This window comes from Endozoicomonas sp. ALC020, assembly GCF_049275935.1.
Classification (GTDB): Bacteria; Pseudomonadota; Gammaproteobacteria; order Pseudomonadales; family Endozoicomonadaceae; genus Endozoicomonas_A.
In genome coordinates this window covers 5406518-5464188 of record NZ_CP184830.1, presented here as the reverse complement: position 1 = coordinate 5464188, position 57671 = coordinate 5406518, and the positions used below count along the sequence as shown (strand labels likewise).

Genomic DNA, 57671 nt, shown 5'->3' with positions numbered 1-57671 from the left:
CATTACGCAGAAATGGTTCAGCAACCCGAGCAGGCTGCATTTGAACGAGGCTACACCTTTTCATGCCCTCAGAAAGAAGTTGGGACAGGATACTTTGACCACATCACACACGTGATCCAGAAGAACCGATAGTGCCTTAATTGATTGTGGGAAATTTTGGAGCTTTCTGACAAATTTTAGTACCTGTAACAGCTCTTCATCTTCAACGGATGAAGAGCTGTTTCTTATTGCACGCCATTTTCCATACCGATAGGAACTCCCTCCCCCTTCATTGTGTCTATTCTGTACTGAGTTGTACAAAATGGAACCCCTATGCCGACCTCTATGCCTATCCCTGACTTAAAAACCCTGAAGGAAATCTATCAAAGCCTGCAGAGCTACACTCGAAAGACACCTATGATTCCCAGTGAAGAACTGGGAGCCAGGGTCCAAGGCAAAGTATTTGTGAAAGCTGAGTCTCTGCAAAAAACCGGCGCGTTTAAATTCAGGGGAGCCCTCTACAGACTACTAAAACTCACTAAACACGAGAAATCACGAGGCGTTATTGCTTATTCTTCTGGCAACTTTGCCAGAGGACTGGCTGCAGCAGGCGAGATATTGGGCATTGATGTTCACCTTGTTATGCCCGCTGATGCCCCGAAGAACAAGATAGAAAGTGCCCGCGCCCATGGTGCAGACGTTAAACTCTGTTACCAATCCGAACCATCCAGAGAGGAGGCAGCCGCCGCAGAGGCCGTTAGACTTTCCCGGCAGCATGACTACTCTCTGCTTCACCCTTTTGATGATGCTACTCTGATTCAGGGTCAGTCAGCTGTCGCCATGGAAGCTTCCGAACAACTTGAACAGATGGGAGAGACCTGCCATTTCCTGTTATGCCCGACCGGTGGCGGTAGCCTGGCCGCCGGTTCGAGCATGGTTTTTAATACTGTGAACTACCCTGATACCCAAGTGCTGGCTATTGAACCCTCCGGGTACGAAGGAATGACTTTGTCGATTGAAGAGGGGCAGCGCGCCAGAGCAGATGGCAAACTATTCAGCTCCTGTGATGCCCTTCAAGCTTTAAGCCCGGGGGAAAAGAATCTCTCAATCATACAGAATTCAAAGGTCGCCGGCCTGGCCGTTGATGAAGAGTTTGTTCACGAAGGCATCCGATTTGCGGCTTCCAAACTGAAGCTAATCCTCGAGCCCAGTGGCGCTATTGGACTCGGGGCACTATTGCAGCACTCAGAAAAGTTCAGGGGAAAAACAACTGTAATCATCGCTTCAGGCGGAAACATTGATATTGAAAAATACGCCATGATCATTCATTGATGACCCAATCATCCTTTCGTGTGATCTAACAGCAGGCTTTTTTCAACCCTCCTTCAAGATTGCGTCATATCAACTGCTCTCGGGAGAAAAGAATTCCATTATTATCGGCGTAAACATAGCCCTCAGGTACAAAATCAACACCGTGAAAAGAGACGACCAGATTGCTTTCACCCACGCCTTTTTTATCTGTCTTCATGGGATGACAGCCCAGCGCCTGAACACCCAGCGGTAAATCGGCAATAATATCGACATCCCTGATGCAGCCATAAATAATAATGCCTGCCCAACCGTTTTCAACGGCACGCTCTGCCAGCATATCGCCCAACATGGCCTTGCGCATGGAACCACCGCCATCAACCACTAACACTCTGCCTTCTCCCGGCTGCCCTACCCACTCACGAACCAGAGAATTATCTTCAAAACACTTCAAGGTCACGACCTGTCCATGAAAAGCATTAACGCCACCAAAGTTTCTGAAACCCGGTTCAACAACGGAGATCTTTTCAGGAAAATCATCACAAAGATCCGGGGTAGTAAACTGAGTCATTCTTTTTTCCTTCTTTTATGAACAAGGTTTGCCGACAAAAAGTGTACAGGAATCAATGAAGTGAAGAAGACAAAGGAAGTGAATAGTGAATATAAAGAGAAATGATGAAGCCCGCATTACGGGCTTCATTTATGGCTCATCGCTATTGAGACTCATTGTCAGCAAGGTACAGCCAGGTTTCCAGCACAGAATCCGGATTAAGAGATACAGTCTCTATACCCTCTTCCATCAACCATTTGGCGAAGTCAGGATGGTCACTCGGACCCTGTCCACAGATACCCACATACTTACCCTGCCTTCTACAAGCCTGAATAGCCATCGACAATAACTGCTTGATAGCAGGATTACGCTCATCAAAAAGATGGGCTATCAGGCCAGAATCCCTATCCAGACCCAATGTCAGCTGAGTCATATCATTAGAGCCAATGGAGAAACCATCAAAGTATTGCAGGAAGTCATCGGCCATCAACGCATTAGAAGGCAACTCGCACATCATGATGACTCGAAGACCGTTTTCACCTCGCTTCAGGCCAAACTTCTCCATGATGGAAACGACCTGACCCGCTTCTTCCGGGGTTCTGACAAAAGGTACCATCAGCTCAACATTGGTCAGCCCCATTTCATCACGCACCCGCTTCATAGCCCGGCATTCGAGTTCGAAACAATCCTGAAAATCTTCAGAAATATAGCGTGATGCCCCCCGGAAACCCAACATTGGGTTCTCTTCATTGGGCTCATAGAGGTGACCACCCACCAGATTGAAGTACTCATTAGACTTGAAGTCAGACAGACGAACAATGACCTTTTCCGGTGCAAAGGCGGCCGCAATGGTGGAGACTCCCTCAACCAGTTTTTCAACATAAAAGTCTACCGGACTGCTGTAGCCTGATATGCGCTCACCTACCTGTCGCTTCACATCCACAGGCAGCTTGTCAAAATTCAGCAGGGCTTTCGGATGCACACCAATCATTTTGTTGATGATGAATTCAAGTCTTGCCAGACCTACACCTTTGTTGGGTGTACGAGAGAAACTGAAAGCACGATCCGGATTACCTACGTTCATCATCAGCTTGAAAGGCAACTCCGGCATGACATCCAGATCACGAACCTTGTGCTCGAAGTTTAAAAGGCCCTCGTATATAAAACCGGTATCCCCTTCTGCACAAGAAACGGTTACAGGAGTACCTTCCCTGAGCCTGAAGGTCGCATCGCCACAACCCACAACCGCAGGAATACCCAACTCACGAGCAATAATGGCTGCATGACAGGTTCTGCCACCCCGGTTAGTCACGATGGCAGAAGCCCGCTTCATAACTGGTTCCCAATCAGGATCAGTCATATCAGTGACCAGAACATCGCCTTCCTGAACCTTGTCCATCTCATCAATATCTTCGATCAGGCGAACTCTACCCTGACCGATTTTCTGGCCAATACTGCGACCTTCAGCCAGCAATTCGCCCTTCTCTTTAAGGATGAAGCTTTCCAGCTTTCTGCCACTGCTCTGGCTTTGTACAGTTTCAGGACGAGCCTGAACAATGTAGAGCTGCTGATCATCACCATCTTTAGCCCATTCAACATCCATTGGACAACCGTAATGCGCTTCAATAGCCATGGCCTGACGGCACAACTCAGTGACATCCTCATCGTTGATTGAAAACTGCCCTCTGGCATCCAGATCCACATCTACCGTTTCTACCGAACGACCTGCCGAACCGCTGTGACCATAGATCATCTTGATCGCCTTGCTGCCCAGAGTACGTCTCAGAATACCGGGACGTCCAGCTTTGACAGCAGGCTTATAGACGTAAAATTCATCCGGATTAACAGCACCCTGAACAACTGTCTCACCCAAACCGTAAGAAGCCGTAATAAACACGGCCTGATCAAAACCGGACTCTGTATCCAGAGAGAACAGAACCCCGGAAGAACCGGTCTCGCTGCGCACCATTCTCTGAATACCGGCAGACAGTGCTACATTCCTGTGATCAAAGCCCTGATGAACACGGTAAGCAATAGCACGATCGTTAAAGAGCGAGGCAAACACTTCGCGAACAGCAATCAGCACGTTTTTTGCACCGCGAATATTCAGAAAAGTCTCTTGTTGACCTGCAAAAGAGGCATCGGGAAGATCTTCCGCAGTCGCTGACGAGCGGACCGCTACTGGCAGGTCATCACTCCCGGAAAGAGACTGGTAAGCTTTAATAATGGACTCTTCCAGTTCCGGCCTGAAAGGTTCCTCCATAATCCAGCGACGGATTTTAGCGCCAGCAGTGGTCAGCGCCCGTATATCATTGATGTCCAGGTCATCCAACAGGCTATGAATTCTTTGATAAAGTCCGTTGCCATCGAGAAAGTCCCGATAAGCCTCGGCCGTTGTTGCAAAACCACCCGGGACTTTTACCCCGGCCTTGCTTAAGCCACTGATCATCTCGCCTAAAGAGGCGTTCTTGCCGCCGACTTTTTCGACGTCTCCCATGCCCAGAGTCTCCAGGCCTACTACAAAATTATTCAAAGCAGCATTCCCCGCTCTTTTCTATCTGCTTATGGCTGTTTCGGTTAGCCAGGCGTGCTTGTATGCTTATGGCCAACTCTTGGCTTTTTTGTACAAAAGACAAACGTCTGTTATACCAGATTCAGTCCAGCCTATCGCTTCCGTGTTACGGTAGGTACACTATGTTAGATTTTGTTATAAAATGAAATACCTTGAAGGAAAAAAAGTGAAAAGAACGGCAATTTTCGTCTCAGATGGCACAGGAATCACTGCAGAGTCGTTCGGACAGAGTCTCCTCGCGCAGTTTGAAGGCTATGAGTTTCAACATGTTACCTTCCCTTATATAGATTCCACTGTAAAAACCATTCAGCTGATTGAAAAGATTCACAGCATTCACAAAGTAGAACAGATAAGACCTGTCGTCTTCATGACAGTTCTGAATGAAGACGTCAGTCGCATACTCCACACCAGTGGTGCTTATATAATAGACCTCTTCGAAACTTTTCTGCCGGGTCTTGAGCATGAGTTCGGCCAACACCCCCTCTATAGAACGGGCAAAAAACGTTCCACAACTCACAGCCACATTTACCACCGACGTATAGAAGCTGTTCAGTTCGCTCTTGATAATGATGACGGTGCAAAAACAAGAAATTATGACAAGGCAGATATTATTCTGCTGGGGGCCTCCAGAAGTGGTAAAACCCCGTCCTGCATTTACCTGGGCCTGCAGTTTGGCATATTCGCAGCGAACTATCCGATCACAGAAGAAGACCTGGATGAACCGCTCAGGCTCCCCAAACCCTTGCAGCCACATAGGGACAAATTGTTTGGCCTGACGATTCATCCCGGTCGTCTGGCTGGTATTCGCCACGAAAGACGGCCAAACTCACGCTATTCATCCAGCCAGCAATGTCAGTTTGAAATCCATACGATTGAGCAGATTTATCGCAAGGAACGTATTCCCTACATCAACAGTACTGATTACTCTGTTGAAGAAATTTCTACTCGTATTATGGATCTTGCTCACCTCAAACGACGGCTGAAGTAACATTCGATGGAGTTTTGATTGTCAAATTAAAAAGAATCCCCGGGGACTCTTACCCAGCCTTCCATCAGAACCCGGGCACTGCGGCTCATAATAGCTTTTTTCGCTGTCCAGTCTCCCTTTTCCAGGGCAGCTTCCGCGCCAACTCGCAAGACGCCAGAAGGGTGCCCGAAACGAACCGTATTGCGTTCACCACCACCTGCAGCCAGGTTTACCAATGTTCCGGGAATAGCGGCTGCAGTGGCGATGGCTACTGCGGCAGTTCCCATCATGGCGTGGTGAAGCTTGCCCATGGATAAGGCTCTCACCAATAGATCAATATCATCCATTTTGATCTCTTTACCACTGGATGTGGTATATGGGGCAGGCCTGGCGACAAAAGCAACCTTGGGAGTGTGCTGACGTTTTGCAGCTCCATCTACATGGTCAATGAGCCCCATCCGGACAGCACCATGAGCACGAATGGTTTCAAAACGTGCCACTGCCTCTTCATCACCATTGATGGCTTCCTGCAACTCGACTCCGGAGTAACCCAGCTCTTGCGCATTCAGGAAAATGGTTGGAATACCCGCATTAATCAACGTAGCTTTCAGCGTCCCACTCTCTATAACATGAGAGGGAACTTCCAGATCATCAATTAGGTTACCCGTTGGGAACATAACGCCATCGCCGTCGGCTGGATCAAGAAACTCCAACTGAATTTCTGCCGCCGGAAAGGTCACACCATCCAGCTCAAAGTCCCCAGTCTCCTGAACCTCCCCATTGATGACAGGCACATGGGCAACAATGGTCTTTTTGATGTTGGACTGCCAGATGCGCACCATGGAAACACCATTCTCCGGAACACGGCGGGGATCAACCAGACCTCTACTGATGGCAAAAGCACCGACAGCACCAGTCAGGTTGCCACAGTTGCCACTCCAGTCTATGAAAGGCTTATCAATGGAAACTTGGCCGAACAGGTAATCCACATCGTGATCTGGCTGACGGCTTTTAGAAAGAATGACAATTTTACTGGTACTCGAAGTAGCCCCGCCCATTCCATCAGTGTGCTTTTCATAAGGATCGGGACTGCCAATCACCCGCAGCAACAGGTTATCCCGGACTTCGCCGGGAATCTGCGCCCGCTCAGGGAGGTCCTCCAGAGTGAAGAAGACTCCTTTACTGGTGCCACCCCGAATATAACTGGCTGGTATCCTGATCTGAGGCACATGCGACATTCTTATTTGCCCTCCAGAAAGTCTTTGGCAAATCGCTGTAGTACACCACCAGCAGCGTATACAGAAACTTCTTCTTGTGTATCAAGGCGACAGGTCACAGTTACTTCCAAGGTTTCACCATTGGCACGATGAATCAGCAGCGTCAGATTCGCTCGTGGAGCAGGCTCACCCAGAACATCATAAGTTTCAGTACCGTCCAGACCCAGAGTTTTACGGGTAGTGCCATCCTTGAATTCAAGTGGCAGAACCCCCATACCCACCAGGTTGGTCCTGTGGATACGTTCAAAACCTTCAGCCACAATAGCTTCAACGCCGGCAAGACGAACCCCTTTCGCAGCCCAGTCACGGGACGACCCCTGGCCATAGTCGGCACCCGCAACAATAACCAGTGGTTGCTTGCGATTCATGTAGGTTTCAATCGCTTCCCACATACGGGTTTCTTTACCTTCAGGCTCAATACGGGCAAGGGAACCCTGTTTCACCGCGCCTCTGTCATCCAGACACATTTCGTTGAGCAGTTTCGGATTAGCAAAGGTCGCTCGCTGCGCGGTCAAATGGTCACCACGGTGTGTGGCATAGGAGTTGTAATCTTCTTCAGGCAATCCCATTTTCGCCAGATATTCACCAGCCGCAGAACTCGCCAGAATGGCATTCGATGGTGACAGGTGATCGGTAGTAATGTTGTCACCCAAAAGTGCCAGAGGACGCATACCCTTCAGTGTTCGCTCACCAGTCAGCGCTCCTTCCCAGTAAGGAGGGCGACGGATATAAGTACTCATTGGACGCCAGTCGTAAAGCGGACTACTGGCTTCTTCTACCCTATCCAGATCAAACATAGGGATGTAAACTTCGTTAAACTGCTCTGGTTTCACATTTTCAGCAACGATCGCATCAATATCTTCATCACTTGGCCAGATGTCTTTCAGAGTGACGACATTGCCGTATTTATCTGTCCCGAGTGCATCTTTTTCTATATCAAAACGAACAGTACCGGCAATGGCATATGCCACTACCAGAGGCGGAGAAGCCAGAAAGGCCTGCTTTGCATAGGGGTGGATACGGCCGTCAAAGTTTCGGTTACCAGATAATACCGCTGTAGAGTAGAGGTCGCGATCAATCAATTCTTTCTGGATGTCCGGGTCCAGGGCACCACTCATACCGTTACAGGTCGTACAGGCATAAGCGACAATTCCAAAACCCAGTTTCTCAAGCTCAGGCAATAAACCAGACGCTTCAAGATAGAGTCTGGCAACTTTGGAGCCTGGCGCAAAAGAGGATTTAACCCAGTGCTTGCGCACCAGACCCAGTTCATTCGCCTTTTTGGCAACAAGGCCCGCAGCCACAACATTGCGAGGGTTGCTGGTATTAGTACAGCTGGTGATCGCAGCAATGATCACTGCACCATCGGGCAGAAGACCGGCTTTTTCTTCGGCCTGAGCTTTGTCCAGATTTACAGCAATGCCACGCTTTGCCAGCTCAGAGGTGGGCAGACGACGATGAGGGTTTGATGGCCCCGCCATATTACGAACAACAGTGGACAGGTCAAACCTGAGTACACGCTCATATTCAGCAGTTTTCAAATCATCAGCCCAGAGCCCGGTTGTCCTGGCATAATTTTCAACCAGCGTCACCTGCTCCGGCTCACGCCCTGTAAGCTTTAGATAGTCGATGGTTTGCTCATCAATGTAAAACATGCTCGCAGAAGCACCAAACTCCGGTGTCATATTGGAAATAGTGGCACGGTCACCAATAGTCAGATCCGCAGCACCTTCACCAAAGAACTCGAGGTAAGAAGAAACAACACGCTCATTACGCAGGAACTCTGTTATGGCCAGAACAATATCGGTTGCGGTAATACCGGGCTGGCGCTTGCCTGATAGCTCAACACCAATAATCTCTGGAAGACGCATCATGGAAGGACGCCCGAGCATAACCGTTTCAGCTTCCAGCCCACCAACACCCATTGCAATAACACCCAAAGCATCAACATGAGGCGTATGGCTGTCTGTACCCACACAGGTGTCCGGATAAGCGACACCATCACGGGCCTGAATCACCGGAGACATTTTCTCCAGATTAATCTGGTGCATGATGCCGTTACCCGCCGGGATAACATCAACATTTTTAAAAGCCGTTTTGGTCCACTCAATAAAATGAAAGCGATCCTCATTACGACGATCTTCAATGGCACGGTTCTTTTCAAAAGCTTGCGGATCATAGCCTCCGAACTCTACAGCAAGAGAGTGGTCAACAATCAACTGCGTGGGAACAACCGGATTAACCTCGGCAGGATCACCTCCCTGTTCGGCAATCGCATCACGCAGGCCAGCCAGATCAACCAGAGCCGTCTGGCCGAGAATGTCATGACACACGACACGGGCTGGATACCAGGGAAAATCAAGCTCACGCTTACGTTCTATGATTTGCTTCAGGGCGTCCGTCAGGGTTTCGGGGTCACAGCGACGAACGAGCTGCTCAGCCAGAACCCGGGAAGTATATGGCAAAGTTGCGTAGGCACCAGACTGGATCGCTTCGACGGCTGCACGAGTATCAAAATAATCCAGCTGAGTTCCCCGTAATGGTTTGCGATAGGCAATGTTCATAACTTCAGGCCTTCTGTTTTATAAACGGTCTTCGATCGCAACCCACTCGGCAGTTTCCGGACCTGTGTAGTCAGCAGAAGGACGGATAATACGATTATTGGCACGTTGCTCCATAACGTGTGCCGTCCAGCCAGAAACACGTGAACAAACAAAGATTGGTGTAAACAGCTTGGTTGGAATACCCATAAAGTGATAAGCAGAAGCGTGAAAGAAGTCAGCGTTACAGAACAATTTCTTCTCGCGCCACATGACCGCTTCAACACGCTCGGAAACAGTATACAAGTACTCATCGCCAACCTGCTGAGACAATTTTCTGGACCACTCTTTAATAATGGCGTTACGAGGGTCAGACTCACGGTAAATTGCATGGCCAAAGCCCATAATCTTATCCTTACGAGCCAGCATGGTCATGATGCTTCGTTCTGCCTCATCGGCAGAGCGCCAGTTCTCTATCATAGCCATGGCAGCTTCGTTCGCACCGCCATGCAGAGGTCCACGCAAAGAACCAATCGCAGCCGTTACACAGCTGTGAACGTCAGAAAGTGTGGAAGCACAGACACGGCCGGTGAAGGTGGAAGCATTAAATTCATGCTCGGCGTACAGGATCAGGGAAGCGTGCATTACCTTTACGTGCAGAGGTTCTGGCTTGCTGTCATGCAAAGTCCACAGGAACTGTTCAGCAATGGAATCAGCTTCGGTATCTACATTAATACGAATGCCTTTATGACTGTAGTTGTACCAATAATTGATCATGCCTGGGAAGATGGCCAGCATACGATCGATGTGATCCAGTTGTTCGGAGAAACTATGCTCAGTCTCCAGATTACCCAACACTGAACAACCGGTTCGCATAACGTCCATTGGGTGCGCACCCGCAGGAACCTGCTCTAATACCACCTTCAGGGCATCAGGCAGTGAACGCATCCCTTTCAGACGGGTTTTATAGGCTTCCAGCTCGGACTGATTGGGCAGCTTGCCGTAAAGCAGCAGATAAGCCACTTCTTCAAACTGAGCCTTGTCAGCCAGTTCCTTGATATCATAACCGCGATAAGTCAGACCTGAACCAGTTTTACCAACGGTGCAGAGTGCAGTTTCACCAGCAGACTGACCACGCAGGCCAGCACCACCGGGCTTCTTAATGGAAAGCGTCTTTTCTGCCACGATCGTTCTCCGTTCTTCTTATTGAATAGGTGTCATCACTAAGGATTCAGAAATTCTTCGGTCTTAACCAGTCGCTCACGTTCCTGAAACGTCATCATGCCATTGGCAATGGCACCGCTGTTGCCGTCACGCTTAATGACTTCAAGCACTTCACGCATAGCAGTCACTGCAGCTCTCTGCAGATCGGAAGGAATGATGATCAGTTGATAGCCCATTGCTTTAAGATCTTCTGTAGGTACCAGCGGTGTCTTGCCACTGTAGAACATATTGATCAGTTTCGGGCCAGGTGCCTGTCTCGCGATCTCTTCTATCTGCTTAATAGTCTGGGGAGCTTCGACGAACAACATATCTGCTCCCGCATCAACATAGGCCTTAACCCGTTCGATTGCATCGTCAAAGCCGGTTACCGCAATAGCATCCGTTCGCGCTATGACAGTGACATTACCGGCGTATTTGGCAGCAATGGAAACTTTCCTGCACATTTCTTCACTGGACACCAGAGACTTGCCATCCAGATGCCCGCAACGCTTTGGAAATTCCTGATCTTCCAGGTGAAAGCCACACACTCCGGCGCTTCTGAAAAGTTCTACGGTGCGTCTGACATTTACTTCGTTACCGAAACCGGTATCCGCATCGGCAATCACGGGAAGTGAAGTGGCTTCACAGATTTGACGGACACGTTCGACCACTTCAGTCAAGGTCAGCAGACCAATATCGGGAACACCTGTGCTTCGAGCTATAGCACCACCACTTCCATACAGTGCAGAAAAGCCCGCTTCTTCACCCAGACGAGCAGAGATACCATCGTATACACCAGGCGCGGTAACAATGCCCTCTTTAGCGATCAGTCGACCAAGGGCGTTGTTTTTATCACTCATTTCACGTCCTCTATTTATCCAGAAAAAATATTTCGCCCCTGGGGCAAAGGTTATTTCATTCGTTCATGCTGGTGATTGGAGTCAATGAATTGTTCAATTTCTTTTCTGGCCCGGACAATATGACGGCGCATCAACATTTCGGCCAACTCACCATCACGGTCTTTCAGAGCCCTGAAGATCATCTGATGCTCAGTCAACGCTTCTTCAGGACGAGCAGGACGACCTGAAGTTTTTCGGTACATTTGAATCAGATGATAGAGCTCATCACAGAGCGAACGTATCAGCCTCTGATTGCAGGAACCATGGATCACACGGTAATGAAAATCCAGATCACCCTCCTGATCAATGTATGACTGGCCACTGTGCTCATTAATATGGCTGGCATGTGTTTCAAGCAGGAATTCGAGATCCAGCAGTTGTTGATCGGACATATGGATTGCTGCCAATCGAGCCGCCATGCCCTCAAGCGCTTCCCGAACGGCAAAAATTTCTGACAACTCATTCTGGCTAAGAGTGACTACCCTGGCACCCACATGAGGAGCACGAACAACGAGACCGGCAGCTTCAAGTTTCAAGAGCGCTTCTCGAAGAGGACCACGCCCGACACCGTACTTTCTTGAAAGCTCTGGCTCTGAGATTCTGCTGCCCTGACTTAAACGACCCGAAGTAATATCTCCGATCAGCAGGCCCATCACCTCTTGCGACTGAGTCCCAACACGAACCGGGCCCTTGTTTGCGAACTTTTCTGGCATAAGAATTGTTTACAATATTCTTTTTTTAAGCCATTTATACATTAGTAATGCTTCAAAATACAGATTATTGTTAACAATCTGAAAATTGGCAAAAATTTTTGCAAGATATATTGCTTTCAACTGAATTAAGACTAATTTCTTAGAACCTGACCGGCCTTTGAAAACAGTAATCCTGAACAATAAAACACCAGAAAAGTCCGTAGCGCCAACAATACTCTGAAGGTAAAATGCGCCTCTGATCTGACCCGGGATTTTTATGCCTTTTATGAAAGAGCTATTCATCGTTGAACTGGACTACCTGAGTGACTCCAGCCCTTATTTCGAGCCTTTTATCAAGCAACCCTGGGCATGTTATCTGGACAGCTGCTCTTCCTCATCCTTGAAAGAGCAGCACAATCGCTATGACATCATCACTGCTGATCCCTGGGCCGTCGTCACTGTAGACAGCCACTACCGCATAAAGACCATCAATCGTCTATCCGGTGAAAGTCGGGTTGAGAGCGATCGGTCCCCTTTCAAGATTCTGGATAATTTACTCGCAACCATGTCGGAAGTAGAACACTCTGAATTACCCTTCACGGGTGGCGCCATGGGATTTTGGGGCTACGAGCTTTGCGGTTTGAGTGAGCCGGAAAGGATTCAGTTTCGACAGCTGGAAACGCCTTTAATGAGCGTAGGTCTTTATCATTGGGCCATTATTTCCGACCACCATCAACAAAAAACCGTCTTTTTCAGTCACCCTGATATGCCAGAGAGTAACCGGGAAAGTATTCTTGCTCTCATCCATAACAAAGCAGGCCTCGAGGATTCATCGCCATTTCAGTTGCAGGAAAAATTTTCTACTACCATCAGCGAATCAGAGTATGAATCCGCCTTCAATAAAGTTCAGGACTACATACTTGCAGGTGATACCTATGAAGTAAATCTGACACAGGAATTTACCAGTCGATTCAATGGCGATTGCTGGCAGGCATACAAACATCTCAGGAAAGTGAGTCCAGCGCCCTATTCTGCTTACCTGTCTCATCTCGATGTCACTGTTCTGAGTCACTCGCCAGAACGTTTTATAAAAGTGACTGATTCCAAGGTAGAAACTCACCCCATAAAAGGTACAAGACCCAGAGGTGAAACACCTGAAGAAGATCTTACCCATGCTGAAGAATTATTGGCTAGCGAAAAAGATCGCTCTGAGAATCTGATGATTGTTGACCTGTTGAGAAACGATCTCGGTAAAGTCTGCAAGCCCGGAAGCATAAACGTTCCCAGACTGTTTGAGCTGGAAAGTTATGCTAATGTTCATCACCTGGTCAGCACCGTGACCGGTGAACTGAGTCAGGAACACAGCATTCTCGAACTGATGGAAGGTGCCTTCCCGGGTGGTTCAGTCACCGGCGCCCCAAAAATCAGGTCCATGGAAATCATTCGTGAACTTGAAGCTGTCGCCAGAAACGTATACTGCGGCGCTATTGGCTATATCAGCTGTAACAACAAGATGGACACCAGCATTACCATCAGGACTCTGGTTGCTCATAATCAAAAGCTTCGCTGCTGGGGTGGAGGTGCCATTGTTGCAGATTCAGACTGTCACCAGGAATATCAGGAATCCATAACCAAGGTAAAAAACCTGATGACAGCTCTCGAAACTTTCTTTGAATAAATAACCACGAGCGAAGAAAAAACAACGTTTTCATAATAAAATAAACCGCAAACCAGCCACAGGAGTCTCTTGATGAAAATCACCATGGTCAAAAAAATAATGGCGGACGGTAGCCCCTGCAAAAAATGCAGTGAAGTTCTGGAGCGACTACAAAGCTCCGGTCACCTTGAAAAAATTGACCAGGTACTGATTGCCAAGGAAGGTGAAACTTCGAGCGAGGGTGCACTTCTGGCCGATCACTACCAGGTAGACAAGGCCCCGTTTTTTGTCGTTGAGGAAGACGGTCAGGAACCGAGAGTCTACACCGTTTACTTCAAGCTGGTGAAGGAAGTGCTGAATCGGCAGGCTGCGTAATGCAGCCGCCACTTCAAAGGAAATAAAAGTCAGTGATCGGGTAGCTGAACACCAGAGAACAGTTCATCTACCTCGGCTTTGTTATGTCTTGAAATCGCTTCCTGCACAACCTCTTTCGTCAAATGTGGCGCAAAATGCTGGATGAAGTCATACATAAATCCGCGCAGGAAGGTCCCTCTTCTGAAACCAATCTTGGTGACACTGGGTTCAAACAGGTGATCCGCATTCAGGGGAACCAGGTCGGAATCCAGCTCTGGGTCATAGGCCATCTTCGCAACAATCCCCACACCCAGCTTTAATCTTACATAGGTTTTAATGACATCAGCATCGGTTGCCGTGAAGACAACTCTGGGCGACAAGCCTTCATTCATAAAAGCCTCATCCAGCTTGGAACGACCTGTAAAACCAAATACATAAGTCACCAAAGGATGTCGGGCAACATCCTGAAGTGTCAGTTCAGATATTTGTGCCAGCGGATGATCTTTCGGGACAAGCACACAGCGATTCCAGCGATAGCAGGGCATCATCACCAGATCGTTAAAGAGTTCGAGCGCTTCGGTCGCAATGGCAAAATCGACAACACCGTCAGCGGCCATCTCGGCAATCTGGATCGGAGCACCCTGATGCATGTGCAGGGACACATCTGGATACTGGGAAATAAAGTTATTGATGATGTCAGGCAGCGCGTAACGTGCCTGGGTATGAGTCGTAGCAATGGACAGGGAGCCTTTACGTTCATCACTGAACTCTTGTGCCACCTGTTTGATGCTTTCGACTTTTCTTAGAATTTCACCCGCAGTTTCTATAATTTTTTCACCAGCCGGGGTGATTCGGGTCAGATGTTTACCGCTGCGGGCAAACACCTCAACACCCAGTTCATCTTCAAGCAGACGAATCTGTTTGCTGATACCAGGTTGCGAGGTATATAAACTCTGCGCTGTGGCGGATACATTGAGATCATGGTGAGCGACCTCCCAGATATAGCGCAGTTGTTGCAGCTTCATTGATGGCCTCCGGTCGAGCTAACGTCTACCCATAGCGTGAAAAAATACAAGCACTCTTAGTTCATAGCGGCATAAGAGAATATCATTTAATTACTTCCAAGAATACAAGCCGGTCGCTACAGTTACCAGTGAATCATGCAGCTTTAATCATGATTTCAAACATCGCCTGAGCTACTTATAACTTTAGACCATATTTTATGGACACATTGCTCTACATTTCAGCGGGTGCCAGCGTGGGCTTTGCCGTTGGCTTAACCGGCATAGGAGGCGGGTCACTGATGACTCCGCTACTCCTTTTATTTGGATTTCCGGCTCACATAGCAATAGGTACAGACCTGTTGTATGCCGCCCTGACCAAAGTCAGTGGCGTCTGGGTTCATCATCGACAAAATAGTGTTAACTGGCGACTCGTCAAACTACTGTGTATGGGAAGTATCCCAGCGACTGTGGCTACTATATTCCTGTTGAAATATCTTTTCACTGGAAGCGATCATTATAGCCCGATACTTACTACCTGCCTTGGCTTTATGCTTACCTTAACAGCACTGGTGCTTATATTTAGCAACAAATTGAAAAAAATGCAGTTTTACAACAGAAAAGTGCTGTCTGGAAACAGACTGAAGTACTTTACCGTATTTATGGGGATGGTCCTGGGCGTTCTGGTCACCCTGTCATCTGTAGGAGCCGGGGCACTGGGAACAGCAATTCTCTTACTGATATACCCTGCACTGGTTTCTGTAAGAGTAGTCGGCACTGAATTGGCACATGCAGTACCACTAACCCTCGTTGCCGGGATAGGTCATACCTTGCTGGGCAATGTTGATTTTAACCTTCTGGGAGCGCTGATGATTGGTTCACTCCCAGCCATTTATCTGGGCACTAAAGTTGGCAAATACATGCCAGAGAACATAATGCGTATGATTCTGGCTACTATTCTGCTGGTGCTGGGTATTCGTTACCTAATGTAAACCAGCAAGATTTCACAATAGTAGCAACGACTTAAATTAAGCAAAATTATTATTCACAGGGTTGTAGCAGCCACAGTTCTTGATTAGAGTGAATCACCGTCGCTGAACTCTGCAAGCCCGACTTATACATACCCGGGCGAGCAATCTAAGGCGCAAACCCGGAAGGGAGTAATAATCAAAGTTGAGAGCGCAACAAATGGCCGCATTACCGATTGAAAACCTGAACATTGAATCTCAGGACTTACTGATCACTCCAGAGCAGCTGAAAAAGGAAATTCCCCTGAGCGAAGCAGCTGAGCGAACCGTTTCCGAAGGCCGTGAAGTTATTCGCAATATTCTCGATGGCAAGGATCATCGTCTTTTTGTTGTGGTAGGCCCCTGCTCTATCCATGATGTTGATGCGGCCATGGATTATGCCGGACGTCTAAAGAAACTGGCAGATGAGCTTAGCGACACTCTCTATCTGGTCATGCGCGTCTATTTCGAAAAGCCACGCACCACTGTTGGCTGGAAAGGTCTGATTAACGACCCACACCTCAATGACACCTTCAAGATTGAAGAAGGTCTGCACACTGGCCGTCGCCTGCTGATGGATGTTGCCGAGCTTGGTATGCCTTCTGCCACCGAAGCTCTGGATCCTATCTCCCCACAATACCTGCAGGATCTGGTATCCTGGTCTGCTATTGGTGCCCGGACCACTGAATCCCAGACCCACCGTGAAATGGCCAGTGGTTTGTCTTCGGCTGTGGGTTTCAAAAACGGTACCGATGGTGGCTTGGAAGTAGCGATCAACGCTCTGAACTCAGTATCCAATCCTCATCGTTTCCTGGGTATTGATGGCTATGGACAGGTAGCTGTCACGCGTACCAAGGGGAACCAATATGGTCACATTGTTCTGCGCGGTGGTAACGGCAAGCCCAACTATGACTCTGTCAGCATAACTCTTTGCGAGCAGGAGCTTGAGAATGCCGGCATCAAGCCAAACGTTATGGTTGATTGCTCTCACGCTAACTCTAACAAAGACCCGGCGCTTCAGCCTTTGGTCATGGAAAACGTGACTAATCAGATTATCGAAGGCAACAAATCTGTTGTGGGCCTCATGATAGAAAGCAACATTGGCTGGGGTGCCCAGAAAGTGCCTGCAAACCTTGAAGACTTGAAATACGGTGTATCGATTACCGATGCCTGCATTGACTGGGAAACTACAGAGAAAAGCCTGCGTGATATGAGGGAGAAGTTAAAAAACCTACTTCCTGCAAGAATTGCAGAATAATTAACAGTCTGACACGGTCAGTTTATGACTGTGTCAGCATCCTTTAAAACAAATCGAATTGATGTCCTTGTGTGACCTCTTTAGTTCTAAGTATATCTATCTCTTCTGTCAGACCAGATAATAGGTCCATTTGTGATTCTGGCACTTCCACACAAACTTCATCGGGAAAACTGGAAGAAATCAACCGCTTTTTTGGCATATTACTGATTCTTCTAGCCAGGATAGCAGCACAAATCGGGCAAACTTCCGGCAGCAAGTGATTGGTCAGCACTTTATAGTGGTGCGCACCGTGTAACACTTCTGTACACAGTGTGCGGTCCGCGCGAGATTCAATATCAAGGTTGGCTTCTACCAAGTGTGTACACTGGGAGCCGCAAGATTGGATGATCTTGGCAACGAAGAAATTTGACAGTATGACTTGCTTATACCGTTTCACAGGTTCTTTATTTACTGGAAAAACCAGAAACACTACGAAAAAGGGCACATTATGATATACGTTTATGGCCAACTGTCATACACCCTAAAACCAACATAGGTAAAAATACAGCAAAAGGCTCTGCGCTTTTGTTATGAACTCTGGTTACAAGATCCAGGACCGAAATTGTCATCAAAGTCAATGGAAAGGCTTGTATTGTATCTTGTTGATAAACCAGATTTTGTTTCCCTCCGGCGTCCTGACCAGTACTTCATCGTCAACCTGCTTACCGATTAAAGCCCTGGCCATGGGTGAATCAACGGTTATGTGCCCTCGCTTGACGTCAATTTCATCAGACCCCACAATCCGGCATTGGAGCACTTCTCCTTCCTCATTCTCGACTTCCACCCAGGCACCAAAAAAAGCCTTGCCCTCCTGCTCAGGTGCATAATCCACCACTTTGATAACATCAAGCCGCCTGGTGAGAAAGCGAATTCTTCGATCAATTTCTCTCAGCAGTCTTTTCCCTTCCTTATACTCTGCATTCTCACTTCGGTCACCCAACGCTGCAGCTTCAGAAACTGCCTGAGTCACTTTCGGTCTCTTATGCCGCCAGAGGTCATGCAGCTCTTTTTCAAGCTTGTCTTTGCCTGCCTGTGTAATGAGATTCGACTTCATTTAATGCCAATCCAGTGAAATCCAGTTTTTTTATAGAAAAAAATGAGTTAACCCAACATCCTAATCAAAGATAGAAATCAATCAAGGCACTGTTTTAGCAATATCATCCAGCACAGTCATTTTATTTACATTTTCATCTATGGTGTGAATATTGATCAATCAAGGACGATTACCATGAAAGCCCTTCCTACACCCGGTCTAGCCCAACCAACCAATAAATTACCCACACTGGAAAAACAATATAAAGAAAGTTGGTTCTACGCATTTTTGCGAAATATCAAACTTGAAGAAGCTGCACCAAAAAAAAGGAACACAGGATACAGGAGCCAGCTATTTACCAAGCCTTGTTGAGGCAGATGGAAAAACATTCAAAGCCTATTCGGGATCACCCGCAGCACTGGTCTGCCCTAAGGCCTGAGAGTCCTTAAAACCATTTACAGACAAAATAAAACCCGTTTTGTAATGTCTGGTTTACATCCATAGCAAAAGTTTTGCCCACGGCTGTGTCAGTAAAGAATGTATTGTTGAAGATAATAACCAGATTAGATTCGATGGTTTTGACATGGCAACCGAACATCAGGACAGTGCTGCACTTCATGATAAATCCATGATGAACCGGGTAAAATACTTTTCTGAAACGATCTTTAACGTTCCTCATCCAGAACTTTTGCCACCAGAAGCTTTCTCCCACGAAAAGGTTATGAGACAGCTGGTGATATCTCGGCGCTGGGTGTCACTATGGCTTCTATGAGACAGCTGGTGATATCTCGGCGCTGGGTGTCACTATGGCTTCTATGGCTCATTGTATTGCTCCTGGAGAGTGCCAGAGCATTACTGATGGACACATAGTTGAGACCCTGCAAAACACCGGTAAGCTGAAGACTTCCAGAAAGGCCATCGTTGATTATGCCGAAACATTAAAAGATGCCTGTAATAAAACATTGGAAAGAGAGACTCGATCCGGGCATCGTTTCATGATTTTAGAACTCTTGCCTAAGCTACTGGAAGCCAATCCAGAGAAGAGATATACAGCCGGGCAAGCTCTGAACCATCGTTGTTTCAAAGAGGAATTAGACAACCCCATTACTGTCAGATAATTGCTTGATTGCCATACCCTCCCAGACAAATGTGGACTGATTAACACTCAGTCCCTCTTTTTTTTATATGAGTTTCAAAGTTCGAACGAAGCCTCACTTCAATTAATAGCAATAAATATGATTGTATATTGTACATACATAGAAAAATGATGCTGATTCGCTATTTCTACCATTTTCCAGCGCAAAAAAAACCGGTTTATGGAAAGAATGGACTCGCTTATAGGAGTGCCATTAGTCTATAAACCGGCTCTTAAGACAGACAGCCTTTTACTTGAAGTAGGCATTCTCGGTAATGCTGTGATCTGTCACATCCCTGACGCCTTTCAACTCAGGAATTCGTTCAATCAGAGTTTTCTCGACACCGTCTTTCAAAGTCAGATCTACTGCACTGCAGCCCTGGCAACCACCACCAAACTGCAAAACAGCAACATCCTCATCAATCTCAACCAGAGAAACAACACCACCGTGAGAAGCCAGCCCCGGATTGATTTCGGTCTGTAGGAAATAGTTGATTTTCTCGTCCAGTGGACTGTCTTCACTGACTTGGGGCAATTTGGCATTCGGCGCTTTGATAGTCAGCTGGCCACCCAGTTTATCTTCGGAGAAATCAACAACAGCGTCTTCCAGGTACTGTTCACTTTTTCCTTCTACATGGCAATTGAAGTATTCCAGCTCAAGAATCAGATCTCCTTCCTTTTCCTCTCCGGGTTTGCAGTAGGCAAGGCAGGTTTCAGCATAAGGAGTACCGGGCTGGGTAACGAACAGGCGCACCCCAATACCCTCCACATTCTGTTTCTCCAACAGGGTGGCAAGGTACTTTTGTGCTGCTTCCGCAAATGTAATCTTCAACTCAAGAACCCTCTCAACATTCTGTCGACATTCTATGCCATTCAGCGTTATGTTGAAATCCCCAGTGGGCTAGTCAGGTATTAAAGACTTGTGCTTCAACGATGGCAGGTTACACCCCATTGCTGTACTTGTCTCTTTAGTGCTTCGTGAGCCCCCAGTCTTATGTGAAATTATACGATTGTTACCCTGTTCAAAAGCCTGTACCCTTCGCGCTCTTTTTCCAGGTTAAAGGGGAATTTTGCCTAAAAATAAGGGCCAATTAATTCCTTCGAACCTTTCGAACTTATCCCTTCCAGCATAAATTTCAGTAGAACGAGTCGCAGCCATGAGCTCATTAGATATAGAAAAACACTCCACTACTGTCCTGATGATACTGACAGTGTTTGCCATTGTTGGTCCAGTCTCTATCGATATCTATTCACCTTCTCTCCCGGCTATAACAGAATATTTTGGCAGTAACAGTGCTACAACCCAGTGGAGTATCGGTATTTTTATGCTGGGTTTTTCGATATCGATGCTCATAGTGGGCCCACTGGCTGACCGCCTGGGTCGTAAAAAGACCCTGATGCTGGGTTATACCCTCTACCTGCTTGCCACTGCTGCCACCCTGTTGACCAATCACATTGGTCTATTCATAGCTGCACGCTTTGCCCAGGCCGTATTTGGTTGCTTTGGTACTGCCGTTGCCCGAATTTTGGCCAAAGATTATTTCCGAGAGAAAATGGAAGTAAGGATGCTGTCCTATATCAGCGCCTGCCTGACACTGGTCCCTATGCTGGCTCCCATCGCAGGTGGATTTATTCAAGAATATGCAGGCTGGAAGTACAACATTCTGGCCATGGGCGCTATGGCCATTATTGCGATGATGAGCCTGCTATTTATCCCTGAAAAACATCAAATCCCCAGGCGCGTTGGCCACCCTATTCTCTCAGGCTATAAAGACGTATTAACTGACTGGCGCTATCTGCGGTTCACTATCGCTGCCGGCACAGCCTTCTCTGGCGCTTTTGTTTTTGTCGCCGGTGGTCCTTTTGTAATGATCAGCCAATTAGGCCTGGCTCCAAAATTTTATGGATTCCTTTTTGCGATAGCCATTGCGGGCTACCTTTTCAGTGCAACCTATGGCCCCAAATTGAATGACCGGTTAGGACGTGAGAAAAGCACTCGACTTGCCTGGATCACTCTGGCTGCAGGTGCAAACATTTCCTTTGCCACTGCCTGGTGGAGTCATGGCAGCTCTATTCCGGGTTATATGTTTGGTATGGTTGTCTTTGAGCTGGGACTGGGTCTCTTTATGCCCCTATGCCAGGCCAGAGCCACCGAACATATGATTAACAATGCAGGCACCGCTGCCGGACTGATCTTCTTCATAGAAATGCTACTGGCTACAATAGTCAGTGGTTTGGTGGGTTCACTGCCACAAATGGGAACAGTGACGCTTGCCAGTGTAACTCTGGTTGCCACCCTGGTTGCTGGGTTTTGCCTTCAAAACAATAGCCACGACAATATTCAGGCTTCAGCATAAGCATCCCGATTTTCAAAACAGTAAAGGAGGAGCCGAGAGTCTTTAGCAATTCCGTCGCGAATGCCAGCTCCACCCTTGTCACAATAAATCATTAAATAAAGCAGTGATTTTTCCAGGCTTGATCACAATAAAATCGTTATCCGCAACATTCTGTTGTCGTTTGGCAAGCTGTAGATCTTCCGGCGGCTGCAACATCGGCTCGTTGGTGAGCATAAAGCTGCCCCAATGCATCGCCAGCGATAAGCGCGAGCCAACATCCTTATGAATGCGCACCGCCTCTTGTGGGTTAACGTGGATTTCTTTCATAAACCAGCGTGGTTCATAGGCCCCAATGGGCACCATGGCCATATCCATATAGCCAAAGTGATCACCAATAGCCTTAAAGTCTGAGCTGTAGCCAGTGTCTCCAGCAAAATAAAAGCGTTTACCCGGTTTCGCAAATACTGAAGGCGCTTCAAATACCCACCCACACCAGAGCGTTCGGTCAGGAAAGATGGAACGGCCACTAAAGTGTTGGCATGGCACTGCCGTGAACGTCCAGCCACGATGGGTATGCGATTCCCACCAATCCAGTTCAACCCAATTATCAATTCCCCGCCTGCTGAACCAATGGCCTAATCCGAGTGGCAACATAAATAACGGCGGGTTGTGTTTCTGCCTTTTCTGGATCGTCAACACAGATTGTCGATCCAGATGATCGAAGTGATCGTGGGAAATCAATATCACATCAACATGAGGTAGGGCATTAATATCTATCGCAGGAGGTGAATAACGCTTTGGCCCAGCCCACTGCACTGGCGATGCTCGTTCAGAAAAGTGAGGATCAGTAATAATATTCATGCCCTGATGACGAATCAAAAAAGTCGCATGACCAATCCAACTTGTCAGCGATTTATCCGAGTACTCAAAGACCGAATGATCATCTTCCACAATAGGAATCGAAACTTTTTCCGGTAATTTTTCAAATAACTTCCATTTTAAAATTTTCCATAACGAACGGTGATGCATTTGCATCTTGTCATTATTGCGAAAGCCACCGCTTGGGAGGTGATGTTTTTTAGAAAGGGTCACGGGTCTTCCTCATAATCAATCAGTCACATTGACGCAGTGCAGGCCCGCAAATAAATTTTGGTATCGCCGCACGGCCATAACTTTGTTTACTGACAATCTTTAACTCATCATCAAACACAAAATAATCCATACCCTCCCAGTGAAACGACCTACCAAAACGCAGCTTAATCAGTGAGGCAATAACCTTCTGGCTAAACGACATACCTGCCACTGGCAGCATATCATGCTGACCCTACAATCCAAAACTGGCTGTTTTATTGTCTTCATCAACCAACATACTTTTTTTCAATAAAGGTTAATTTTCCGTACATACCGCTAAACACTGATTTGATGGCGTTACGAACCTTCTGTTTACCTCGGGCAGTATGACCATTCATTTATCGGAATTCACACTCGTCAGCGAAATGCTCTGTAACCCGATCAAGACGCTGATTCGAAAACGCATCGTTGAAGGTGTTCAGTAAACTGCGTATATCATTCGCCATTTCTAAGTTGTCCATGCCATCCATTCAGCCCATAGGGTTTATCAAATACCACCCACCAGGTAAAGGTACTTGGCTGGCGCACGCGAAAGTGTTCACGGGTCACTTTGACAGGCTCAGGTTGGTATTCTCTACCCATTAAAATAACAGTAAAAAATGAGAAAAATATCATGAATAATGCAGTGATCACGGATAACTGCAATGGTGTTGGTTTCGCTGCGGCACAGCACTTCTGTAATGGGGATTATCGTGTGTTAGTGATTGCCATGACACCGAAAAAGCTGGGGTAGGGTCACGCCCTTTTATCAGGCAGGTGCAATGGGTAAACAATGATCGCTGATATTAAGCCTCAGCAATTTTACCCTTATTCAAGCTGCCACTGCAGGTATTAACAACAAATGCCCACAATTGAAGAACTGGCCCTGATGACGGATTCATGAGTGGCCATCCCCGGTCTTACCCGGAGGCGCAAAACCCGCGTCATTTATTCAACCAAAGTAAGCGAAAATTCACTATATTGGCACGATTTTAGGCTATTGACTGTTTAAGCTCGCCAATATTTTATTCGATCGTGGTATGGGATTGAACGTCGTTATGCCGACAACGGTATCATAGTCGACCTTGCATTTTACTTACTTTTTCTATGAATATGTGTGATTTGAAGTACACACTCTGTGGCGCATTTCTGATACCATCGCTCTCCTGAAAATACCTACAAGCAGCCGTGAACCGTCAAACTGAAACCTTGACGGCCTGTTTCATGGCAATAGAGAGAACTGGCCCGGAATCTGTACCCATGCCTAACAGTCAAGAAAGAGCACACTTTCCAAGAGCAAACCTTCTTAAAGAGCAATTGGAGAAACGGATTCTGATCCTTGACGGTGCCATGGGCACCATGATTCAAGGCTATAAGCTGGATGAAGAAGATTACCGTGGAGAACGTTTTGCTGATCACAGCTGTGACCTCAAGGGCAATAATGACCTTCTCTCTCTGACACGCCCTGAGATCATCAAGGAGATTTACCAGTCTTACCTGGATGCCGGAGCTGACATTCTGGAAACCAATACCTTTAACGCTACAACCATTGCCATGGCTGACTACGAGATGGAACATCTGGTCCCGGAGATCAACCGGGAGTCAGCCCGTATAGCCAGAGAAGTGGCTGATGTAGCCACTGCTCAAAACCCTGATAAGCCCCGTTTTGTAGCAGGGGTGCTAGGCCCAACGAACAGAACCGCTTCCATTTCGCCTGACGTCAACAACCCGGGCTATCGCAATACCAGCTTTGAAGCATTGGCTATGGCCTACAAAGAAGCAGCCCTTGCCCTGATAGAGGGGGGGTCCGATATTATTCTGATCGAAACCATTTTCGATACGCTCAATGCCAAAGCCGCTATCTTTGCTGTAAAAGAACTGTTCGACGAACTGGGCTATGAACTGCCCATCATGATTTCAGGCACCATTACCGATGCCTCTGGTCGTACCCTTTCCGGCCAGACCACAGAAGCTTTCTGGAACTCTATTCAACACGCCAATCCTATTTCTGTAGGCCTGAACTGTGCACTGGGTGCCAGTGAGCTGCGTCCGTACCTGGAAGAATTGTCCAACATTGCCAACACTTTTATCAGTGCACACCCTAATGCTGGCCTGCCTAATGCGTTTGGAGAGTACGATCAAACTCCGGATGAAATGGCAGACATTGTTGCCGAATTTGCTGAATCTGGCCTGGTGAACATTATTGGTGGTTGCTGCGGCAGTACTCCGGCTCATATCAAGGCAATTGCTGATAGAATGACGTCTATCGAAAGACGACAGATCCCAGAAATTCCTGTCGCCTGTCGGCTCAGCGGTCTTGAACCCTTCAATATTTTTGCAGACTCGCTGTTTGTCAACGTGGGTGAGCGTTGTAATGTAACCGGCTCTGCCCGCTTCAAACGCCTGATTATTGAAGAAGATTACGACACAGCTCTGGACGTTGCTCGTCAGCAGGTTGAAAACGGAGCCCAGGTCATCGACATCAACATGGATGAAGGGATGCTGGATGCCAAAAAGGCTATCACTACTTTCCTGAATCTGGTGGCCTCTGAGCCGGACATCTCCAAAGTGCCGGTCATGGTGGACTCATCTAAATGGGATGTCATCGAAGCCGGTCTGCAATGCATTCAGGGTAAAGGCATTGTTAACTCCATCAGCCTGAAAGAAGGCGAAGAGGCTTTCCGCCATCAGGCAAGGCTATGTCGTAATTACGGTGCTGCTGTTGTGGTGATGGCTTTTGACGAGACCGGTCAGGCTGACACCGAAGCCCGCAAAATAGAAATCTGTAAGCGTTCTTACGACATTCTGGTTAATGAAGTGGGCTTCCCGCCCCAGGACATTATTTTTGACCCGAATATCTTTGCTGTGGCTACCGGTATTGATGAGCACAACAATTATGCGGTGGACTTCATCAATGCGACTCGCTACATCAGGAAAAACCTCCCCCATGCCATGATCTCTGGCGGCGTTAGTAACGTTTCCTTCTCGTTCCGGGGTAACAACCCGGTCAGGGAAGCGATTCATGCTGTCTTCCTGTATCACGCCATCAAAGGTGGCCTGACTATGGGTATTGTCAATGCCGGACAGCTGGAAATTTACGAGGAAATCCCCAAAGAGCTGCGTGAACGGGTTGAAGATGTCATTCTCAACCGCAATAACGAAGCCACAGAAGCCTTGCTGGCCATTGCAGAGGACTATCGCGGTGGCGGCACCGGCCAGAAAAAAGTAGAAGATCTTTCCTGGCGTGAGCAGGATGTCAACAAGCGTCTTGAACATGCTCTCGTGAAAGGGATAACCACCTACATTGTTGAAGACACCGAAGAAGCTCGTCAACAGGCAGATCGCCCCATTCATGTCATCGAAGGTCCATTAATGGAGGGCATGAATGTAGTCGGCGATCTGTTTGGAGCCGGTAAAATGTTTCTACCCCAGGTCGTCAAAAGTGCCCGGGTTATGAAACAGGCCGTTGCCCACCTGATTCCTTTCATTGAAGAAGAGAAAGACGGCGACGTTCAGTCCAACGGCAAGATACTAATGGCTACCGTTAAAGGCGATGTACACGACATTGGCAAAAATATTGTTGGTGTTGTGCTGGCCTGTAATAACTTCGAGGTCATCGATCTTGGTGTTATGGTGCCCTGCGAAAAAATCCTGCAGGTAGCCAGAGAAGAAAACGTGGACATCATTGGCCTCAGCGGTTTGATCACACCGTCTCTCGACGAAATGGTGCATGTCGCCAGTGAGATGCAACGCCAGGACATCCACTTGCCCCTGTTAATCGGCGGTGCAACCACTTCCAGAGCTCATACAGCGGTTAAGATAGAGCCACAGTTTCAGAATGATATAGCGCTTTATGTGACCGATGCATCCCGCAGTGTCGGCATTGCGACTCGACTGATGAGTAAACAATTAAAACCGGCACTGATCGAGGAAACGCGTGCCGAGTACGAAAAAATTCGGGTACGCCACGAGAAGCGCAGTAATAAGCGACAACTACTGACTTATCAGGAAGCCGTTGATAATCGTTTTGATGCAGGCTGGAACAACTATCAACCTCCAGTTCCAACCTTCACAGGTGTAAAAGTCTTTGAAGATTACCCACTGGAAAAACTGGTGGATTACATCGACTGGACACCTTTTTTCATCACCTGGGATCTGGCGGGAAAATATCCGAATATTCTGGAAGATGAAATTGTCGGTGAAGCAGCCACCAACCTTTACAATGATGCCAGGGCCATGTTGAAAGATCTTGTTGAGAACAAGAAGATGGGTGCTCGTGCAGCTATTGGCTTCTGGCCGACGTTCCAGGTAAACAACGATGACCTTGAGGTTTATAGCGACGAAAGTCGCTCTGAAGTCAAAGTCATGCTTCATCATCTTCGTCAACAGAACCCGAGACCGGATGATAAGCCAAACTACTGCCTGTCAGACTTTGTGGCGCCAAAAGCCACTGGCCTGAAAGACTATGTGGGTGGTTTTATCACTACGGCGGGGATTGGTGCAGATGAATTGGCCAAAACCTATGAAGACAAGGGTGATGACTACAACAGTATCATGGTAAAAGCGCTTGCTGATCGTCTGGCAGAAGCCTTTGCCGAGCATATGCACGAAAAAGTTCGCAAGGAATTCTGGTGCTACGCTCCACATGAAGCCTTGAGTAATGAAGAACTGATTAAGGAAAAGTACACCGGCATCCGCCCTGCCCCCGGCTACCCAGCCTGTCCGGACCATACAGAAAAAACAGCACTGTTTGAGCTGCTCAATGGAGAGGTAAATACCGGAGTCAACCTGACAGAACACTTTGCCATGATGCCTGCTGCCAGTGTCAGTGGATGGTACTTCTCTCACCCGGAATCCAAATACTTTGGTCTGGGTAAGATCGCCAGGGACCAGCTCGCTTCTTACGCTGAGCGAAAAGGCATAAGTCTGGAAGAAGCCGAACGCTGGTTGCGCCCAAACCTTGAATAAGTCAGGGCTTATTGAATCAGGCAGGAATAGATCTCTGCTACCAAAGATCTGTTCCTGCCACTGAAATGTTTAATACATTGAACCGCTTTTCCAGCAAGTCTTCAGCACGGGAATATTCTCATTAGAACCCAGCCTGGGATCTCTGCTGCAAGATAAAAAGCATTCAGTTCTGGCGTGACACAGGCACTTCTAAACACATACAATCTAACAGAAACATCTAAAAAGCCTGAGGTTTGCTTGAAACAGCGCGTAACTACCATACTGAAATTGAGCACCCCTATCATCATAGCGATGCTGTCTCAAAGCCTCTTGAATCTTGTCGACGCTGCCCTGGTTGGGCCCTTGGGAAAAGAAGCACTTGCTGCGGTAGGTGCCGCCAGTTACGCAAACTTTGTCGCACTCTCCCTTGTTGCAGGACTCTCCGCCGGTGTACAAGCTCAGGTAGCTCGCAGATTAGGTGCTGGCCATAGCCTTCACTGTGCGACACCCGTCAACCATGGCATCATCATCGCACTATTCTTTGCCCTACCTGTCAGTCTCATCTTGATGGTGTTAGCCCCCTGGATATTGCAAATTTTTAACCAGGGTGAACTAGTGCATGACACTGCCGTTAGCTATTTTCGCATTCGCGTCATGTCTCTGACTGCCGCCGCTCTTTGCCTGTCTTTTAGAGGTTACTGGAATGGCACTGGCAGACCTTCAGGGTTTCTGCGCATTCTGGTCATCTCCCACCTCTTCAATGCGCTGGTAAGTTTCTGCCTTATCTACGGCATAGGTCCATTACCAGCAATGGGTGTGGCCGGTGCGGCGCTTGGCACTTTCCTGGCTATGTACCTCGCCGCCATGCTGAATATGTTCAGCCTTATGGGGATCGCCAGAGAACAGGGATTCATGGACTTCAGATTTTTAATAAAGCGTGACTTCAGGCAGACCATTCGACTGATTCGACTGGCTGTTCCGGACTCTCTGCAACAGTTGCTGTTCTCTTTTGGCTTTATGGTGCTGTTTGCTATCATTGCCCGGATGGGTACCGGTGAGCTGGCCGTAGCTCATGTTCTTATGAATATTTCCCTGCTATTAATTTTACCGGGTATGGGTATGGGTATGGCCGCTAATACTCTGGTGAGTCAGAGCCTGGGAGCCGGCAAACCCGATAAAGCCTGGCGCTGGGGCTGGGATATTGTCAAGGTGGCTGCCAGTGTGCTGCTGTTCCTGAGCCTTCCATTACTTATTGCTCCAGAGCTCCTGCTGAGCCTCTTTCTCCACCAGGAATCTCTTGTCGAAATGGGAAAAATTCCTCTTCAGCTGACCGGTATGAGCATCTTCCTTGATGCAGCCTCTCTGGTATTCACCCAAGCCCTTTTGGGTGCTGGTGCAAATCGCACTGTACTGGGCATAAGAGCCGCCGGACAGTGGTTAATCCTGCTGCCACTATGCTGGCTGGTTGGTCCTGTACTCGGGCTTGGACTGACTGCAGTCTGGCTGGTTCAGACGTTGCAGAGACTGATCAGCTCCATGGCTTTTGTCATGGTCTGGCAAACCCGCAAGTGGGAAAGAGTCACTGTTTAGCAGGTGAGTTGATAGCTTATGGTAGCTCTTTTCCCGCCATGACAGCATTCTGTCGTCATATCCACGCAATATACGAACAGGGCAACAGAATGTGTCATTCGAAAAAATAACAGAACGATAAGTTTGACACTCTATTAAATATCCAGTCTAAGGACTGGTACCATGATCGAGATTATTGTTATCCATCAGGTTATTAAGAATATCAGCATCACTGCCGCCCAGGGCGAACAGGTCAACTTCCTTGAAAGTGACTTTCTTCGTGACATCGCCATTGGCCGTGTCACTGATTTCCATCACGGTATCATTGCCGCTGGCAACAAAATGGAAATGCTCATCAAGGCTGTCACTTGGATCCACCAGAATATCATCCAGCTTCAACACGTCGCCTTCATCGGTGTTGAAATCGGTAATAATCAGCTCGGCAGGGTTTTGCGCAGTGCCGGTGGCATTAAAATCAAAGATATCAGCCCCCAGGCCGCCAGAAGCAGTGACATCGTCATGGTCAATGGTGAAAATATCATCCCCGATATCGCCAATCAGAGTATCCAAACCGGCACTGGAACTATGGTCAAAGCCTGCCACCCGGTCACTGATGGTGACCACATCATTACCACTGCTGTCACTCAGGCTACTGCCGGTGTAACTGAACAATAACTGTTCTGAACCGTCAATCTGGGCACCATCAAAAGTCACGGTAACTTCTTGACCGCTTATGGCAACTCCAGTCACCAGACGTGCACTGCCGTCAATTTGAACGGTAAAGTCAGAGTTCGAGGGCGAGCCGGAAATGGCTTCGGAGAAGCCCAGCACAAGTTCATTACTGGACGCCAGGGATGAAGTTAAATCAGGTGCTTTCAAATCCGCCTGAGTCACGCTGCCTGCAGAAAGCGCGTCGGTGGTAGACTCATTACCAGCCAGATCCTTTATAAATCCGGCGGAGACATCCAGCGTATCATCGCTATAATCACCACCGGAGTTGGTTTCAATACTATCAGCTTTGGCCGCTGCCAACTCAATAACGAGTTTGTTGTTATCCAACACTTTGGCGGACAGTACATCATCTTCAGTGAAGCTCTCGGTCAATGATCCATTGACCTTGTAACTGATCTTGCTCCAGTCCAGCACCAGCCTTAACTCAGCACTGTCAGCGGCGGTGTTGCCACTTAAAATATCATTGAAGTTTGAACCCGACAGCTCCAGCTGATTGGTATCGGGGTCATAACTGGCCGATGCAATGGTGGTAAGAGGAGCGGTCGTATCAATAATCAGATCTGAACTGTTGTTATCCAGAGAACCTGCTCCTGAAGGCGGTGTCAGGGTTATGTTTCGATCTGAGTTGACACTGACTTGAGAATTAATCCATGAGTATGCATCGGGTTCCTTAAACACGGTGTCAATTGGGTTAGACGCTGCAAGGGAAATACTGCCAGTGACGTTATCACCGCCCTGAATGGTGTAACGGAACAAAAAGCTGTTGTTGTATTCATTGCTCGGGTGGGCAGAAGTGTCGAGAATCGCTGAACGCTGCACTCCACCTATATCCAATCTGAGTTCTGGCGTTGTACTGTAATCCAGTTTAACCACATGGTTAAAGTCCACTTGAATCAGCAGCTCTTCACCCGCCTTATAGGTATCATTATTTGAGACGACACGGATGTCAGTAATTTCATTATTCTGAATGGATGATTGTCCTGAGGCATTTAGATGGTGCAACACCTCCATATCCAAACCATTTTGTGGGGATGAAAAAGAATAACCGTTTCCTGCACGATCCACTAAAAAGCCTTCCTCGACATGCACTACGAGCTTATCAGGCCAGTCGGTATAACCCCGGAAATTTTGTTTAAAGGCATCACCACCTTCCTGAGTGAAAAATATATCCATCTCATACTGAAAGCTGTTGTGTCGAGAAAAACTGTCTGTTGTAAAGTCCCCATCCTTGAAGTAGTGCCGATCACCCGTATCTTTATTCTCCACGTACAGCTTGCTCCAGTCCGGAGTCATCTGGCTGACTTCGTCTGCATCAAGCTTAGCAAGGCCATCCGAATAGATAAATATTGCGCCTGGGTGGCCACTATTACCTGCCCAGACATTGACAGAGTCCAGACCCGGTAATGAAGGATCAGTCGTATCAATTTCAAGAGCTGCATTGCTCGCCAGAGAGTTAGCCTGGGCTCCCGTCGGAAGCGTGCTGACATCAACCGAATTACCGGCAAGGTCGGTAATGCTGCCACTGGATAGATCCAGGCTGCTGACATCCAGGTCTGAGCTATCTTCACCACTGCCAACCGTATAACTGAACACCAGTTTGTCCGTTCCGGCACCACTGGAGTATGTGGCCTGTCCGCCGGTATCCAGATTTAGGGCTGGAATTCCAGTAATATCAACAGCTTCAGTAAAAGACACCTCAAGCTGGATCACCTTACCTTCATTGTAAGGGCCATCGGTGGTCAGGCTGTTGACTGCGGTAATTTCCGGAGCATTAACATCTACGATGGCGTTACCCGTCTGGGCCAGCGCATCATTACTGTTAACCGGAGGCAGCGTGGGCAGCATGTTATTTCCCGCGGAGTCAAAGATCATGACTCCTGCAGGTATGGTCAGTGCCGAATCCGAGGCATAGTTAAGCCCCTGAGTGTTTTCACTGTTGCCCGAGCCAACGGTGTAGACAAACCTCAATGTATCGGTACCTGCACCACTGTCAAAGGTGGCCACAGCGCCGTTATCAAGTGTCAGGGTTGGGTAGGTGCTGGCATCAGAGGCGTCAATGCCAGTGATGGACACAGACTCACTCAGCTGGATAAGAATGACCACCTCATCGCCATTAATAAATCGACCAGGATCTTCAAAACTTACCTGCACCACTGTCGGAGCAGCAATATCGGCGTAATCCAGGGTCAGGTCACTGACTGCCGCTGCCCCTTCGTTACCCGCCAGATCCCTCAGGAATCCCGCCTGGATATCAACACCGTCCTCCGAGCCCTTGTAACCAAAAATACCCTCAAGTTCAGCAGCCTTGGCGTCAGTCAACTGGATCGACAGGGTATCCGTTCCCGCCAGACGGGCAACCGTCACATCATTGGCAGAGAAGCTGATGTTTTGTGTGATACCGTCATCCTTGTCGATATCAATCACCAGCTTGCTCCAGTCCAGCCTGCCTGAAAGATCAGCGGTGGCACTTTCGCTGTTGTTCAGCAGTTGATCAAAGTCCGCTCCCTTCAGCAGGAGCTGATTGTTGTTTTCATCGTAGGCGGCACTGGTGATGGTGGTGGTAGCTGCATCTGTGTCAATAACAATGTCACTGCTACCTGCCAGTGATTCAGTGCTGGCGGTTCCGGGCAATGTCAGGCTGACGCTGCTGCCAGCACCGTTGACCAGGGAACTCACAGCCGGCGAACCTGAAACGCCGTTACTGAATGTCAGGGAACTGGTATCACGATAGTTAAGGTCATCAATGTTTTCCCCGGCACTCACGGTATGGCGGAACACAAACTCCCTGGTACCATCACCGGAGACATAAACGGCATTACCCCCATAAGGATCGGCCGGGAGGGTCGGCTGCCTGTCATTGAGCAACAACAAGAGAGGATCATTGTTGGCGTCGTAATTTTGCAGCGAGACCTTTTCACTGAACCGAACGCGAATCAGAATCTCATCACCGGCCTGATAGCTTCCGTCTACGGTGTCGGAGGAAACATTAAGAACCGTAGCGCCGTTGCTGGTGACAGTGACCGCCTGATCAGCAAGGGCATCGGTAGTAGATCGGTTGCCCGCCCGGTCAGCCATAAAGCCTTGACTGATGTCCAGTGCTGTGTCACCTGATACGGTACTGAAACCGTTGTTGTCCAGTACCTTGTTGACGCCTTCATCAATGACAATCTCAAGCCGGTTGTTGTGAATCTCTACTGAACCAATATCGGAGGCGTCAAGACTGACACTTTCAAAGCTACCATCAGGCTGTTTCAGTTTTATAGACAGCTTGCTCCAGTCAAACCGTGACAGCTCGTCTCCTGTCAGGCTCAGGCCAACGGATTCGCCACTGCCCAGTAACGCATCAAAACCACTGCCATTGATGGTCAGCTTTTGATCATTGGCGCCTTCGGGAGCCAGAGTCACCCCGGTAATCGACACATCAGGGGCGGAGCCATCAATCAAGATATCCGCCGTACTGGCCAGTGAATCGCTATTGGCGGCAACAGGTACTGTCAGCACAGCGGCGTTGCCCGAGAGGTCTTTAATCGTGCCACCATTAAGCTGCAAGGCACTGGCACTGAGCACATCCAGGTCAGGCGCCTCATCTCCTGGCTGAACGGTGTACTCAAACACCAGCTCCTGAGTGCCAGACCCGGAACTGAACCGGGCAGCAGAGATATTGTCACCAGTGCCCAACAACAGTACCGGCGTACCCGTCACCTCCACGGCCTCATCAAAGCTCACCTGCAAACGGATAACGGAACCCGTTGCGTATTCCCCATCCGCTGTCAGGCTGGTGACACCGCTGATAGAAGGTGCAATACCATCAGGAGGCAGTATGAAGATCTCCACGCCAGCGCTGTTGCCATCGTTCATGGTGTTACCAGCCGCATCCTGGAAGAAGCCATCACTGGTAATCCGGATCAGATCCTGACCTTCCTCGTTACCATAGCCTGAAGTGGCACGCATGCTGGCAAGCTTGTTACTGCTGATCTTGATGTTCAATTGTTGATCGTTCACGGCCAGAGCGGATTCAATATCAGCAGCGCTAAAGCTGATATCTGTGTTACTACCGCTATTGTCTACAACCCGCCATGAAAGTTTTGACCAGTCCAGTCTGCCAGTCAGATCGGTATCGGTAGACTCACCTGGTGACAGCAGTGAGCTGAAACCATCGCCGGAGAGCGTCAGAATGCCCGCTGAACTGGCTGAGCTGCTGCTGAGCCCTACGGTAGGAGACACCGTATCAATCCTGATGTCGTTTTGTTGAGCCAGGGCTCCGGCTTCATTCAGCTCAGGCAGGAGCAAGTCTGCGTTGTTACCTAAAAGGTCGGCAATCGTACCGCCACCAAGATCCAGTGCAGAGGTGGATAATGCATTGAGGTCGGCAGACTCATCAGGGTTAGCCACCGTGTAGGTAAATGACAGGACATTCGTTCCTGTCCCACCGCTGTAGGTAGCAAGGCGATCAATGGTTCCTGTTTCCAGCTGCAGGGTTGGGTTCCCTGTCACCTGAACTGGCTCAGAAAACTCTACTTTGACGGTAATGGTGTCACCATCGCGATACCACTGATCGGCGTCATCACTGTAAAGGCGCACGACTTCCGGGTTACCACCGCTGTTGGTCACGTTGTCGACGGAGAAGCTGGATATCGAAGAAGTGTCATTGCCGACAAGGTCTTCCAGGCGATCATTGTCCAGAGCACTGCCCGCAGCGGGCGGAGTGTAATCCAGAGTCACCGACTGGCCATCGGTAATCGCTTTGGAGAGCGTCAGGGTCAGTTGCTGGCCGTTGATGGCAAGGCTACTGACCGATTCACTTTGCCCATCTACGACAATACTGAACAGGGAGGGGTTGATGGTGGCATTACCATTCAATGCCTCACTGAAGGTTAATGTCACAGTGTTACCATCCACCTCGGCGGTGGAAAGGCTGGGCGAAATCGTATCCGTGATATTGGTGACGGTCACGTCGCCATGATTGAGGGCAGCGGCATCAAAGCCTCGCAAGTCTTCGACCCGGTCGTTGTTACTACTGCTGTCAGCACTGGACGGACTGTAACTGAAGGTCACCGACTCCCCGTCTGCCACAGGACTGGTCAGCTGCACCGTCACCTGATTGCCACTGATCGAGGCACTGCTGATCGACCTGCTGGCACCCGCCACTTCAACATCCAGAATACCGGTCAGGCTGACACTCTCGTTCAGATCCTCCGAGTAAGTCAGGATGAGGGTATCACCGTCTACCACAGCATTGTTGAGTGTGGGTACCGAGGTGTCGGTATTATTCTCAACCAGAGCACTAGTGAAATCACTGCTATCATTGCCCTGGGCATCTTGAATGGGACCACCCCCATTATTGCTGGCATCCACCACGCTATAGGACAGCTGAACGATATCTGAATCGCCAACCGGGCTGTCCAGGGTCAATGTCATTCGGCTACCGGAAATGCTGACGTTTGATACCGTGCGGCTGCCGCCACCCACCAGAGACAGAGTGAAGGCGCTGTTGTCAGGAACGCTGCCAGGGTCAAGTGCTTCGTTATACTCAACGATCAGCTGGTCACCCTCTACGGTCATATTCTGGCGGACTGCTGCTGAAACATCAGGTGTCACCGTGGCTGAAAAACCGCTCAATGCCGCAAACGGGTTGATCCCTACCTGTTCCTGAAGAACATTACTGCCCGGTGTGTAATCAAGCGTCAAATTGCCCGAGGGACTGACCGCAGTGTCAAGACTGAGGCGAATCTGGGTATCGTTGAGGTAGGAGATGTTTAGAACATTGACAGCACTACCATCAATGGCTACATCAAAGTCAGCCAGATCAGGGGTGCTGTCCCTGTCCATATTTTCACTAAAAGTCAGCACCAGATTCTGGGTATTGGCCACGATTTCAGCAGAGGACAGGGTGGGAGCAGTACCGGAGAACATGACGGTTGAATTATCCGTTGTGACATTGCCAGCACTGTCAGTCTGGGTAACGGTAATATCGAGCTGGCCGTCAGACAGAGCACTGACATCCAGTTCGCTACCCGCCAAACTCCAGGTGCCATCCAGTCTAACCGTGACGGTGGCGGAAACAGTCGCAGCTGATGTGTCTTCAATTTCGACCTGAATGGAAGCACCAGGCTCACCAACACCGGAAACGAGAACGGCACCTTCTTCGGCAGCGCTGATCTGGTTGTCACCCATTATGTTGTTATCAATGGCAATGGTTCGGGCAAGTGTGAGCTGACCATCGCTCAGTAGCTGCTCAATAATTTCCTGGTCCGTATTACCCAGCGGCGAGAGATCTGTGTTTTCCAGCACAATCTGCTGTATTACATCACCACCGGCAACAACGCTGACATCAATGATGGTATCACTGCCTTCTGTGCGGAAATGAATAAACTGATCTGCGGTGGTATTTTCCTCGCCACTGAGAAGGGAGTGCAAATCGAGAATGTCACCACCGGCACCGACGGAAAAATCGGTAATGCGGTCAATGGCCGGATCACCGGCCGAGCCACCATCGCCAGCCTGCCAGACAAAACGATCCTGACCACTACCACCCGTTAACCAATCATCGCCCTCACCACCAGTGAGCACATCCGCACCTGCATCACCATACATAAAGTCAGTGTTGTTGCCGCCTGTTACGGTATTATCCTGAGCGTCACCACGGCTAACATTTGCACTATAAGTGGTCGCAGAACTGGCAATACCACCTGCTTCCGTAGAGGTAACACTGATATTCAGCGGATCACCATCGTTCAGTGTTAACGAGGGCGTGAAACTCCAGTTACCATCACTGCCAACCGATGCACTGTAATTGTTACCATTAATAGTGAAATTCAGGACGGCATCTGGTTGACCGGTACCTGTGATTACAGGCTGGAAACTGCCATCCAGCATCACCGAATCAATTTTAGGCGGTGTATAAAAGTCAATGGTATGGGCGCTGCTCTCCAGTGCACCATCACTCACTTTGAAACCTATACTGCCATGGTGGCTACCGTTAATGCTGGCATCTGCAGTAAACACCAAGTTGGGGATATCTCCGGCACTGATCACCTGGTTAACGGAGACAGCACTGCCGTTCAACGTCAGGCTCCCCGTAGTGGGCAGTGACGTAAAGGTAATGGAAGCAAGGCTATCCCCGGAATCCACATCGCTGAATCCGAATTCTGCATTGGTAAAGGTATGCTGTCCCGCCTCACTGAGACTTAGGTTATTATCCGCAGCAGTAGGTGCATCGTTGGTGCCGTTAATGGTGATAACAATATCGTGGGTAGTGCCATCCAGGGACTTCACCGTCACCGTCTCGGTCAGGGTGTCACCATCCCCCAGGGCCTGAATGTCGGCCTGGCTGTTGCTCGCCGAATAGCTCCAGCTGCCGTCGCTGGCCATAGTCAATGAACCGTAGCTGCCGGTGACGGTCTCTGGGGTGAAACTGGCTTCACCACCATCAACATCAGTGACAGTTAGGCTACCCGAGGTCGTCAGCGTGTTACCAGCATCCTCAGTGACACTGCCGGTATCAGCGCCGGTAATCACCGCCGCGTCGTTGGTGCCATTGATGGTGATAACAATGTTGTGGGTAGTGCCATCCAGGGACTTGACCGTCAAAGTCTCGGTCAAGGTGTCACCATCCCCCAGGGCCTGAATGTCGGCCTGACTGTTGCTCGCCGAATAGCTCCAGCTGCCGTCGCTGGCCATAGTCAATGAACCGTAGCTGCCGGTGACGGTCTCTGCAGTGAAACTAGCCTCGCCGCCATCAACATCGGTGACAGCCAAGCTGCCGGAAGTCATCAGGGTGTTGCCCGCGTCCTCAGTGACACTGCCTGTGTCAGCACCAGTGATCACCGCCGCATCGTTGGTGCCGTTGATGGTGATAACAATATTATGGGTTGTGCCATCCAGGGACTGCACGGTGATGGTCTCGGTCAAGGTGTCGCCATCCCCCAGGGCCTGAATGTCGGCATGGCTGTTACTGGCCGAATAGCTCCAGCTGCCGTCGCTGGCCATAGTCAATGAACCGTAGCTGCCGGTGACGGTCTCTGCGGTGAAACTGGCTTCACCACCATCAACATCGGCGACCGTCAGGCTGCCGGAAGTCGTCAGGGTGTTACCAGCATCCTCAGTGACACTGCCGGTATCAGCACCAGTGATCACCGCCGCATCGTTGGTGCCGTTGATGGTGATAACAATATTATGGGTAGTGCCATCCAGGGACTGCACGGTGATGGTCTCGGTCAAGGTGTCGCCATCCCCCAGGGCCTGAATGTCGGCATGGCTGTTACTGGCCGAATAGCTCCAGCTGCCGTCGCTGGCCATAGTCAATGAACCATAGCTGCCGGTGACGGTCTCTGCGGTGAAACTGGCTTCACCACCATCAACATCGGTGACCGTCAGGCTGCCGGAAGTCGTCAGGGTGTTGCCCGCGTCCTCAGTAACACTACCGGTATCAGCGCCGGTAATCACCGCCGCGTCGTTGGTGCCATTGATGGTGATAACAATGTTGTGGGTAGTGCCATCCAGGGACTGCACGGTGATGGTCTCGGTCAAGGTGTCGCCATCCCCCAGGGCCTGAATGTCGGCATGGCTGTTACTGGCCGAATAGCTCCAGCTGCCGTCGCTGGCCATAGTCAATGAACCGTAGCTGCCGGTGACGGTCTCTGCGGTGAAACTGGCTTCACCACCATCAACATCGGTGACAGTCAGGCTGCCGGAAGTCGTCAGGGTGTTGCCCGCGTCCTCAGTAACACTACCGGTATCAGCGCCGGTAATCACCGCCGCGTCGTTGGTGCCGTTGATGGTGATAACAATATTATGGGTAGTGCCATCCAGGGACTGCACGGTGATGGTCTCGGTCAAGGTGTCGCCATCCCCCAGGGCCTGAATGTCGGCATGGCTGTTACTGGCCGAATAGCTCCAGCTGCCGTCGCTGGCCATAGTCAATGAACCGTAGCTGCCGGTGACGGTCTCTGCAGTGAAACTGGCCTCGCCGCCATCAACATCGGTGACAGCCAAGCTGCCGGAAGTCATCAGGGTGTTGCCAGCATCTTCGGTAACACTGCCGGTATCAGCGCCGGTGATTACCGCCGCGTCGTTGGTGCCGTTAATGGTGATAACAATATCGTGGTTAGTGCCATCTTGGGACTTGACTGTCACTGTCTCAGTCAAGGTGTCACCATCCCCCAGAGACTGGATAGCTGATAGACTGTTATCCGCTGAATAGCTCCAGCTACCGCTGCCATCAATGGTCAATGAACCGTAACTGCCGGTGATGGTCTCTGCAGTGAAACTGGCTTCACCGCCATCAACATCGGTAACAGTCAGACTGCCGGAAGTCATCAGGGTGTTGCCAGCGTCCTCAGTAACACTGCCGGTATCAGCGCCGGTGATTACCGCCGCGTCGTTGGTGCCGTTAATGGTGATAACAATATCTTGGGTAGTGCCATCCAGGGACTTGACTGTCACCGTCTCGGTCAGGGTGTCACCATCCCCCAGGGTCTGGATAGCCGATAGACTGTTATCCGCCGAATAGCTCCAGCTACCGCTGCCATCAATGGTCAATGAACCGTAGCTACCGGTGACGGTCTCCGCAGTGAAACTGGCTTCACCGCCATCAACATCGGTAACAGTCAGACTGCCGGAAGTCATCAGGGTGTTGCCAGCGTCCTCAGTAACATTGCCAGTATCAGCGCCGGTGATCACCGCCGTGTCGTTGGTGCCGTCAATGGTGATAAGAATATCATGGGTAGTGCCATCCAGAGACTTGACTGTCACAGTCTCCGTCAAGGTGCCACCATCTCCCAGAGCCTGGATGTCAGCATTGCTGTTACTGGCCGAATAGCTCCAGCTACCACTGCCATCAATGGTCAATGAACCGTAGCTGCCGGTGACGGTCTCTGGGGTGAAACTGGCCTCACCGCCATCAACATCGGTAACAGTCAGGCTGCCGGAGGTCATCAGGGTATTGCTGGAGTCCTCAGTAACACTGCCGGTATCAGCGCCGGTGATCACTGCCGCGTCGTTGGTGCCGTTAATGGTAATAACAATATTGTGGGTAGTGCCATCCAAGGACTTCACGGTGACAGTATCGGTCAGGGTGTCACCATCCCCCAGAGCCTGAATGTCGGCCTGACTGTTGCTAGCCGAATAGCTCCAGCTGCCGTCGCTAGCCATAGTCAATGAACCGTAGCTGCCGGTGACGGTCTCTGGGGTGAAACTGGCTTCACCACTATCGACGTCGGTGACAGTCAGACTGCCAGAAGCCATCAGGGTGTTGCTCGCATCCTCAGTGACGCTGCCGGTGTCAGTACCGGTGATCACCGCAGCATCGTTGGTACCGTTGATGGTGATAACAATATCGTGGGTAGTGCCATCCAGGGACTGCACCGTGACAGTATCGGTCAGAGTGTCGCCATCCCCCAGGGCCTGAATGTCGGCCTGACTGCTGCTGGCCGAATAGCTCCAGCTGCCGTCGCTAGCCATAGTCAATGAACCGTAGCTGCCGGTGACGGTCTCTGGGGTGAAACTGGCTTCACCACTATCGACGTCGGTGACAGTCAGACTGCCAGAAGCCATCAGGGTGTTGCTCGCATCCTCAGTGACGCTGCCGGTGTCAGTACCGGTGATCACCGCAGCATCGTTGGTACCGTTGATGGTGATAACAATATCGTGGGTAGTGCCATCCAGGGACTGCACCGTGACAGTATCGGTCAGAGTGTCGCCATCCCCCAGGGCCTGAATGTCGGCCTGACTGCTGCTGGCCGAATAGCTCCAGCTGCCGTCGCTAGCCATAGTCAATGAACCGTAGCTGCCGGTGACGGTCTCTGGGGTGAAACTGGCTTCACCACTATCGACGTCGGTAACAGTCAGACTGCCAGAAGCCATCAGGGTGTTGCTCGCATCCTCAGTGACGCTGCCGGTATCAGCGCCGGTGATCACCGCAGCATCGTTGGTACCGTTGATGGTGATAACAATATCGTGGGTAGTGCCATCCGGGGACTTCACCGTGACAGTATCGGTCAGAGTGTCGCCATCCCCCAGGGCCTGAATGTCGGCCTTACTGTTGCTGGCCGAATAGCTCCAGCTGCCGTCGCTAGCCATAGTCAATGAACCGTAGCTGCCGGTGACGGTCTCTGGGGTGAAACTGGCCTCACCGCCATCAACATCGGTAACAGTCAGGCTGCCGGAGGTCATCAGGGTATTGCTGGAGTCCTCAGTAACACTGCCGGTATCAGCGCCGGTGATCACTGCCGAGTCGTTGGTGCCGTTAATGGTAATAACAATATTGTGGGTAGTGCCATCCAAGGACTTCACGGTGACAGTATCGGTCAGGGTGTCACCATCCCCCAGAGCCTGAATGTCAGCCTGACTATTGCTGGCCGAATAGCTCCAGCTGCCGTCGCTGGCCATAGTCAATGAACCGTAGCTGCCGGTGACGGTCTCTGGGGCGAAACTGGCTTCACCACTATCGACGTCGGTAACAGTCAGACTGCCAGAAGCCATCAGGGTGTTGCTCGCATCCTCAGTGACACTGCCGGTATCATCGCCGGTGATCACCGCCGCGTCGTTGGCGCCGTTAATAGTGATAACAATATCGTGGGTAGTGCCATCCAGGGACTTGACTGTCAAAGTCTCAGTCAAGGTGTCACCAACCTCCAGGGCCTGAATGTCAGCATGGCTGTTGCTCGCCGAATAGCTCCAGCTGCCACTGCCATCAATGGTCAATGAACCGTAGCTGCCGGTGACGGTCTCTGGGGTGAAACTGGCTTCACCGCCATCAACATCGGAGACAGACAGACTACCGGAAGTCATCAGAGTGTTGCCAGCGTCCTCAGTAACACTGCCGGTATCAGCGCCGGTGATCACCGCTGCGTCGTTGGTGCCGTTAATGGTGATAACAATATCGTGGGTAGTGCCATCCAGGGACTTGACTGTCACCGTCTCCGTCAAGGTGTCACCATCCCCCAGAGACTGGATAGCTGATAGACTGTTATCCGCCGAATAGCTCCAGCTACCACTGCCATCAATGGTCAATGAACCGTAGCTGCCAGTGACGGTCTCTGGGGTGAAACTGGCTTCACCGCCATCAACATCGGTGACAGACAGAATACCGGAAGTCATCAGAGTGTTGCCAGCGTCCTCAGTAACACTGCCGGTATCAGCGCCGGTGATTACCGCCGCGTCGTTGGTACCGTTAATGGTGATAACAATATCATGGGTAGTGCCATCCAGGGACTTGACTGTCACTGTCTCAGTCAAGGTGTCACCATCCCCCAATGACTGGATAGCCGATAGACTGTTATCCGCTGAATAGCTCCAGCTACCGCTGCCATCAATGGTCAATGAACCGTAACTGCCGGTGATAGTCTCTGCAGTGAAACTGGCTTCACCGCCATCAACATCGGTAACAGTCAGACTGCCGGAAGTCATCAGGGTGTTGCCAGCGTCCTCAGTAACACTGCCGGTATCAGCGCCGGTGATCACCGCCGTGTCGTTGGTGCCGTTAATGGTGATAACAATATCGTGGGTAGTGCCATCCAGGGACTTGACTGTCACCGTCTCAGTCAAGGTGTCACCATCCCCCAGGGTCTGGATAGCCGATAGACTGTTATCCGCCGAATAGCTCCAGCTACCGCTGCCATCAATGGTCAGTGAACCGTAGCTACCGGTGACGGTCTCCGCAGTGAAACTGGCTTCACCACCATCGACATCGGTAACAGTCAGACTGCCAGAAGTCATCAGGGTGTTGCCAGCGTCCTCAGTAACACTGCCGGTATCAGCGCCGGTGATCACCGCCGTGTCGTTGGTGCCGTTAATGGTGATAACAATATCGTGGGTAGTACCATCCAGGGACTTGACTGTCACCGTCTCAGTCAAGGTGTCACCATCCCCCAAGGTCTGGATAGCCGATAGACTGTTATCCGCCGAATAGCTCCAGCTACCACTGCCATCAATGGTCAATGAACCGTAGCTACCGGTGATGGTCTCTGCAGTGAAACTGGCTTCACCACCATCGACATCGGTAACAGTCAGACTGCCAGAAGTCATCAGAGTGTTGCCAGCGTCCTCAGTAACACTGCCAGTATCAGCGCCGGTGATCACCGCCGTGTCGTTGGTGCCGTTAATGGTGATAACAATATCGTGGGTAGTGCCATCCAGGGACTTGACTGTCACTGTCTCGGTCAGGGTGTCACCATCCCCCAAGGTCTGGATAGCCGATAGACTGTTATCCGCTGAATAGCTCCAGCTACCGCTGCCATCGATGGTCAATGAACCGTAACTGCCGGTGATGGTCTCTGCAGTGAAACTGGCTTCACCACCATCAACATCGGTAACAGTCAGACTGCCGGAAGTCATCAGGGTGTTGCCAGCGTCCTCAGTAACACTGCCAGTATCAGCGCCGGTGATCACCGCCGCGTCGTTGGTGCCGTTAATGGTGATAACAATATCTTGGGTAGTGCCATCCAGGGACTTGACTGTCACTGTCTCAGTCAAGGTGTCACCATCCCCCAATGACTGGATAGCCGATAGACTGTTATCCGCTGAATAGCTCCAGCTACCGCTGCCATCAATGGTCAATGAACCGTAACTGCCGGTGATAGTCTCTGCAGTGAAACTGGCTTCACCGCCATCAACATCGGTAACAGTCAGACTGCCGGAAGTCATCAGGGTGTTACCAGCGTCCTCAGTAACACTGCCGGTATCAGCGCCGGTGATCACCGCCGTGTCGTTGGTGCCGTTAATGGTGATAAGAATATCATGGGTAGTGCCATCCAGGGACTTGACTGTCACAGTCTCCGTCAAGGTGCCACCATCTCCCAGAGCCTGGATGTCAGCATTGCTGTTACTGGCCGAATAGCTCCAGCTACCACTGCCATCAATGGTCAATGAACCGTAGCTACCGGTGACGGTCTCCGCAGTGAAACTGGCTTCACCACCATCGACATCGGTAACAGTCAGACTGCCAGAAGTCATCAGAGTGTTGCCAGCGTCCTCAGTAACACTGCCGGTATCAGCGCCGGTGATCACCGCCGTGTCGTTGGTGCCATTAATGGTGATAACAATATCGTGGGTAGTGCCATCCAGGGACTTGACTGTCACCGTCTCAGTCAAGGTGTCACCATCCCCCAAGGTCTGGATAGCCGATAGACTGTTATCCGCCGAATAGCTCCAGCTACCGCTGCCATCAATGGTCAATGAACCGTAACTGCCGGTGATGGTCTCTGCAGTGAAACTGGCTTCACCGCCATCAACATCGGTAACAGTCAGACTGCCGGAAGTCATCAGGGTGTTGCCAGCATCTTCGGTAACACTGCCGGTATCAGCGCCGGTGATTACCGCCGCGTCGTTGGTGCCGTTAATGGTGATAACAATATCGTGGGTAGTGCCATCCAGGGACTTGACTGTCACTGTCTCAGTCAAGGTGTCACCATCCCCCAATGACTGGATAGCCGATAGACTGTTATCCGCTGAATAGCTCCAGCTACCGCTGCCATCAATGGTCAATGAACCGTAACTGCCGGTGATGGTCTCTGCAGTGAAACTGGTTTCACCGCCATCAACATCGGTAACAGTCAGACTGCCGGAAGTCATCAGGGTGTTGCCAGCGTCCTCAGTAACACTGCCAGTATCAGCGCCGGTGATCACCGCCGCGTCGTTGGTGCCGTTAATGGTGATAACAATATCTTGGGTAGTGCCATCCAGGGACTTGACTGTCACTGTCTCAGTCAAGGTGTCACCATCACCCAGTGACTGGATAGCTGATAGACTGTTATCCGCCGAATAGCTCCAGCTACCGCTGCCATCAATGGTCAATGAACCGTAACTGCCAGTGATGGTCTCTGGGGTGAAACTGGCTTCACCGCCATCAACATCGGTAACAGTCAGACTGCCGGAAGTCATCAGGGTGTTGCCAGCGTCCTCAGTAACACTGCCGGTATCAGCGCCGGTGATCACCGCCGTGTCGTTGGTGCCGTTAATGGTGATAACAATATCGTGGGTAGTGCCATCCAGGGACTTGACTGTCACCGTCTCAGTCAAGGTGTCACCATCCCCCAAGGTCTGGATAGCCGATAGACTGTTATCCACCGAATAGCTCCAGCTACCACTGCCATCAATAGTCAATGAACCGTAGCTACCGGTGACGGTCTCCGCAGTGAAACTGGCTTCACCACCATCGACATCGGTAACAGTCAGACTGCCAGAAGTCATCAGGGTGTTGCCAGCGTCCTCAGTAACACTGCCGGTATCAGCGCCGGTGATCACCGCTGTGTCGTTGGTGCCGTTAATGGTGATAACAATATCGTGGGTAGTGCCATCCAGGGACTTGACTGTCACCGTCTCAGTCAAGGTGTCACCATCCCCCAAGGTCTGGATAGCCGATAGACTGTTATCCACCGAATAGCTCCAGCTACCACTGCCATCAATAGTCAATGAACCGTAGCTACCGGTGACGGTCTCTGGGGTGAAACTGGCTTCACCGCCATCAACATCGGTGACAGACAGAATACCGGAAGTCATCAGAGTGTTGCCAGCGTCCTCAGTAACACTGCCGGTATCAGCGCCGGTGATCACCGCCGTGTCGTTGGTTCCGGTCAGGGTGATAGTCACCTGCTGATCGACAGTACCGCCTTCGCCGTCGTCAACAGTGACGGTATAAGTCTGGGTCAGAGTCTGACCGGCACCCAGATAATCGACGTCAGCATCATCAACACTGAAACTCCAGTCGATCCGGCCGCTGCCGTCACCCTGAGTATCGTCCGCCACGGTAGCCGTCAGGCTGCCCAAATAACCATTAGCCCCGGCTCTAACACTGACACTCTGCTGATCACTCAGATCGACATCGGCAATAGTGAAGGAGCCGCTGTCGGTCAGGGTGTTACTGTTCTCACCGGCGCCACCGTCGAAAATCTCGGTGACTGTACCGGAGACATCGGTGGCACTGCTGATGGTAGGCGCATCGTTGGTTCCGGTCAGGGTGATAGTCACCTGCTGATCGACAGTACCGCCTTCGCCATCATCAACAGTCACGGTGTAGGTTTGGGTCAGGGTCTGGCCGACACCCAGATAATCGACGTCAGCATCATCAACACTGAAGCTCCAGTCGATCCGGCCGCTGCCGTCGCCCTGGGTGTCGTCCGCCACAGTAGCCGTCAGGCTGCCCAGATAACCATTAGCCCCGGCACTGACACTGACACTCTGCTGATCACTCAGATCGACATCGGCAATAGTGAACGAGCCGCTGTCGGTCAGGGTGTTACTGTTCTCACCGGCGCCACCGTCGACAATCTCGGTGACTGTACCGGAGACATCAGTGGCGCTGCTGATGGTAGGCGCATCGTTGGTTCCGGTCAGAGTGATAGTCACCTGCTGATCGACAGTACCGCCTTCGCCATCATCAACAGTCACGGTGTAGGTTTGGGTCAGGGTCTGGCCGACACCCAGATAATCGACGTCGGCATCATCAACACTGAAGCTCCAGTCGATCCGGCCGCTGCCGTCACCCTGAGTGTCGTCCGCCACAGTAGCCGTCAGGCTGCCCAGATAACCATTAGCCCCGGCACTGACGCTGACAGTCTGCTGGTCACTCAGATCGACATCAGCAATGGTGAACGAGCCAGTGTCGGTCAGGCTGTTGCTGTTTTCACCGGCACCCCCGTCGACAATCTCGGTGACTGCACCGGCAACATCGGTGGCACTGGTAATAGTAGGTGCGTCGTTGGTGCCGGTCAGGGTGATAGTCACCTGCTGATCAACGGTACCGCCTTCGCCATCGTCAACTGTGACGGTGTAGGTCTGAGTCAGAGTCTGACCGGCGCCCAGGTAATCGATGTCGGCATCATCAACACTGAAACTCCAGTCAATCCGACCGCTGCCGTCGCCCTGGGTGTCATCTGCCACGGTGGCCGTCAGGCTGCCCAGATAACCATTGGCCCCGGCACTGACGCTGACAGTCTGCTGGTCACTCAGATCGACATCAGCAATGGTGAACGAGCCAGTATCACTCAGGCTGTTGCTGTTTTCACCGGCACCCCCGTCGACAATCTCGGTGACTGCACCGGCAACATCGGTGGCACTGGTAATAGTAGGTGCGTCGTTGGTGCCGGTCAGGGTGATAGTCACCTGCTGATCAACGGTACCGCCTTCGCCATCGTCAACTGTGACAGTGTAGGTCTGGGTCAGAGTCTGACCGGCGCCCAGATAATCGATGTCGGCATCATCAACACTGAAACTCCAGTCAATCCGACCGCTGCCGTCGCCCTGGGTGTCATCTGCCACGCTAGCCGTCAGGCTGCCCAGATAACCATTGGCCCCGGCACTGACGCTGACAGTCTGCTGGTCACTCAGATCGACATCAGCAACGGTGAACGAGCCAGTGTCGGTCAGGCTGTTGCTGTTTTCACCGGCACCCCCGTCGACAATCTCGGTGACTGCACCGGCAACATCGGTGGCACTGGCAATAGTAGGTGCATCATTGGTGCCGGTCAGGGTGATAGTCACCTGCTGATCAACGGTACCGCCTTCGCCATCGTCAACTGTGACGGTGTAGGTTTGGGTCAGAGTCTGACCGGCGCCCAGGTAATCGATGTCGGCATCATCAACACTGAAACTCCAGTCAATCCGACCGCTACCGTCGCCCTGGGTGTCATCTGCCACGCTAGCCGTCAGGCTGCCCACATAACCATTGGCCCCGGCACTGACGCTGACAGTCTGCTGGTCACTCAGATCGACATCAGCAATGGTGAACGAGCCAGTGTCGGTCAGGCTGTTGCTGTTTTCACCGGCACCCCCGTCGACAATCTCGGTGACTGCACCGGCAACATCGGTGGCACTGGCAATAGTAGGTGCGTCGTTGGTGCCGGTCAGGGTGATAGTCAACTGCTGATCAACGGTACCGCCTTCGCCATCGTCAACTGTGACGGTGTAGGTCTGGGTCAGAGTCTGACCGGCGCCCAGGTAATCGATGTCGGCATCATCAACGCTGAAACTCCAGTCAATCCGACCGCTGCCGTCGCCCTGGGTGTCATCCGCCACGGTGGCCGTCAGGCTGCCCAGATAACCATTAGCCCCGGCACTGACGCTGACAGTCTGCTGGTCACTCAGATCGACATCAGCAATGGTGAACGAGCCAGTGTCGGTCAGGCTGTTGCTGTTTTCACCGGCACCCCCGTCGACAATCTCGGTGACTGCACCGGCAACATCAGTGGCATTGCTAATAGTGGGAGCGTCGTTGAGGCCTTCAATGGTTATTGAAGCACTCTGGCTAACCGTTCCCCCATGACCATCGTCAACTTCGTAGCTGTAATCAATTCTTTCTGATTCCCCTGCCGCCAAATAGTTATAAGCGGACGAATCCAGAGACAGGCTGTTACCATCCTCCGAGATACTGATGCCAACCGGATCACCGGCGGTGAGTCGGAGGTTCACAACATCTAAGGTGTCGGTCTGATCAACATCAGTACTACCTGCCAACAAATCAATACTCTTTGATGGCGAATTCTGGTTAGTCCTCAATAAAATTGCATTTTGAACTACCGGGTCATCATTACTTCCTGCCAGGGTGATGCTGGCGGTTTGGGTCGTAAAATCTCCCTGTGAATCCGATACTTGATATTCGTAGGTGATGATTTCCATCTCGCCAACGGCTAGGTACTTATAAGCTTCCGGATCAATAACCAGCTCTGATCCTTCTTCGGTCACACTGACGCCAGCTTCGTTACCAGAAACCAGACGAAGGCTGGTAACAGACAATTCATCGTCCAGATCCTTATCACTGGCTTTTTGTAAAAGATCCAGACTAATGCCAGAGTCATTCTGATTTAGATCAAGAACAATCGGAGCCTCTACTTCAGGCGTATCGTTGACACCTTCTATCGTGATGCCTACGGATGCCTGACTTCTGTTTCCCTGTGAATTGATAACCTCAAAAACAAAAGTAACAGTCTGGCTTTCACCCTTTGCCAGATAGTCAAAGTCTGCTCCAGGCTTGAACTCAAAAGAGCCATCACCACTTATATTTATTGAACCTGCTTCCGTTGCAGAAACCAGAGAGTACGTCAATGCTCCGCCAGCACCACCACTATTATCTGTCGCAGAAAGCTGTCCCTGAAGGATCGGTGAATCTTCATTACCATCCATTGACAATGCCTGAGCGACAGGCTGGTACGAAATAACGACAGGCTCTGGAGTCTCCGATTCTTTCTCAGATTCTTGTTGTTGAACAACTTCGTTAGTGACAGGCCTGCTGCTGGCAGTCAGGATCTCAGAAGACTCGGTAATGGATTCCTCATCTAACTGGTCATCAGTTTCAAGCGTGATAACAGGGATATCTGATGGGGCAAGCCTGGGTTCTGTCTGGTCAGGACTTCTCTCTTCGGAGGTATCTTCTTTTGCCGCTGAAGCTTCTGTTGGAGAACCGGGATCTGCTCCTTCAGCAACAGCGTCCCGAACCTCTTCATCAGCCAGCTCTTCCTCGGCCTGTTCTTCATCGATATCAGTATCCTGACCGGACAGCACACTGTCTGTAAGAGTAAGTGACTGCTGACCACTCAGTTCCAGAACCTGATTATTCGATGTTGTAATGACAACGAGATCACCATTTTCTGAAACGACCCGATCATTAAGAAAAACTTTGTCCCCTGGCTCGAGAACTATTTGGGTTCCATCCGGCTTTATGGCGATCACTTTACCAGACGCTGCTGAGATCTCACCAATAGCAGGTGCAGAGTTTCCTGAGCTTGAATTCATATTTCTGTACTCTCTGAATCCTGAGGGAAAAGAGGAAACTCGATCCAAGTGCTGTGCAGCCAACTCAAGCACAGAATAAGGCGAGTTCCCTTCGCTCTTATATTCACGAAAAAACAGTTTATAGTTTATTAATTTCAGGGTAGACAGAATAAAGCAGCTTTGTTGCAATGCTCCGACATTCAGCTTTTAAATCTCTTTAAGAGGTCTTTATAGCAGAGGTTACACCTTCGTAACTATGCACCTATAGGCAAGTTAACAACTTTTAAACGACTTCTTATTGAAGATAGAATCATTTTTAATAAATAAAGTTCATCTGGGAAATTGATATGATTTCTCACTACTGTCCGGCTAAACATACCCAAGCTCCAGCCCCCTGATTCATGAGTAAATTGACTCTCATTTTCTCAGTTGGATCATTGAATAACTCCATCAAAGAACGGCGGCTGATCAGATTAGGGCTGATTCTCCATGCTATTTGTTGTAAGTAGAACTTGAAAGCCGTTGTATTCTGAGCAACGCGTAACAAAAGTGAATCACTTTCAGCTCAGAGCCAAAATTTATATGGCAAGGCTAAAAGCTTCTCTGAGGCACTTGAAAGAGGTTGCTAACTGCATAACTTGAGTTGTTTAAACAGTCAAGCATTGATAAATCAATGAGTTAAGAGATACAGAATGGCGGTGAGGGAGGGATTCGAACCCTCGATACGGCTACAAACCGTATACTCCCTTAGCAGGGGAGCGCCTTCAGCCTCTCGGCCACCTCACCGTCATATTCTTTGTTTTGATGGGGTTACCCAACTTTCAAATTGGCGCGTCCGGGAGGATTCGAACCTCCGACCGCCTGGTTCGTAGCCAGGTACTCTATCCAGCTGAGCTACGGACGCTCATATTTGAAAACTTCTTAAATGGCGCGCTCGGGAGGATTCGAACCTCCGACCGCCTGGTTCGTAGCCAGGTACTCTATCCAGCTGAGCTACGAGCGCGTAATACTAACTTGTTCACTGGCGGTGAGGGAGGGATTCGAACCCTCGATACGGCTACAAACCGTATACTCCCTTAGCAGGGGAGCGCCTTCAGCCTCTCGGCCACCTCACCGGTACAACTTATACTAGCGACACTTGCCGTTTTAATGAGTGGCGCGCTCGGGAGGATTCGAACCTCCGACCGCCTGGTTCGTAGCCAGGTACTCTATCCAGCTGAGCTACGAGCACGCTGCATCAACGGGAGCGAACTATAGAGATTTAACCCCGAGGAGTCAACGGTATTGTGGCAATTTTCACATTTGAACAACAACGCACAACAACGAAAAAGCCCCACACAGGCAGGGCTAAAAAAGTTCAGGTCCAACTAAAGACGCTGGTGGTTAGACGTTAGTTTGCAACCAATCAAAAATCATAACGGATAGTTGCATTCAAGCTATCCGCCTTGAAGTCCCCCATCCAGTTATTGTCATAATGCAGACTCAAGCTCAGGTTGTTTTCCATTTTGTAGTTAACACCCAAACCGGCCAGGAAGCGATTTTGCTCACGTTCAGCACCCGTGAATGTCAAGGTTTTACCGCCTTGAAGGATTGTCACCGTTGCTTCAGGCTTTTCATCCTTAAAGTCATGGTAACCCATCAGAACAAACTCAGGTTGGAGAATACCTCGACCCAACTCGAAATCACCCATAAGCTTCAAACCTGCACCCAGCTCCATGACTTCGAATTCCTTCATCTTACGCTTCTGAGCCCAGTCACCTGTTTGCTTTTCAGTGAGATCATCAAATTTAACACTGTTATAGCCAAAGGTGACCTGAGGCTGAAGAACCCACTGATTTATCTGATAGTTATAGCCAGCTACTAAACGTGCCCCCCAGACAGTGCTATCGGCTTCGCCTCTGTAAGCAGTCTTTTCCAGCTGAACTTTACGCTTGTATTCATTGACTCCCTTACCATAACTGAACATTGAGTCCAGGAAGTAATTATTTTGATTCCATCCAGTATAAAGGGTGCCCATATAAGTATCGGTCGCTGTTTCACGATGTATGTCGTTAGTTTCAACCTTTGTATTACCATAGGTGAAGGCAAAACCGACCGTCATCTGATCATTAAGCGTGGTATCAGCACCAAGAGTGACTCCATTAACTCTGGCTTGATAACCTTTTAGAACTTCATCATTATCAAGCTTTCCGTTATTGAAAATATACTCGGCCCAAAACCCCTGAGACTGATACATATCGCCAGCATTAACTCCAGTACGGTTACTGTTGAGACGACGACCAATCGACTCATTAACTTTATTTTGCAAAGTTACAGAAGCACGACCCACTGCGTTATTGAGACCGGGCAACTGCTGGTCAGCAAACAACTTGATGTCCTGCTGCTCCGCCATTGTTACAAGGTTGAACATAGACTGTGATGAAACCATATTGTCAGTAGACAATGCCGATTCATAGGTAGCAATGTACATTTTTGCCTGATCTTCAGACAGACTATATTGAGAGCGCAATTTCTGAACCGGATTGTCATCATACTTCACATTAATAGAGTATACAGACTTGCCAGTCTTCTCACTCTTCGCAAATCCACTGTCTGAAGCATCAATGAATACGGTACCTGTATCGGGAGCAACAAAGCTACCCTCTACTTTATCGGCCTCAATAACTGCAATCGAAGTAGTCAAAGGCTTACCAGACTTGGCTTCTTCATAAAGATTTTTGGCATTTTCAAAACGTTTCTTACTGTCAATGCTATTGGTCAAATCAAGTTTGATCTGGTTCTGTCCCTGCAACTTCAAAGAACCATCAACACTGACATAGGGGACAGACGACAGTGATTTATCATCACCATCCACGACAAGGAACAGGTTAGCACCTTTCTCAAGTGTTTTACCCTTCGTTGCCAATAATGAAGGTGCTGACTCAAGAACAGGGGTATTTTTCTCATCCAGCTTGCTTTGCTTAAACGTCTTAAAGAGTTTCAAACTACCTTTGGAATCGACAACCAAAGGAGCAACCACTTTGACCTGCTTGAGTTCAGTAGATTGAAAGATAGGCATTTGAGACTTTTTAGTAGCTACCCTATCCAAAGTTCTCAGCTCAGTAGTGCCGGGCTTAACATCAATCTGACCCGTTACAAGCACTTCCTTTAGGTGCCCTCGCTCTTTCCCATCAACAACGCCGCCAATCTCACCACCCTTCAAAGTACCTTTTTTCAGAGTAACTGTTGAACCAGTGAAGCGTTCAGGATCTTTCTCATCGCCATTTTCAGCAGCAAAGCCTTGTAGGCTACCTTCTAAAGTACCACCGTCCAAAATAAAGTGTCTGAAACCATGAATATCCTTGGACACTTCCTGCCCGACAGCCAGAGTTACATCTGCGTCTCTACTAACGAAAACAGGCTGCGCATCATTAGACATTGATCGAACGGTCGCTTTTCCTCTCAGGTCAAACGAGACCAGTGGCCTTTCGAGCGTGCTGACTTCGTCGGCATACAGTTGACCATCTTCAACCAGAACTTTCTCAATATCAGTAAGGCTGACGTGTGAGACAGAGCCTTTCCTAACCTCAAACACATCAAGTACATCTTCAGCTTCAACATCAACAACGTGCTCTGCAAAACCATCAATGGAGCCTTCCATTGCCTTCTGAGCATTAAGACCTTTAACGGGAACAGCCTTGATTTCAGTAAGCGTAATTGAATTTGGCTGTTTCATTTTCCTAGTGTTGTCATTACCTTCTAACTCATCAGAAATAATGCTTTCCAGAGCAATCTTGTTCTCTTCCTGCATACTCAGATGAGTATTACTCAGAACGATATTCTGACCAGCCACAACGCCTTTTCCAGCATTTGCTGTATCGTCGGACCCTGCATCAACAGTTATATCACTGTCTGTGATAGTGACATTAGCGGATGCTGGAGTAACACCATCTTCCGCAACACCGATTTGTCGAACAACCAACCTGGAGCCTTTGATCTCTATATCTTCATAGCCTTTCAGATTGACAGTACCTTTTTTAGCCCCATCGATAACTGCTACCGCAGCTTTTCGTGCAATTGGCTTATGGACCTTTTTACCATGCTTATTCATGGCTTCTTCCATAATTTCCAATTGCTCTGGTAGTACTCCTACCAAGTCTAAAAAAGTATCAACAGTCTTGGTTTTTTTTCCGTCAACTTCGACATCAACACCCGTTACATCATCAACACCTTTCAGATAGATGATCGTAGATCGGATAGCACCATCTTTTGCGATACGTACCGATGTACCTTCTTTGGCAACAAATGCATCAAGTGCTCGTTCACTTGTGCCGAAACCTTCATGCACCGCACTGGATCTCCCAGAAAGAACAACTGTGCCGTATGCCTTAACATCAGCCTCGTCTTCAGTTGCAGCTGATGCTACCACTGGTACTCTTTCTCCCTCTTTAAAACCACTGCTGACATCCGCCAGTTCCAACACTCTGGTTTTAAAGCCCAGCCCGGTCACTTTACCATTGCCATTTGTCTTTAATTCAAAGACTTCTTCAACATTGGTCAGCTTTTCAAGAACTGTTTTTCTGACACCCCCGTCAGATAAATCGATACCTTTCAGTATGATTGCATCCGGAGCCACCTTAACCTTTTTCGTTTTCCTGGTAGATTCATCCACAACTTCTTTTTCAACGAGAATGGCATCACGAAGTGCTAAATTTTCAAGTTCTACCAATCTTTTAACGTAGGCGTTCCTGGCTTCATTAAGGCTTTGACCGTCTTTTTTAAAAAGGTGTTTATCAAGCCCATAATCTTGACCACTAAAGCTCGATTGCGTCTCTGCTGCACCCAAAGACTCAAGTGCACTATGCGCTCTCCCCAAAACGGCCCTTTCCCGCTTAACCAAAGACTCTGACTCTTTTGGCTTGCGATCATCGGCAGATACACTTCTTTCACTTAACAATAAAAAATCAGGTGCATCTATTTCAAGCTGCTTCCAGAAACTGGCATTGATGAATAAACGCTCTGCATCTGTTTGTTTTTCATCATGTTTAACTTTATAGACTTCATAACGTTTAACTGCCTTATCAGCCTGTTTAATCAGTGGATCATCAGAAAGCATTTCATTCCTAACTTTTACCATTCCGGAAAGATCTACTTTTTCAACTGTTTTAAAGAAATCTTTGTTATTCACGAGGAATTGAGCCTGTGAACATTTACTATAACCCCCAAGAGCCGTGACCACGGCTATGGAAAGCAGTGTCTTATTAAACACCTGAACCTGTCTCATTACTGCAACTCCAACCTCTTTTCTGGATGTTCTTTTCGTTGAACTTTCTCATTTATGAGTTTTCAAATTAACGGACATATCAGACATAGGAGCCTGAAGGCAAGGTATCGTACAGATGGCAACAAGTAATATTAAATACTTTTTCAGAATTAAAAGTGATATTAATTTTTCTATAGATTCTATAGATATAAAGATTCTTTCTTTTAGAAACCTGCAACTAACCCCCAGCGCCTATTAATTAAAACATTGGTAAATTTTTCGTATATGTTTTAACAAACACAACAGTATCAATCAAAAACTGCCAGGTTAAGTCACTATATTAGGGAGCTAAGCTTCCGATAAATAAAAATGTACATTAGTTCTAAAAAATACTTGCCTATGAAGCACATTCTTTTAATACTTTCTTTCAGCCTTATTTTCTCTGGCTGTCACTCCCCTGCTCCTTTTAATACCACTACCACACAACTTCTGGCCAACTCGAAAAAACTGTCCTCTGTGGAAATATCCACTTCAACCCACACCCTCAAGGCATGGCTATCTGAAAACGCCAGAAAAGAAAGATTAAGGGTCTATATAGAAGGAGATGGTAAAGCCTGGCTAAAGAGGGGTACACCCTCTTCCGACCCAACACCGGTCAATAGACTGGTTCATAGCCTTATGTTGAAGGATCCATACTCCGATATCGCTTATCTGGGCAGACCTTGCCAGTACATCATGACCAAGTTCTGCAATAAATCAGTCTGGACTTTTGGCCGCTACGACAAGGCTTCTCTGACAAGCATTAACGAGGCTTTAGATTATTTGAAGAAAAAGGGTAATTATAGAGAACTCGAGTTGATTGGTTACTCAGGAGGGGCCACTCTGGCTCTGTTATCAGCGGCCCAAAGGGATGACGTGGCCTCAATCTTGACGGTGGCTGGCAACCTCGACCCGTTTTTCACCAACCAGTTTCATAAAGTCAGCCCAATGCCTTCTGCTCTGAACCCGTTAGATTTTCGAGATAAACTCAGAGACATTCCTCAAAGACATTTTTATGGCAGCAAAGACCCCATAATCCCCTATCAAATTTCAAAGCATTATCGAAATTCACTGAGCAACGATAAGTGTATTTCAATCGTTAGAGTTGAAGGAGCATCACATCACAAAGGTTGGAGCAGAGCATGGAGCAGATTGATAACAACCAGCCTGCCCTGTGATCTTAATGAGAAAGGAAACATTAAAGAATCTGGCGGTGAGGGAGGGATTCGAACCCTCGATACGGCTACAAACCGTATACTCCCTTAGCAGGGGAGCGCCTTCAGCCTCTCGGCCACCTCACCGCATGCGCAATTAATACTACTGTTCGCACCCTGGAATGCAAGCTTTTTCTTCTTACTTACGACCAGAGACTTTTATAAAGGTTCTAAAGTTTGTCACCTTATCGGCAAACGCATTATCGCTCCTTAATCGAGACATTTTTCATAGATAAAAAAATACCCGGGCTGTTAGCCGGGTATTTTTCACTGAATTCGGTGTTAAAACCAGATACTCAGTAAGGCTCAGAGGCAGACGGAACACCCCCGTGCTCTTTCTCTTTCTGAATTCTCTGGTAGATCTCTTCACGATGAACGGCAACTTCTTTTGGCGCATTGACTCCAATACGCACCTGGTTACCTTTAACGCCCAGCACAGTGACAGTGACCTCGTCCCCGACCATCAGGGTCTCTCCTACGCGGCGAGTCAGAATCAGCATTACAATCTCCTTATTTACATCTCTGTAAGTCAACGACCGTCAATCCTGAGCACGGTGATGCTTTGCTTGATTGACCTTAGCCCCAAATACGGGAACACTTTCTCAGCAAGGCAGCTACTGCCAGATCACCGTTTCATGCTTGAGAAGCTCTCAGCCAACAGAGTCTAGCCACCGAACCCAACATTTCCATGCGTATTTTTACTAGCAGAGAAATGTAGTCATCAAAAAAATCACATTTTGTAAGTTTTTAACAGGCACAACCCATTCTAGTTGAAGAATCCATGCCTGACGGGAATGACGGTGTATTTGTCCGATATTCCTCCTGACTGTTGATCAAACCAGTCTCAGAGCCATTCGGGTTTAGCACGTTGAACTGCAGCATTCCCTTTTCAAGATACCCTACTCAACCTTAGACTTCGCTACTCTCTACAGGTTCCCTATCCAGTTCAAATACAGAGTGAAGAGCCCTTACAGCCAACTCGAGATACTTCTCTGCGATAATAACGGAAACTTTGATTTCAGAAGTTGAGATGATCTGAATATTGATACCTTCTGCAGCCAGAGCCTGAAACATCCGGGTGGCGACACCTGCGTGGGATCTCATACCCACACCGACGATAGAAACTTTAGCGATTTTTTCATCACCGTCATATTCGCGTGCACCCAATTCCTTACAGACTTTGGCACAAACATCAAGAGTGTTCTGATAATCATTACGGTGCACAGTAAAGGTAAAATCAGTGGTACGATCATCTGACACGTTCTGAACAATCATATCCACTTCAATGTTGGCCTGACTGACAGGAC

General features: G+C 49.3%; 30 protein-coding genes and 6 tRNA genes (2 of these 36 running past the window's edge). 12 read left to right on the top strand and 24 right to left on the bottom strand.

What is annotated here, in order from left to right:
• Both aceA and ACOJUO_RS19965 read left to right on the top strand, forming a co-directional pair.
• A protein-coding gene (aceA, locus tag ACOJUO_RS19970; RefSeq protein ID WP_422133682.1) for an isocitrate lyase crosses the window boundary here: on the top strand, nt 1–132 show its 3' portion. It extends 1140 nt beyond the left edge of the window; only the last 132 of its 1272 coding nucleotides appear in the window; its start codon lies beyond the left edge, outside the window; it ends in the stop codon at nt 130–132.
• A gap of 180 nt (nt 133–312) precedes the next feature.
• A complete protein-coding gene (locus ACOJUO_RS19965; protein ID WP_422133681.1) occupies nt 313–1311 on the top strand; it encodes a threonine ammonia-lyase in 999 nt (332 codons plus the stop codon).
• A gap of 64 nt (nt 1312–1375) precedes the next feature.
• Here the strand turns inward: ACOJUO_RS19965 and rraA are convergent, their stop codons facing one another.
• Together rraA and ppsA are read right to left on the bottom strand one after the other, a co-directional pair.
• The gene (rraA, locus tag ACOJUO_RS19960; protein WP_422133680.1) at nt 1376–1858 is read right to left on the bottom strand and encodes a ribonuclease E activity regulator RraA; all 483 of its coding nucleotides are present in this window, start codon (nt 1856–1858) and stop codon (nt 1376–1378) included.
• 142 nt (nt 1859–2000) lie between these two features.
• A complete protein-coding gene (ppsA, locus tag ACOJUO_RS19955; protein WP_422137920.1) occupies nt 2001–4370 on the bottom strand; it encodes a phosphoenolpyruvate synthase in 2370 nt (789 codons plus the stop codon).
• A 205-nt stretch (nt 4371–4575) separates the two neighbouring features.
• Between ppsA and ppsR the strand changes: the two genes are divergently transcribed.
• Nucleotides 4576–5397: a posphoenolpyruvate synthetase regulatory kinase/phosphorylase PpsR gene (ppsR, locus tag ACOJUO_RS19950; RefSeq protein WP_422133678.1), complete on the top strand. Its 822-nt coding sequence runs from the start codon at nt 4576–4578 to the stop codon at nt 5395–5397.
• Nucleotides 5398–5423: 26 nt separating this feature from the next.
• Here the strand turns inward: ppsR and prpF are convergent, their stop codons facing one another.
• From prpF to ACOJUO_RS19925, 5 genes are read right to left on the bottom strand one after another with little or no spacing between them, the layout of a single operon-like run.
• Entirely contained in the window at nt 5424–6614 is a 1191-nt protein-coding gene (prpF, locus tag ACOJUO_RS19945; RefSeq protein WP_422137919.1) for a 2-methylaconitate cis-trans isomerase PrpF, read from the bottom strand.
• 2 nt (nt 6615–6616) lie between these two features.
• On the bottom strand, nt 6617–9217 hold the full coding sequence (gene acnD / locus ACOJUO_RS19940) for a Fe/S-dependent 2-methylisocitrate dehydratase AcnD (protein WP_422137918.1): 2601 nt from the start codon (nt 9215–9217) through the stop codon (nt 6617–6619).
• Nucleotides 9218–9235: 18 nt separating this feature from the next.
• Nucleotides 9236–10378 (bottom strand): bifunctional 2-methylcitrate synthase/citrate synthase, encoded by a 1143-nt coding sequence (prpC, locus tag ACOJUO_RS19935; RefSeq protein ID WP_422137917.1) that lies wholly within the window; start codon nt 10376–10378, stop codon nt 9236–9238.
• Nucleotides 10379–10416: 38 nt separating this feature from the next.
• Complete coding sequence (locus ACOJUO_RS19930; RefSeq protein ID WP_422133674.1) at nt 10417–11256, bottom strand: isocitrate lyase/PEP mutase family protein; 840 nt, start codon at nt 11254–11256, stop codon at nt 10417–10419.
• Between the two features lie 50 nt (nt 11257–11306).
• Complete coding sequence (locus ACOJUO_RS19925) at nt 11307–12008, bottom strand: GntR family transcriptional regulator (RefSeq protein WP_422133673.1); 702 nt, start codon at nt 12006–12008, stop codon at nt 11307–11309.
• Nucleotides 12009–12264: 256 nt separating this feature from the next.
• Here ACOJUO_RS19925 and pabB point away from each other — a divergent pair, with 256 nt between their 5' ends.
• Nucleotides 12265–13665 carry an aminodeoxychorismate synthase component I gene (pabB, locus tag ACOJUO_RS19920; protein WP_422133672.1) on the top strand — a complete coding sequence of 467 codons (1401 nt, stop codon included), beginning with the start codon at nt 12265–12267 and terminating at the stop codon, nt 13663–13665.
• Between the two features lie 72 nt (nt 13666–13737).
• Nucleotides 13738–14019 carry a hypothetical protein gene (locus ACOJUO_RS19915; protein ID WP_422133671.1) on the top strand — a complete coding sequence of 94 codons (282 nt, stop codon included), beginning with the start codon at nt 13738–13740 and terminating at the stop codon, nt 14017–14019.
• Between the two features lie 29 nt (nt 14020–14048).
• Here ACOJUO_RS19915 and cysB read toward each other — a convergent pair whose 3' ends face one another.
• Complete coding sequence (gene cysB, locus ACOJUO_RS19910; RefSeq protein WP_422133670.1) at nt 14049–15023, bottom strand: HTH-type transcriptional regulator CysB; 975 nt, start codon at nt 15021–15023, stop codon at nt 14049–14051.
• 197 nt (nt 15024–15220) lie between these two features.
• Between cysB and ACOJUO_RS19905 the strand changes: the two genes are divergently transcribed.
• Both ACOJUO_RS19905 and ACOJUO_RS19900 read left to right on the top strand, forming a co-directional pair.
• Entirely contained in the window at nt 15221–15991 is a 771-nt protein-coding gene (locus ACOJUO_RS19905; RefSeq protein WP_422133669.1) for a sulfite exporter TauE/SafE family protein, read from the top strand.
• A 196-nt stretch (nt 15992–16187) separates the two neighbouring features.
• Nucleotides 16188–17264, top strand: a complete 1077-nt coding sequence (locus ACOJUO_RS19900; protein WP_422137916.1) for a 3-deoxy-7-phosphoheptulonate synthase — start codon at nt 16188–16190, stop codon at nt 17262–17264.
• A 43-nt stretch (nt 17265–17307) separates the two neighbouring features.
• On the opposite strand, the gene ACOJUO_RS19895 is transcribed toward ACOJUO_RS19900, so the two are convergent.
• Nucleotides 17308–17772, bottom strand: a complete 465-nt coding sequence (locus ACOJUO_RS19895; RefSeq protein WP_422137915.1) for a hypothetical protein — start codon at nt 17770–17772, stop codon at nt 17308–17310.
• 105 nt (nt 17773–17877) lie between these two features.
• Nucleotides 17878–18357 (bottom strand): transcription elongation factor GreB, encoded by a 480-nt coding sequence (gene greB / locus ACOJUO_RS19890; RefSeq protein ID WP_422137914.1) that lies wholly within the window; start codon nt 18355–18357, stop codon nt 17878–17880.
• A gap of 562 nt (nt 18358–18919) precedes the next feature.
• On the opposite strand from greB, the gene ACOJUO_RS19885 reads away from it, so the two are divergent.
• Complete coding sequence (locus tag ACOJUO_RS19885; RefSeq protein WP_422137913.1) at nt 18920–19108, top strand: hypothetical protein; 189 nt, start codon at nt 18920–18922, stop codon at nt 19106–19108.
• Between the two features lie 34 nt (nt 19109–19142).
• Nucleotides 19143–19454: a hypothetical protein gene (locus ACOJUO_RS19880; RefSeq protein ID WP_422133665.1), complete on the top strand. Its 312-nt coding sequence runs from the start codon at nt 19143–19145 to the stop codon at nt 19452–19454.
• A 267-nt stretch (nt 19455–19721) separates the two neighbouring features.
• Here the strand turns inward: ACOJUO_RS19880 and nfuA are convergent, their stop codons facing one another.
• Nucleotides 19722–20303: a Fe-S biogenesis protein NfuA gene (gene nfuA, locus ACOJUO_RS19875; RefSeq protein WP_422133664.1), complete on the bottom strand. Its 582-nt coding sequence runs from the start codon at nt 20301–20303 to the stop codon at nt 19722–19724.
• A gap of 325 nt (nt 20304–20628) precedes the next feature.
• Here nfuA and ACOJUO_RS19870 point away from each other — a divergent pair, with 325 nt between their 5' ends.
• Nucleotides 20629–21828 (top strand): multidrug effflux MFS transporter, encoded by a 1200-nt coding sequence (locus ACOJUO_RS19870; RefSeq protein WP_422133663.1) that lies wholly within the window; start codon nt 20629–20631, stop codon nt 21826–21828.
• A 78-nt stretch (nt 21829–21906) separates the two neighbouring features.
• On the opposite strand, the gene ACOJUO_RS19865 is transcribed toward ACOJUO_RS19870, so the two are convergent.
• The 3 genes from ACOJUO_RS19865 to ACOJUO_RS19855 all read right to left on the bottom strand — a co-directional run bounded on the left by ACOJUO_RS19865 (nt 21907) and on the right by ACOJUO_RS19855 (nt 23399).
• The gene (locus ACOJUO_RS19865; protein WP_422133662.1) at nt 21907–22899 is read right to left on the bottom strand and encodes an MBL fold metallo-hydrolase; all 993 of its coding nucleotides are present in this window, start codon (nt 22897–22899) and stop codon (nt 21907–21909) included.
• 19 nt (nt 22900–22918) lie between these two features.
• Nucleotides 22919–23119 (bottom strand): hypothetical protein, encoded by a 201-nt coding sequence (locus ACOJUO_RS19860; protein WP_422133661.1) that lies wholly within the window; start codon nt 23117–23119, stop codon nt 22919–22921.
• 157 nt (nt 23120–23276) lie between these two features.
• Complete coding sequence (locus ACOJUO_RS19855) at nt 23277–23399, bottom strand: hypothetical protein (protein ID WP_422137912.1); 123 nt, start codon at nt 23397–23399, stop codon at nt 23277–23279.
• 778 nt (nt 23400–24177) lie between these two features.
• Here ACOJUO_RS19855 and metH point away from each other — a divergent pair.
• Together metH and ACOJUO_RS19845 are read left to right on the top strand one after the other, a co-directional pair.
• On the top strand, nt 24178–27885 hold the full coding sequence (gene metH / locus ACOJUO_RS19850) for a methionine synthase (protein ID WP_422133660.1): 3708 nt from the start codon (nt 24178–24180) through the stop codon (nt 27883–27885).
• 237 nt (nt 27886–28122) lie between these two features.
• Nucleotides 28123–29454 carry an MATE family efflux transporter gene (locus tag ACOJUO_RS19845; RefSeq protein WP_422133659.1) on the top strand — a complete coding sequence of 444 codons (1332 nt, stop codon included), beginning with the start codon at nt 28123–28125 and terminating at the stop codon, nt 29452–29454.
• Between the two features lie 147 nt (nt 29455–29601).
• On the opposite strand, the gene ACOJUO_RS19840 is transcribed toward ACOJUO_RS19845, so the two are convergent.
• The 10 genes from ACOJUO_RS19840 to ACOJUO_RS19795 all read right to left on the bottom strand — a co-directional run.
• Nucleotides 29602–49890 carry a VCBS domain-containing protein gene (locus ACOJUO_RS19840; protein ID WP_422137911.1) on the bottom strand — a complete coding sequence of 6763 codons (20289 nt, stop codon included), beginning with the start codon at nt 49888–49890 and terminating at the stop codon, nt 29602–29604.
• Nucleotides 49891–50562: 672 nt separating this feature from the next.
• A tRNA-Ser gene (locus ACOJUO_RS19835) sits at nt 50563–50655 on the bottom strand.
• A gap of 41 nt (nt 50656–50696) precedes the next feature.
• A tRNA-Arg gene (locus ACOJUO_RS19830) sits at nt 50697–50773 on the bottom strand.
• A 22-nt stretch (nt 50774–50795) separates the two neighbouring features.
• Nucleotides 50796–50872, bottom strand: a tRNA-Arg gene (locus ACOJUO_RS19825).
• A gap of 19 nt (nt 50873–50891) precedes the next feature.
• Nucleotides 50892–50984 (bottom strand) — tRNA-Ser (locus tag ACOJUO_RS19820).
• Nucleotides 50985–51023: 39 nt separating this feature from the next.
• Nucleotides 51024–51100 (bottom strand) — tRNA-Arg (locus ACOJUO_RS19815).
• A 174-nt stretch (nt 51101–51274) separates the two neighbouring features.
• The gene (locus ACOJUO_RS19810; protein ID WP_422137910.1) at nt 51275–55132 is read right to left on the bottom strand and encodes an autotransporter outer membrane beta-barrel domain-containing protein; all 3858 of its coding nucleotides are present in this window, start codon (nt 55130–55132) and stop codon (nt 51275–51277) included.
• A gap of 1226 nt (nt 55133–56358) precedes the next feature.
• Nucleotides 56359–56451 (bottom strand) — tRNA-Ser (locus ACOJUO_RS19805).
• Between the two features lie 209 nt (nt 56452–56660).
• Nucleotides 56661–56864: a carbon storage regulator CsrA gene (csrA, locus tag ACOJUO_RS19800; RefSeq protein WP_422133656.1), complete on the bottom strand. Its 204-nt coding sequence runs from the start codon at nt 56862–56864 to the stop codon at nt 56661–56663.
• A 409-nt stretch (nt 56865–57273) separates the two neighbouring features.
• Nucleotides 57274–57671 carry the end of an aspartate kinase gene (locus tag ACOJUO_RS19795; RefSeq protein ID WP_422133655.1) on the bottom strand. It continues 847 nt past the right edge of the window, so the window shows 398 of its 1245 coding nt (coding positions 848–1245); its start codon lies beyond the right edge, outside the window; its stop codon occupies nt 57274–57276.

Excerpts from the sequence above, each read along its gene's own strand:
- ACOJUO_RS19905 (WP_422133669.1), top strand. The coding sequence starts at position 15,221 with ATGGACACATTGCTCTACATTTCAGCGGGTGCCAGCGTGGGCTTTGCC.
- ACOJUO_RS19965 (WP_422133681.1), top strand. The coding sequence starts at position 313 with ATGCCGACCTCTATGCCTATCCCTGACTTAAAAACCCTGAAGGAAATC.
- cysB (WP_422133670.1), bottom strand. The coding sequence starts at position 15,023 with ATGAAGCTGCAACAACTGCGCTATATCTGGGAGGTCGCTCACCATGAT.
- ACOJUO_RS19925 (WP_422133673.1), bottom strand. The coding sequence starts at position 12,008 with ATGCCAGAAAAGTTCGCAAACAAGGGCCCGGTTCGTGTTGGGACTCAG.
- ACOJUO_RS19855 (WP_422137912.1), bottom strand. The coding sequence starts at position 23,399 with ATGGACAACTTAGAAATGGCGAATGATATACGCAGTTTACTGAACACC.
- ACOJUO_RS19900 (WP_422137916.1), top strand. The coding sequence starts at position 16,188 with ATGGCCGCATTACCGATTGAAAACCTGAACATTGAATCTCAGGACTTA.
- prpF (WP_422137919.1), bottom strand. The coding sequence starts at position 6,614 with ATGTCGCATGTGCCTCAGATCAGGATACCAGCCAGTTATATTCGGGGT.
- ACOJUO_RS19860 (WP_422133661.1), bottom strand. The coding sequence starts at position 23,119 with ATGCTGCCAGTGGCAGGTATGTCGTTTAGCCAGAAGGTTATTGCCTCA.
- ACOJUO_RS19885 (WP_422137913.1), top strand. The coding sequence starts at position 18,920 with ATGGCAACCGAACATCAGGACAGTGCTGCACTTCATGATAAATCCATG.
- metH (WP_422133660.1), top strand. The coding sequence starts at position 24,178 with ATGCCTAACAGTCAAGAAAGAGCACACTTTCCAAGAGCAAACCTTCTT.
- csrA (WP_422133656.1), bottom strand. The coding sequence starts at position 56,864 with ATGCTGATTCTGACTCGCCGCGTAGGAGAGACCCTGATGGTCGGGGAC.
- acnD (WP_422137918.1), bottom strand. The coding sequence starts at position 9,217 with ATGAACATTGCCTATCGCAAACCATTACGGGGAACTCAGCTGGATTAT.
- greB (WP_422137914.1), bottom strand. The coding sequence starts at position 18,357 with ATGAAGTCGAATCTCATTACACAGGCAGGCAAAGACAAGCTTGAAAAA.
- ACOJUO_RS19930 (WP_422133674.1), bottom strand. The coding sequence starts at position 11,256 with ATGAGTGATAAAAACAACGCCCTTGGTCGACTGATCGCTAAAGAGGGC.
- ACOJUO_RS19915 (WP_422133671.1), top strand. The coding sequence starts at position 13,738 with ATGAAAATCACCATGGTCAAAAAAATAATGGCGGACGGTAGCCCCTGC.
- ACOJUO_RS19810 (WP_422137910.1), bottom strand. The coding sequence starts at position 55,132 with ATGAGACAGGTTCAGGTGTTTAATAAGACACTGCTTTCCATAGCCGTG.
- ACOJUO_RS19840 (WP_422137911.1), bottom strand. The coding sequence starts at position 49,890 with ATGAATTCAAGCTCAGGAAACTCTGCACCTGCTATTGGTGAGATCTCA.
- ACOJUO_RS19880 (WP_422133665.1), top strand. The coding sequence starts at position 19,143 with ATGGCTTCTATGGCTCATTGTATTGCTCCTGGAGAGTGCCAGAGCATT.
- pabB (WP_422133672.1), top strand. The coding sequence starts at position 12,265 with ATGCCTTTTATGAAAGAGCTATTCATCGTTGAACTGGACTACCTGAGT.
- rraA (WP_422133680.1), bottom strand. The coding sequence starts at position 1,858 with ATGACTCAGTTTACTACCCCGGATCTTTGTGATGATTTTCCTGAAAAG.
- ACOJUO_RS19870 (WP_422133663.1), top strand. The coding sequence starts at position 20,629 with ATGAGCTCATTAGATATAGAAAAACACTCCACTACTGTCCTGATGATA.